At 43.3% G+C, this 57,671-nt stretch carries 57 protein-coding genes and 2 pseudogenes (1 of these 59 running past the window's edge); 32 read left to right on the forward strand and 27 right to left on the reverse strand.

Annotated features, from left to right (window positions below):
- Positions 1-666, reverse strand: a 666-nt coding sequence (locus O9290_RS09420; protein WP_288086932.1) for an Rpn family recombination-promoting nuclease/putative transposase, incomplete at its 3' end; no start/stop codon positions are given.
- A gap of 236 nt (positions 667-902) precedes the next feature.
- On the opposite strand from O9290_RS09420, the gene O9290_RS09425 reads away from it, so the two are divergent.
- A complete protein-coding gene (locus O9290_RS09425) occupies positions 903-1,931 on the forward strand; it encodes a 6-bladed beta-propeller (protein WP_288057727.1) in 1,029 nt (342 codons plus the stop codon).
- Positions 1,932-1,995: 64 nt separating this feature from the next.
- Here O9290_RS09425 and O9290_RS09430 read toward each other — a convergent pair whose 3' ends face one another.
- From O9290_RS09430 to O9290_RS09440, 3 genes are all read right to left on the reverse strand, one after another.
- The gene (locus tag O9290_RS09430) at positions 1,996-2,838 is read right to left on the reverse strand and encodes an Rpn family recombination-promoting nuclease/putative transposase (protein WP_288054598.1); all 843 of its coding nucleotides are present in this window, start codon (positions 2,836-2,838) and stop codon (positions 1,996-1,998) included.
- A gap of 165 nt (positions 2,839-3,003) precedes the next feature.
- The gene (locus O9290_RS09435; protein ID WP_002760234.1) at positions 3,004-3,201 is read right to left on the reverse strand and encodes a hypothetical protein; all 198 of its coding nucleotides are present in this window, start codon (positions 3,199-3,201) and stop codon (positions 3,004-3,006) included.
- Between the two features lie 13 nt (positions 3,202-3,214).
- Entirely contained in the window at positions 3,215-4,489 is a 1,275-nt protein-coding gene (locus O9290_RS09440) for a DNA methyltransferase (RefSeq protein WP_288054596.1), read from the reverse strand.
- Between the two features lie 289 nt (positions 4,490-4,778).
- On the opposite strand from O9290_RS09440, the gene O9290_RS09445 reads away from it, so the two are divergent.
- From O9290_RS09445 to O9290_RS09455, 3 genes are all read left to right on the forward strand, one after another.
- Positions 4,779-6,050 carry a dihydroorotase gene (locus tag O9290_RS09445; RefSeq protein ID WP_288086934.1) on the forward strand — a complete coding sequence of 424 codons (1,272 nt, stop codon included), beginning with the start codon at positions 4,779-4,781 and terminating at the stop codon, positions 6,048-6,050.
- 84 nt (positions 6,051-6,134) lie between these two features.
- A complete protein-coding gene (locus tag O9290_RS09450) occupies positions 6,135-7,286 on the forward strand; it encodes a DNA-methyltransferase (protein WP_288054593.1) in 1,152 nt (383 codons plus the stop codon).
- A 140-nt stretch (positions 7,287-7,426) separates the two neighbouring features.
- Complete coding sequence (locus tag O9290_RS09455) at positions 7,427-7,999, forward strand: Uma2 family endonuclease (RefSeq protein WP_002760228.1); 573 nt, start codon at positions 7,427-7,429, stop codon at positions 7,997-7,999.
- Between the two features lie 86 nt (positions 8,000-8,085).
- Here O9290_RS09455 and O9290_RS09460 read toward each other — a convergent pair whose 3' ends face one another.
- Positions 8,086-9,510 carry a Ni/Fe hydrogenase subunit alpha gene (locus O9290_RS09460; RefSeq protein WP_002760226.1) on the reverse strand — a complete coding sequence of 475 codons (1,425 nt, stop codon included), beginning with the start codon at positions 9,508-9,510 and terminating at the stop codon, positions 8,086-8,088.
- A 686-nt stretch (positions 9,511-10,196) separates the two neighbouring features.
- On the opposite strand from O9290_RS09460, the gene O9290_RS09465 reads away from it, so the two are divergent.
- Positions 10,197-11,183: an RNA polymerase sigma factor, RpoD/SigA family gene (locus O9290_RS09465; protein ID WP_002760224.1), complete on the forward strand. Its 987-nt coding sequence runs from the start codon at positions 10,197-10,199 to the stop codon at positions 11,181-11,183.
- A 435-nt stretch (positions 11,184-11,618) separates the two neighbouring features.
- Here O9290_RS09465 and O9290_RS09470 read toward each other — a convergent pair whose 3' ends face one another.
- Complete coding sequence (locus O9290_RS09470; protein WP_002762448.1) at positions 11,619-11,966, reverse strand: DUF4359 domain-containing protein; 348 nt, start codon at positions 11,964-11,966, stop codon at positions 11,619-11,621.
- A gap of 76 nt (positions 11,967-12,042) precedes the next feature.
- Positions 12,043-12,222 (reverse strand): hypothetical protein, encoded by a 180-nt coding sequence (locus O9290_RS09475; RefSeq protein ID WP_002762447.1) that lies wholly within the window; start codon positions 12,220-12,222, stop codon positions 12,043-12,045.
- 293 nt (positions 12,223-12,515) lie between these two features.
- On the opposite strand from O9290_RS09475, the gene O9290_RS09480 reads away from it, so the two are divergent.
- From O9290_RS09480 to O9290_RS09490, 3 genes are all read left to right on the forward strand, one after another.
- Positions 12,516-13,649: a glycosyltransferase gene (locus O9290_RS09480; RefSeq protein ID WP_288055932.1), complete on the forward strand. Its 1,134-nt coding sequence runs from the start codon at positions 12,516-12,518 to the stop codon at positions 13,647-13,649.
- A 248-nt stretch (positions 13,650-13,897) separates the two neighbouring features.
- Entirely contained in the window at positions 13,898-15,097 is a 1,200-nt protein-coding gene (locus tag O9290_RS09485) for a hypothetical protein (RefSeq protein WP_288055934.1), read from the forward strand.
- Positions 15,098-15,103: 6 nt separating this feature from the next.
- The gene (locus O9290_RS09490; RefSeq protein WP_288055936.1) at positions 15,104-18,406 is read left to right on the forward strand and encodes an efflux RND transporter permease subunit; all 3,303 of its coding nucleotides are present in this window, start codon (positions 15,104-15,106) and stop codon (positions 18,404-18,406) included.
- Between the two features lie 397 nt (positions 18,407-18,803).
- On the opposite strand, the gene O9290_RS09495 is transcribed toward O9290_RS09490, so the two are convergent.
- Positions 18,804-19,664: an AAA family ATPase gene (locus O9290_RS09495; protein WP_288086937.1), complete on the reverse strand. Its 861-nt coding sequence runs from the start codon at positions 19,662-19,664 to the stop codon at positions 18,804-18,806.
- A complete protein-coding gene (locus tag O9290_RS09500; protein WP_288086939.1) occupies positions 19,657-20,733 on the reverse strand; it encodes a hypothetical protein in 1,077 nt (358 codons plus the stop codon). The genes O9290_RS09495 and O9290_RS09500 overlap by 8 nt, the downstream gene beginning before the upstream one ends.
- Before the next feature lie 121 nt (positions 20,734-20,854).
- Between O9290_RS09500 and O9290_RS09505 the strand changes: the two genes are divergently transcribed.
- Positions 20,855-22,465 carry an IS66 family transposase gene (locus O9290_RS09505; RefSeq protein ID WP_288086942.1) on the forward strand — a complete coding sequence of 537 codons (1,611 nt, stop codon included), beginning with the start codon at positions 20,855-20,857 and terminating at the stop codon, positions 22,463-22,465.
- Positions 22,466-22,476: 11 nt separating this feature from the next.
- Here O9290_RS09505 and O9290_RS09510 read toward each other — a convergent pair whose 3' ends face one another.
- From O9290_RS09510 to O9290_RS09550, 9 genes are all read right to left on the reverse strand, one after another.
- Positions 22,477-22,641 (reverse strand): hypothetical protein, encoded by a 165-nt coding sequence (locus tag O9290_RS09510; RefSeq protein ID WP_288086945.1) that lies wholly within the window; start codon positions 22,639-22,641, stop codon positions 22,477-22,479.
- Positions 22,642-22,674: 33 nt separating this feature from the next.
- On the reverse strand, positions 22,675-27,273 hold the full coding sequence (locus O9290_RS09515) for a CHAT domain-containing protein (protein ID WP_288086948.1): 4,599 nt from the start codon (positions 27,271-27,273) through the stop codon (positions 22,675-22,677).
- 264 nt (positions 27,274-27,537) lie between these two features.
- On the reverse strand, positions 27,538-28,338 hold the full coding sequence (locus tag O9290_RS09520; protein WP_288086951.1) for a DUF928 domain-containing protein: 801 nt from the start codon (positions 28,336-28,338) through the stop codon (positions 27,538-27,540).
- Positions 28,339-28,368: 30 nt separating this feature from the next.
- Positions 28,369-29,622: a CHASE2 domain-containing protein gene (locus tag O9290_RS09525; protein ID WP_288086953.1), complete on the reverse strand. Its 1,254-nt coding sequence runs from the start codon at positions 29,620-29,622 to the stop codon at positions 28,369-28,371.
- A 14-nt stretch (positions 29,623-29,636) separates the two neighbouring features.
- Entirely contained in the window at positions 29,637-30,500 is an 864-nt protein-coding gene (locus O9290_RS09530) for a toll/interleukin-1 receptor domain-containing protein (RefSeq protein WP_288086955.1), read from the reverse strand.
- Positions 30,501-30,700: 200 nt separating this feature from the next.
- Positions 30,701-30,871 carry a hypothetical protein gene (locus O9290_RS09535; RefSeq protein ID WP_002731718.1) on the reverse strand — a complete coding sequence of 57 codons (171 nt, stop codon included), beginning with the start codon at positions 30,869-30,871 and terminating at the stop codon, positions 30,701-30,703.
- Positions 30,868-31,215: a hypothetical protein gene (locus tag O9290_RS09540; RefSeq protein WP_002734085.1), complete on the reverse strand. Its 348-nt coding sequence runs from the start codon at positions 31,213-31,215 to the stop codon at positions 30,868-30,870. The genes O9290_RS09535 and O9290_RS09540 overlap by 4 nt, the downstream gene beginning before the upstream one ends.
- A gap of 56 nt (positions 31,216-31,271) precedes the next feature.
- Positions 31,272-32,360 (reverse strand): hypothetical protein, encoded by a 1,089-nt coding sequence (locus tag O9290_RS09545; RefSeq protein WP_287766726.1) that lies wholly within the window; start codon positions 32,358-32,360, stop codon positions 31,272-31,274.
- Positions 32,361-32,380: 20 nt separating this feature from the next.
- Entirely contained in the window at positions 32,381-33,307 is a 927-nt protein-coding gene (locus O9290_RS09550; protein ID WP_288086956.1) for a trypsin-like peptidase domain-containing protein, read from the reverse strand.
- A gap of 858 nt (positions 33,308-34,165) precedes the next feature.
- On the opposite strand from O9290_RS09550, the pseudogene O9290_RS28145 reads away from it, so the two are divergent.
- The 4 genes and pseudogenes from O9290_RS28145 to O9290_RS09565 all read left to right on the forward strand — a co-directional run bounded on the left by O9290_RS28145 (position 34,166) and on the right by O9290_RS09565 (position 36,461).
- Positions 34,166-34,362 (forward strand): annotated as a pseudogene (locus tag O9290_RS28145) (hypothetical protein).
- A 32-nt stretch (positions 34,363-34,394) separates the two neighbouring features.
- Positions 34,395-35,021: a hypothetical protein gene (locus O9290_RS09555; protein ID WP_288086957.1), complete on the forward strand. Its 627-nt coding sequence runs from the start codon at positions 34,395-34,397 to the stop codon at positions 35,019-35,021.
- Between the two features lie 808 nt (positions 35,022-35,829).
- A complete protein-coding gene (locus O9290_RS09560; protein ID WP_123230032.1) occupies positions 35,830-36,045 on the forward strand; it encodes a hypothetical protein in 216 nt (71 codons plus the stop codon).
- Positions 36,042-36,461: a type II toxin-antitoxin system VapC family toxin gene (locus tag O9290_RS09565; RefSeq protein WP_288086959.1), complete on the forward strand. Its 420-nt coding sequence runs from the start codon at positions 36,042-36,044 to the stop codon at positions 36,459-36,461. Before O9290_RS09560 ends, O9290_RS09565 begins: the two co-directional genes overlap by 4 nt.
- Positions 36,462-37,015: 554 nt before the next feature.
- On the opposite strand, the gene O9290_RS09570 is transcribed toward O9290_RS09565, so the two are convergent.
- Together O9290_RS09570 and O9290_RS09575 are read right to left on the reverse strand one after the other, a co-directional pair.
- On the reverse strand, positions 37,016-38,503 hold the full coding sequence (locus tag O9290_RS09570; RefSeq protein ID WP_288086961.1) for a ParB N-terminal domain-containing protein: 1,488 nt from the start codon (positions 38,501-38,503) through the stop codon (positions 37,016-37,018).
- Positions 38,484-39,554, reverse strand: a complete 1,071-nt coding sequence (locus O9290_RS09575; protein WP_288086963.1) for a GntR family transcriptional regulator — start codon at positions 39,552-39,554, stop codon at positions 38,484-38,486. Before O9290_RS09575 ends, O9290_RS09570 begins: the two co-directional genes overlap by 20 nt.
- Positions 39,555-39,786: 232 nt before the next feature.
- On the opposite strand from O9290_RS09575, the gene O9290_RS09580 reads away from it, so the two are divergent.
- The gene (locus O9290_RS09580; RefSeq protein WP_288086966.1) at positions 39,787-40,149 is read left to right on the forward strand and encodes a helix-turn-helix domain-containing protein; all 363 of its coding nucleotides are present in this window, start codon (positions 39,787-39,789) and stop codon (positions 40,147-40,149) included.
- Between the two features lie 168 nt (positions 40,150-40,317).
- Here O9290_RS09580 and O9290_RS09585 read toward each other — a convergent pair whose 3' ends face one another.
- Entirely contained in the window at positions 40,318-40,671 is a 354-nt protein-coding gene (locus O9290_RS09585; protein ID WP_130757012.1) for a helix-turn-helix domain-containing protein, read from the reverse strand.
- A 746-nt stretch (positions 40,672-41,417) separates the two neighbouring features.
- On the opposite strand from O9290_RS09585, the gene O9290_RS09590 reads away from it, so the two are divergent.
- From O9290_RS09590 to O9290_RS09635, 11 genes and pseudogenes are all read left to right on the forward strand, one after another.
- On the forward strand, positions 41,418-42,464 hold the full coding sequence (locus tag O9290_RS09590) for a hypothetical protein (protein ID WP_288086969.1): 1,047 nt from the start codon (positions 41,418-41,420) through the stop codon (positions 42,462-42,464).
- A 9-nt stretch (positions 42,465-42,473) separates the two neighbouring features.
- Positions 42,474-43,211 (forward strand): hypothetical protein, encoded by a 738-nt coding sequence (locus O9290_RS09595; RefSeq protein ID WP_288086972.1) that lies wholly within the window; start codon positions 42,474-42,476, stop codon positions 43,209-43,211.
- Entirely contained in the window at positions 43,198-43,626 is a 429-nt protein-coding gene (locus tag O9290_RS09600; protein ID WP_288086974.1) for a hypothetical protein, read from the forward strand. The genes O9290_RS09595 and O9290_RS09600 overlap by 14 nt, the downstream gene beginning before the upstream one ends.
- Positions 43,627-43,642: 16 nt before the next feature.
- Entirely contained in the window at positions 43,643-44,110 is a 468-nt protein-coding gene (locus O9290_RS09605) for an ASCH domain-containing protein (RefSeq protein ID WP_288086976.1), read from the forward strand.
- A gap of 26 nt (positions 44,111-44,136) precedes the next feature.
- Positions 44,137-44,232 (forward strand): annotated as a pseudogene (locus tag O9290_RS28455) (AcrVA2 family anti-CRISPR protein); the annotation flags it as partial.
- Between the two features lie 778 nt (positions 44,233-45,010).
- Complete coding sequence (locus O9290_RS09610) at positions 45,011-46,108, forward strand: RRXRR domain-containing protein (protein WP_288086977.1); 1,098 nt, start codon at positions 45,011-45,013, stop codon at positions 46,106-46,108.
- Positions 46,109-46,202: 94 nt separating this feature from the next.
- Complete coding sequence (locus O9290_RS09615) at positions 46,203-46,805, forward strand: nucleotide-binding protein (protein ID WP_159249870.1); 603 nt, start codon at positions 46,203-46,205, stop codon at positions 46,803-46,805.
- A complete protein-coding gene (locus O9290_RS09620; protein WP_288032806.1) occupies positions 46,802-47,095 on the forward strand; it encodes a hypothetical protein in 294 nt (97 codons plus the stop codon). Before O9290_RS09615 ends, O9290_RS09620 begins: the two co-directional genes overlap by 4 nt.
- Before the next feature lie 140 nt (positions 47,096-47,235).
- The gene (locus tag O9290_RS09625; RefSeq protein WP_288086979.1) at positions 47,236-47,790 is read left to right on the forward strand and encodes a hypothetical protein; all 555 of its coding nucleotides are present in this window, start codon (positions 47,236-47,238) and stop codon (positions 47,788-47,790) included.
- Positions 47,791-47,943: 153 nt separating this feature from the next.
- Entirely contained in the window at positions 47,944-48,381 is a 438-nt protein-coding gene (locus O9290_RS09630; protein WP_288032809.1) for a putative toxin-antitoxin system toxin component, PIN family, read from the forward strand.
- Positions 48,378-48,611: a hypothetical protein gene (locus tag O9290_RS09635; RefSeq protein WP_045356648.1), complete on the forward strand. Its 234-nt coding sequence runs from the start codon at positions 48,378-48,380 to the stop codon at positions 48,609-48,611. The genes O9290_RS09630 and O9290_RS09635 overlap by 4 nt, the downstream gene beginning before the upstream one ends.
- A gap of 158 nt (positions 48,612-48,769) precedes the next feature.
- Here O9290_RS09635 and O9290_RS09640 read toward each other — a convergent pair whose 3' ends face one another.
- A complete protein-coding gene (locus O9290_RS09640) occupies positions 48,770-49,120 on the reverse strand; it encodes a hypothetical protein (protein ID WP_288032810.1) in 351 nt (116 codons plus the stop codon).
- Between the two features lie 53 nt (positions 49,121-49,173).
- Positions 49,174-49,731 (reverse strand): tyrosine-type recombinase/integrase, encoded by a 558-nt coding sequence (locus O9290_RS09645; protein ID WP_288086981.1) that lies wholly within the window; start codon positions 49,729-49,731, stop codon positions 49,174-49,176.
- A 147-nt stretch (positions 49,732-49,878) separates the two neighbouring features.
- Here O9290_RS09645 and O9290_RS09650 point away from each other — a divergent pair, with 147 nt between their 5' ends.
- From O9290_RS09650 to O9290_RS09680, 7 genes are read left to right on the forward strand one after another with little or no spacing between them, the layout of a single operon-like run.
- Entirely contained in the window at positions 49,879-50,103 is a 225-nt protein-coding gene (locus O9290_RS09650) for an AbrB/MazE/SpoVT family DNA-binding domain-containing protein (RefSeq protein WP_002757519.1), read from the forward strand.
- Positions 50,103-50,387: a type II toxin-antitoxin system death-on-curing family toxin gene (locus tag O9290_RS09655; RefSeq protein ID WP_288086983.1), complete on the forward strand. Its 285-nt coding sequence runs from the start codon at positions 50,103-50,105 to the stop codon at positions 50,385-50,387. The genes O9290_RS09650 and O9290_RS09655 overlap by 1 nt, the downstream gene beginning before the upstream one ends.
- Before the next feature lie 32 nt (positions 50,388-50,419).
- Positions 50,420-51,013, forward strand: a complete 594-nt coding sequence (locus O9290_RS09660) for an IS607 family transposase (protein WP_288087001.1) — start codon at positions 50,420-50,422, stop codon at positions 51,011-51,013.
- On the forward strand, positions 50,985-52,223 hold the full coding sequence (locus O9290_RS09665) for an RNA-guided endonuclease InsQ/TnpB family protein (protein ID WP_288086984.1): 1,239 nt from the start codon (positions 50,985-50,987) through the stop codon (positions 52,221-52,223). Before O9290_RS09660 ends, O9290_RS09665 begins: the two co-directional genes overlap by 29 nt.
- Positions 52,199-52,405 (forward strand): hypothetical protein, encoded by a 207-nt coding sequence (locus O9290_RS09670; protein WP_288086985.1) that lies wholly within the window; start codon positions 52,199-52,201, stop codon positions 52,403-52,405. Before O9290_RS09665 ends, O9290_RS09670 begins: the two co-directional genes overlap by 25 nt.
- A complete protein-coding gene (locus tag O9290_RS09675; RefSeq protein WP_288086987.1) occupies positions 52,383-53,069 on the forward strand; it encodes a GIY-YIG nuclease family protein in 687 nt (228 codons plus the stop codon). The genes O9290_RS09670 and O9290_RS09675 overlap by 23 nt, the downstream gene beginning before the upstream one ends.
- Before the next feature lie 58 nt (positions 53,070-53,127).
- Positions 53,128-53,421 (forward strand): HNH endonuclease signature motif containing protein, encoded by a 294-nt coding sequence (locus O9290_RS09680; RefSeq protein WP_288000311.1) that lies wholly within the window; start codon positions 53,128-53,130, stop codon positions 53,419-53,421.
- Positions 53,422-53,542: 121 nt separating this feature from the next.
- Here O9290_RS09680 and O9290_RS09685 read toward each other — a convergent pair whose 3' ends face one another.
- The 4 genes from O9290_RS09685 to O9290_RS09700 form a co-directional block, all read right to left on the reverse strand.
- Entirely contained in the window at positions 53,543-54,088 is a 546-nt protein-coding gene (locus O9290_RS09685; protein WP_288086989.1) for an NUDIX hydrolase, read from the reverse strand.
- Positions 54,089-54,114: 26 nt separating this feature from the next.
- Complete coding sequence (locus O9290_RS09690) at positions 54,115-54,828, reverse strand: DUF559 domain-containing protein (RefSeq protein WP_288086992.1); 714 nt, start codon at positions 54,826-54,828, stop codon at positions 54,115-54,117.
- A 14-nt stretch (positions 54,829-54,842) separates the two neighbouring features.
- Positions 54,843-54,968, reverse strand: coding sequence for a hypothetical protein (locus tag O9290_RS09695; RefSeq protein ID WP_255520653.1), 126 nt, complete (start codon positions 54,966-54,968; stop codon positions 54,843-54,845).
- A gap of 99 nt (positions 54,969-55,067) precedes the next feature.
- Positions 55,068-57,671: the 3' portion of a helicase-related protein gene (locus tag O9290_RS09700; RefSeq protein ID WP_288086995.1), read on the reverse strand. Its footprint extends 681 nt past the window's final position; the window shows 2,604 of its 3,285 coding nt (coding positions 682-3,285); its start codon lies beyond the right edge, outside the window — the gene reads right to left on this strand; it ends in the stop codon at positions 55,068-55,070.

Consider the following 57,671-nt stretch of genomic DNA (forward strand, 5'->3'; position numbering starts at 1 on the left):
TCCTTTTTGTAGTCCCTTTTCCTCGCCTTCCTCTCTGCCTTCCTCTAAAATATCTTGATAGATGACGGATTCTCTCATAATGTCACTCCGAAGGATTTTTTTAATCGTCTCTCGATTTAATACTAACCCGGCGAGAATACTGGTAGCGGCAGCGAGATTGCCTTGCACCTGTTTTTGGGAAATAGTTTCTAGAGAACGGGACACCTGACTTAACACCTGTTCGGGGTCATCGGTATTGCTGAGGACGGCAAAGGGTAATAAACCGGGATGATGGAAAAATTGTGGTGTATTTTCTTCCCAAAGACGGATGACTTGAAAAGAATGAAAGGTTTCCCCCAGACGGAAGGTATTTTCTTGCACTAGGGGAGAATCGCTGCGTCGCAGATAAATTACCACTTGACGCATTGGTTTTTGGGGATGACGACGATAGACGCAAATGCGATAATCGAGCATTCGGAAAGGAATCTTGGAGTCGGGGTCGGTTTGAAATTCGGTATGGAGAATTAGTTGCTCTGACTGCAAAAAAATCAAAGAATCGGCACGAATGGGGTCTAATTGTAATTCTGTCGGGTCGAGGACGGTTAAGGAGAGGGGAGAACCCAATAACCAAGTGGCTAGATCATCGGAGAAGTTTTCGGCAATAAATTTACAAATATTATCAAACATCGTCAGGGATTACTTTCCGTTTCTCCTAGGATACCCTCGGTCGCCGGTGTTGACATCCTGTATTTGTCGTAACTGTTGCCGAGGCGAATCGTAGCGCAGAATACATTATAGGCAAAATTCAATTCTACTCATGGACTAAATCCCATAGATATCGGCAAATTCGTCACATCTTCCCAGAAATTTCTTGACAATTGCTAGAGGAAAGGGTACATTAGGAGCAGATTTTCTGAAGTTTTATGTCCCTATCTAAAGTTATCAATCATGGGGGGCGGGAGAAGCGTAGCTTATCAAAGGCTCTGCTGAAATCCTTTTCCCTGGTCACGGCCACTGCGATCGGATGTATTAGTGTCGCCACCAGTGCCACTGCGGCCAGTTTTTCCTTCGCTTTCGGTAGCGAAGGTTCGGGGAACGGTCAGTTCATGCTCCCCCGTGGTATCGCCGCCGGTAGAGGTGGTAATATCTATGTAGCCGATACGGGCAACAATCGGGTACAGGTATTTGACTCTAGTGGTGTCTTCCAGTCCGCTTTCGGTAGCTTCGGTACGGGGACCGGTCAGTTCCGAAGCCCCTACGGTATCGCCGTCAGTAGAGGTGGTAATGTCTATGTAGCCGATACGGACAACAATCGGGTACAGGTATTCGACTCTAGTGGTGTCTTCCATTCCGCTTTCGGTACCAATGGTACGGGGACCGGTCAGTTCCAAGGCCCCTACGCTATCGCGGTCGGTAGCAGTGGTAATGTCTATGTAGCCGATACGGGCAACAATCGGGTACAGGTATTCAACTCCACTGGTGTCTTCCAGTTCGCTTTTGGTAGCTCCAGCCCCTACGGTATCGCTGTCGGTAGCAGTGGTCATGTCTATGTAGCCGATACGTTCAACAATCGCGTACAGGTATTCGACGACCGTGGTGTCTTCCAGTTCGCTTTCGGTAGCCAAGGTTCGGGGAACGGTGAGTTCGAAAGCCCCTACGGTATCGCTGTCGATAGCAGCGGTTATATCTATGTAACCGATACGTTCAACGATCGCGTACAGGTATTCAACCCCAGTGGTGTCTTCCAGTCCACTTTCGGTAGCTTCGGTACGGGGAACGGTGAGTTCAGTAGCCCCTACGGTATCGCTGTCGGTAGCCGTGGTAATATCTATGTAGCCGATACGGCCAACAATCGCGTACAGGTATTCAGAACGCCCGAACCTTCTAGTATTATCGGATTAGGCATACTAGGGGGCGGTTTAGTGGTGCGTCGCCTCGCTAAACGTGGTTAATCGGTGTGGAGTGGGGAGATGAGTTAAAATTTTCCTAATTCCCCACCCTTTGCAGTTAAAAGCTTTAATTGTGCTGCTGTCTTTGTAATTGCTCGATCGCATCGGGGGATAAATCAGTAAATTGGGCGATTTCTGGGATAGGAAAGCCAGCAGATAGCATTTTTAGGGCAATTTGTCGAGCTTTTTCTTCTTTACCCTCCTCTTTGCCTTCCTCTCGGCCTTCCTCTCGGCCTTCCTCTCGGCCTTCCTCTCGGCCTTCCTCTCGGCCTTCCTCTCTGCCTTCCTCTAAAATATCTTGATAGATGACGGATTCTCTCATAATGTCACTCCGAAGGATTTTTTTAATCGTCTCTCGATTTAATACTAACCCAGCGAGAATACTGGTAGCGGCGGCGAGATTGCTTTGCACCTGTTTTTGAGAGATAGTTTCTAGAGAACGGGACACCAGACTTAACACCTGTTCTGGATCATCGGTATTGCTGAGGATGGCAAAGGGTAATAAACCGGGATGATGGAAAAATTGTGGTGTATTTTCTTCCCAAAGACGGATGACTTGAAAGGAATGAAAGGTTTCCCCCAGACGGAAAGTATTTTCTTGCACTAGGGGGGAATCACTGCGTCGCAGATAAATTACCACTTGACGCATTTGTTTTTGGGGATGACGACGATAGACGCGAATCCGATAATCGAGCATTCGGAAAGGAATCTTGGAGTCGGGGTCGGTTTGAAACTCGGTATGAAGAATTAATTCCTCTGACTGCAAAAAAATCAGAGAATCGGCACGAATGGGGTCTAATTGTAATTCCGTCGGGTCGAGGACGGTTAAGGAGAGGGGAGAACCCAATAACCAAGTGGCTAGATCATCGGAGAAGTTTTCGGCGATAAATTTACAAATATTATCAAACATTGCGAGCGTTCTGCCTTTGTAATTACTACCATCCACATCAATAAATTCAAGATTACTTGCTATCAATTCCTAAACAATTAAGCTAAATAAACCCCCGATCATTAGTAAAAGTCTTTGATTTCATGGTAATCTTTGACCCAAGCTTACGAAATATTATATCACCGATTAAGATAGATCATGATTTAATCTTGTTTTAAGTTCACAAACATAATTAACGGTAGCATAATCTGTCTTAATAATTAACTTTACTTCAGCCAGTAATTGACCAGATATATAGGGTTTATCTTCAATATTTTCCTGAAAATTAGGTAAGGATTCCAGACAGTTCAAATATTTATGAAATAGGGAATATTTGGGATACATAAGCAATAAAAATTTACCTTTTTTCTAAGATTAGTAAATATTCAGATTTCATGCCATCAGGATTTTTATTCTTGCGAGATTTGAATAATTGTCTGGTTTTAATTCTATCCTCAAAGACGGTATCAAAAATAAAGCCATTTTCCTGAAAATATTCCCCTAATATTCGCCAAGTTTCTACTTCCACCCCATCCACTTTCGGATTACCCACAAAAATGCAAGCTTTCCCAGCTTGTTTTAATTTTCTGGTGGCATTTTCTAAAGCGTTGATAGTGTGACAAAAATAGGAATCGAGTATTTTATGTAAATTCTCTTTCTCTAAACTTGATCTCACTTGATTTAAGGTTTCGGTTTCGATTAATCTGGTAGCCTGTCGGTAGGGAATTTCTAGCTTAGAGATTTTTTGCACTTCTTTTTCTGTATATCCTAACCAATATAAATCTAGTTTTGCTGTTCTGATATATTCCTGTGCTTGCAGATAGGGGGGTGAACTAATTAAACAATCTAACTCTAGATTTTGATCGATCTCAAAAGTGGCACTATCTACTCCTCCATAAAAAAGCACCTGATTATAATTGCGCCAAGTTACGGTAATATATTGATTGACGCTGGTTAAAGTTTCAAAACTCATCTCTTTAATCGTTCGTTTTAATTCCTCTTGCCAATTTCTTTGTAATAGTTCCTGTATATCTGATTTTTTGTATTTCGATTGAAATAATTTAGGTTTGGTATGTTCTGCATAGGAAAACTGTTTACTAACTTTCACTAAAACCGCTTGAATAATCTGGGAATACAAATCAGGTTCTAGACTTTTTTGACCAGCCCAAAGTTTCTGTAAAACTGCTAAAATCTCCTCTGGATACCAATAGTTTAAATTTGACCACTGAGGGATAAATTTATCCTCGTTGGCAAAAACTTCTAAGATTTTTTTATCTAACTCTGAGTAACTCAATGGTTCTTGGTGTTCTGTGATCTTAATCGGTATAATATGGTTTAAAAGATAATTAAGATCAGTTAAAACCGCATTTCTTTGACAAAGTTTAGCTTCTAAACCCACCGTACCCGAACCAGCAAAAGGATCGATAATCCAATCATCCTTTTTCGTGTAGTTATCAAGACAGAATCTCACCACTTGGGGAATAAATTTGGCAGGATAATAATAGATGCCGTGGGTTAGATAACTGGTGCTGGTGATTTCTGGTACTAAATCTCGAAAGGAAACTAATCGCGGGGTTCCCCGATTAAATTCTTCTAAATTATTAGAATCGAAAAGTTCTAAGTAGGGAGGCACAATTATTTGTAGGATGGGTTAGCGGTAGTGTAACATGAGCGGGCGTTGGGTTTCATGCTTCAACCCAACCTACGTTCATCTTATATTTAATTCCACCCACCCACTTAACTGCATGATTCGGCTATCAATTCTCTCTAGGGTGGACTAGCCAATTAAAATAAAGATTAAAACCGTAGTTGATCAATATTCTAACTTATCGTCCCCTAACCTAACCGACAACTCAGCTTTTTTACTTTTTACTTAACGTGATATACTGCCAAAGGAAAAAATGACGTTTTAATTAGTCTGCGTGAATAGCCAATCCTCGACGATTATAGAACAGGTTAGAGTTCTTGACCCCCTGACACAAACCGATCGCATTGCCGATGTCTGGATTGAGAAGGGGGTAATTAAAGCGATCGAATCTCAGCTTCCCCCAAGAGAAAATAGTAACTATATTTCTGGTCAAAACTGTATTTTTGCCCCCGGATTAGTCGATCTCTACAGTCATTCTGGGGAACCCGGCCACGAGGACAGAGAAACCCTTGCATCTCTGATCCAAGCTGCCACGGCCGGAGGCTGCACCCGGTTGGCAATTCTCCCCAATACTCTCCCCCCCCTCGATCACCCCGCAATCATTAGCACATTACAGCAAAAAAGTCAAGAGTTTTTTGACTCAAAATCGACTCGTCTGCATTTTTGGGCAAGTCTCACCCTAGGAAGACAAGGGCAAAAAATGACGGAATTAGCCGATTTAATGCCTGTAGCGGTGGGTTTTACCGATAATCGCAGTCTGGAAGATTTGGGACTGTTGCGGCGCTTATTGGAATACCTAAAACCCTTCGGTAAAAATATCGCCCTTTCCCCCGTAAATCAGCAATTAAAGGGTAATGGAGTCATGCGTGAGGGAGAAACCTCGATTCGCTTCGGTTTACCCGGAGATCCTGCTATTTCCGAAACCACTGCTTTAGCCACAATTTTAGAAATCGTCGGCGAAATTAATACACCTGTTCACCTAATGCGAATTTCTACCCGTCGAGGAGTGGAATTAATTCGCGAGGCAAAAATGCGGGGATTGCCGATAACCGCTAGTGTGACGTGGTTGCATCTGCTCTTAAATACAGGATCGATCGCCAGCTATCATCCCAGTTTACACCTCGCTCCCCCCTTGGGCAACGAAAGCGATCGCAAGGCGTTAATTGCGGCAATTAAGGAGGGAATTATCGATGCAATCGCGATCGATCATCGTCCCTATACCTACGAAGAAAAAACCGTCTCTTTTGCAGAAGCACCCCCCGGCGCGATCGGGTTAGAATTAGCTTTACCGCTACTCTGGGAAAAATTAGTAATAACCGGACAATTATCAGCTTTACAATTATGGCAAGCGCTTAGTCTCAATCCCTGTCATTGTTTACAACAAAAACCGGCATCTCTCAACCCCGGTAATCCCGCAGAAGCAATTCTTTTTCATCCCCAAGCAAGCTGGAAAGTAACGGCAAATAATCTTCACTCCCTCAGTCATAATACTTTCTGGTTAAATCAAACAATTACGGGAAAAGTCTTAGAAATGTGGAATTTTTAAAGGGTGGCCAATTTCTATCTTGAGACTCTCCTAGTTTTTTGGATAATGATCAGCTAGAATTCTAGAGAGAACTAGAGTAATGCCATGGAAAAAGAACTGGTATCGGACAAGCGCGGTTATCTGCTTCGCACGGTGGCAGAAGCTAAAGAAATTGTCCTTAATTGGTTGCGAGAAATAAATTTAGTTAATGCGATTAAATTAGGTTTACCAGAAGTGGATGACAGATATCATATTTGGCGAATTCCTCTATGTAATGACCAGAAAAAAACCGTTGGGGAAGTGGTGATCGATGCTTACACCACCGAAATTTTAGCCGATAGGACAACCCGGACTGAAATTATTATCGCTCGTCTGTTAAAACAGGATGAATCTAAATTAGAAAACCGCAAGAAAACCAAAAAAGAATATAAGCTTTCCTCTCTGAGAAATACCATCGGATTTGGTGATTGTGGCGAACTTTTAGAGGAAATGCCCGCAGAAAGTGTTGATTTAATCTTTACCTCACCACCCTATTTTAATGCTCGTCCGGAATATTCAGAATTTGAAGAATACGAAACCTATCTATTGAAGCTGCGACAGGTGATCAGAAAATGCCATCGAGTTTTGAGTGAAGGACGTTTTTTTGTCATTAATATTTCTCCCGTGCTGTTGCGTCGTGCTTCCCGTAATCAAGCTTCTAAACGTATTGCTGTCCCCTTTGATTTACATCGAATTTTTGTTGAGGAAGGTTACGATTTTATTGATGATATTATTTGGCTAAAACCAGAGGGAGCAGGGTGGGCAACTGGTAGAGGCCGCAGATTTGCCGCCGATCGCAATCCTCTCCAATACAAAACTGTGCCAGTGACTGAATACGTTTTAGTCTATCGTAAACACACGGATCTACTCATCGATTGGCATATTCGTAATCATCCCGATCAAGAAGTAGTAAAAGCCTCAAAAATTGCCGATGGTTATGAACGCACTAATGTCTGGAAAATTAACCCAGTCACTAACTCAAAACATCCCGCCGCTTTTCCTGTAGAATTGGCAGAAAAAGTGATTACCTATTACTCTTTTAAAGGTGATGTGGTTTTAGATCCCTTTGCCGGTTCAGGAACCGTGGGACTAGCGGCCGCTTCTTTAGATAGACGTTTTGTTTTATTCGAGAGTAATTTTCATTATATTGAACTGATACGAAAGCTAATTACTGAAGGCAATAAGACTGATTTAGACTCAGTTATTTGGCTTAAGTAGGTAGGCGTTAAAAATTATCAGATGCCCCCCTTATTAAGGGGGGATTAAGGGGGGATCGAACCTAAAATCCATTTTTAATTTAATTATAACCAGCTACTTAATTGTCCGTTAGAAAACTAACAATGAGCGAGGTAAACACCATGACAGCCGGTAAAAGTCACGCTTATTTTACTCCAAAAGACTATCTGGAAATAGAGAAAATTAGTCCCATTAAACATGAATATATACAAGGGCAAATCTTGGCGATGGCGGGGGCCAGTAAAGCCCATGTTATCATCACAGGTAATCTTTCGGCCCAATTAATTAATCATTTACGGGGTAGTGGTTGTCTTGCCTACGCTACCGATATGAAAGTGCGTCTCCCTAGCTTAAATATCTTCTATTATCCCGATTTTGCCATTACTTGTGACCAACGGGATCGAGTTTCCCAGGAAGATTTTATCCTGCATCCGCGAGTGATTATCGAGGTTTTATCCGACTCCACGGCAGCCTTTGATAGAGGCGATAAATTTGCCGATTATCAAACTATCCCCGAATTACAGGAATATCTGCTGATCGAGCAAAAACAAGTCCTAATTGAACAATATCAACGTCAATCTAATAACCTCTGGATTCCCCATATTTATCACGCGGGAGATTTAATCACTATTAACTGTATTAACTTTTCTTGTCCGATAGAAATTCTTTATCAAAACCTAGAAATTCTTAGCTAGAATCTTGGCCGTAAAAATAGTAAAATGGGGTCAGGTATTATAGGAGAAATTTGCCCTATTTCCTAACCCCCCAACAACTTAGATAATTAACCCCTTTGTCGAGTATTGATCACCTCACCGGCTGCATTAACTAACTCTAGCTGTAGCGGCATTTGTCCCATAGCGTGAGTGGAACAACTTAAACAGGGATCATAGCAACGAATACCCGCTTCCACCCGGTTTAACATCGCTTCGGGAATTTCGCCACCATGGATATAATGTTGGGCGATTTGTTTCACCGTTTGATTCATGGCCAAATTATTATTACCCGTGGCAATAATCAAATTCACCGTTTCAATCAAACCATTCTCATCCACTTTATAATCATGGAATAAAGTACCCCGGGGCGCTTCACTAACTCCCACCCCTTGCAGATTATTAATTCCTGCTTCGGCGCGACAGCGTGGAGAAACTATATCGGGATCGTCGATTAAAAGTTCGATACGCTCTAAACAGCCTAAAATCTCCACTAATCGGGCATAATGATAGTAAAAAGAAGAGGTGGCTACACCACCGACCCGATGGCGATATTCCCGTAACTCGATATCCGCCCCCTCCGTGCCAAAATGGGAACAAACATTTAAGCGCGCCAACGGACCAACCCGATAGATACCGTTGGGATAACCGAGGGGTTTATAGTAGGGAAACTTTAAATAAGACCATTTTTCTACTGATTCGCCGATATAATCGCGATAATTGTCTTCGCTGAGGTTATCGGCCACAATATTGCCTTGACTATCGGTAAAACGAATATGACCGCCGTAGTGTTCCCACTCGTCCCGTTTACCGACCAATCCCATAAACAGGGAAGGGAAATTACCAAAAGCGGCGATTTCTGTGGTTAAATTGTCTAGAAGTCCTTTAAACAGGTTTAAGGCCGTGTAAAGAGTCGCTTTAGACTCCGGCAGTCGTTCTTTAATCCATTGTCGCCCTTCTTCGCTCAGGGGAGAACGCACACCTCCCGGGACGGACCAAGCGGGGTGAATTTTTTTTGCTCCCAAAAGTTCAATAACTTTCTGTCCAAATTGACGTAAACGGATGCCCGCTCGCGCTAGGTCAGGATCGGCGGCGATTAAACCGAAAATATTCCGTTTAGCCGGGTCACTTTCCCAACCAAGCAGAAAATCGGGACTGCTAAGATGGAAAAAGCTTAAAGCATGGGATTGGGTTAATTGTCCCAAATTCATCAAGCGCCGCAGTTTTTCACCCGCAGGGGGGATTTGCACCGCTAGAATTTTATCGCCGGTTTTGGCGGCACAAAGCAGGTGACTAACGGGGCAAATGCCGCAAATCCGGGCAGTAATTCCCGCCATCTCCCACATCGGCCGTCCCTCGCAGAATTTCTCAAAACCACGATACTCGACCACATGAAAACGCACGTCATCCACTTCCCCCCCATCGTCAAGGAAAATCGAGATCTTGGCATGGCCTTCGATCCGGGTGACGGGATCGATAACGACGGTTTTAGTCATAGTAAGTCCTCATTGTTCAGGAGTTTCACAGAACGGCATTGTGGAGATTGCGATCGAGCTTGGTTTCAAAGATAATTTATCCCGATCTCCGCCCTGCTGTTTCTATGATAGTTATTACCCTCCTAGCAATCCTAATTTTTTTGACAATTTTTTCCGATTCTCAATCGGAAAAAAATTTAAAATTTTGTAGCAAATACTACAGAAAATAGTTCGGGAATCCGCAATGATTGTGTCTCTCTTTGCTGGTGTTGATCGGTCATTATATATATAGAAGTCGGTTCTCGGCTGTTAGTCTTCCTCTCAAGGCTGAGGGCGAAAGGGTCGGAATTCAGCTAGATTGTTGACGGCTAATCGGGAAAATCACCTTTTTGTTTTGTAATCTTACCTAACAGTATCAGCGGCACTGCCGAGGATTCAGGAAAAAGCGACCCAAAAACAAGCGATTGTAGTTGATAGTCCTACACTATAATACTTTTGTTCTGGATGTTGAGAAAAAAGCATAAACTTAACATCATACCAAAGAATGAATTAACTTTGAACCTTTAGGGGATTGCCCGCGTCTAAAAGCGCAGGATACAATCAAAGAAATTCCGATCAAACTCATACCGACTTCAGATAAGCCAGACTCACCCGCGAGTCGGAATAGTAACAGACTTTTTCTGTGTCAAGGAGTCACCACCAAACCAATGCCCACCGCAAAAACCAACCAAACTCAATCACAGCCCACCCTCAATGCCGATATGGTGCGTACCTATCTGCACGAAATTGGGCGAGTTCCCCTCCTAACTCACGAACAAGAAATTATTTACGGCAAACAAGTCCAACGGATGATGAGCCTGTTAGAAGCGAAAGAAGCACTATCGAAGCAATTAGGACGGGAACCACAGCGCTTGGAGTGGGCGGATTCGGTGAATTTAAGCGAAAATGAACTGGATCGCGCCTTGAAAACCGGCGATCGAGCTAAACGGAAAATGATTGAAGCTAACCTCCGCTTGGTAGTTGCGATCGCCAAAAAATATCAAAAGCGGAACATGGAATTCCTAGATCTAATTCAAGAGGGTAGTCTGGGATTAGAAAGGGGTGTAGAGAAATTTGATCCCACCAAAGGTTATAAATTTTCTACCTATGCCTACTGGTGGATTCGACAAGCGATTACCCGTGCGATCGCTCAACAGGCCCGCACCATTCGTTTACCCATCCATATCACCGAAAAACTGAATAAAATCAAAAGAACCCAGCGCGAACTCGCCCAAAAACTGGGCAGAAGTGCCACTCCCGCCGAGATTGCCCTAGAATTAGAGCTAGAACCCGCTCAAATCCGCGAATATCTCAGTATGGCTCGTCAACCCATCTCCCTTGATGTGCGCGTCGGCGATAACCAAGATACGGAATTGTCGGAACTATTAGAAGATAGCGGAGTTTCTCCCGATACCTTCATCACCCAAGAGTTATTACGGCAAGACTTAGCCAATCTCCTGGCCGAATTAACCCCCCAACAACGGGAAGTGATTACTCTCCGTTTCGGTTTAACCGATGGCAAGGAGTTATCCCTAGCCAAAATCGGTCAGAGAATGAACATCAGTCGGGAACGGGTGCGACAATTAGAACACCAGGCCCTAGCTCATTTACGCCGTCGCCGGGCCAACGTCAAGGAATATATTGTCGCCAGTTAGTAAAATTAGCAAATAACCAAGAAGGAGAGCGCAAGCTCTCTTTTTTTTGGGTTTATTATTGCTAAATTTTTAACCAACCTGAACAAAAAAAGGGTAAATTTTGCCAGTGTACTTAGGGTTGGCTGAAAAAGTTTTTCGTGGGGACAGGGTGTGGGGTGTAGGTTTTTACCGATTTTGAGGGGGTCAATTACCTAATTTTCAGGGGAAAAGTCCAGGGATTTTCCCCCCAATCACTTCCGTCGCCGGTACTTTTTGATTGACAAAAGGTCTAAAAGTCTTACCCAACAAGGTTTTAAGATTTATTCAGCCAGCCCTAAATAGACCATTTAACTGATTATTATTCCTTCTTAATTCTCCTGACTACTGACTCCTAACCCTAACAACAATTTTTGATTTTTACAAGAGGTCTATTATTTAAGCTGGCAGTAATCTCACCTAAGTCTCCGAGAAAGTCAAGAAATGCCCAAAAGCGCCAAGAGTTCTAATTTTAGCTACCCCCGGTACTTCTGTGGTGTAAATACTGAACACACCTAGATTTTGCCGTTGACTAGAGGTTTCGATCGCTGGTTTTAAGATTTGATTTTTGATCACATTTCTGGCTGCCACCGGCAAAGAATCGATCGAGCCACAGAGACTGATTTTCTCGCAAGCGATTTTGTCGGCATGAGCGAGGAGTTTTTCGGCGGCGTATTCGCTGTAAAGTTCTTGGGGGGGATTGGTAAATCCCATAATCCCCGCTATTACCCCCAAGGCGATCGCTCCCTTGAAGAAATTACCCCCCATAGCTACTTAGCTCCTTGATTTTGTCTTCTCCACTCTAATTTTGACAAGACATTTTCGATCTGCCTAGGGGGCAGTGTTAATTTCTTAAACCAATACCGGGTGCATAGCACTCTAGTACATTTCCCGTGAGACTGCAACTAACCAACAGATAATCACAGTGAGAACAGGCGGTGCTAACGAGATGGTGTTCTAAAATATGCTGTCTTTCGGCAAAATTTCCACAATTAGGACAGCGCACTTGTTGCCGGGTGATCATAGCAAACCTCATTAATTAGTTATCTTCTGTATATCAAGCTAGTTTTTCTTGATCCCAATCGATTTAAACCTGTTTTCTCCTTGATCCCCATTATGGAGTCGCTCATCTGATCTTGCTAGTAATTTTTACTAAACTTTGCAATTTTTCTTGAAAAATTTAATAATTTCTTCCTAGGGGTTTCTACCGTGATCGGGTATGTGTCGGTAATTTTGGGGAAGGGAAAGCCAGAAAGCGAACTCTTAAACTGCTGATCCCTTACTGCTATAATTACCGCTGAGATTATTGATTATCCTATGAAGTATGCTCTGGTTCACGAGTGGTTAACCCCAAAAGCGACGGGGGGATCGGAATTAGTGGTTAAGGAGATTTTACAATGTCTAGAGGCGGATTTATACGCTTTGATCGATTTTGAGTCCACTAATCCCGATAGTTATCTCTATGGTCGCTCGATCGGGACAACTTTTCTGCAAAATTTCCCGAAAGCGAGAAATGGCGTCCAAAAATACTTACCTTTTCTTCCCCTAGCGATCGAGCAGTTAAATTTAGAGGATTATGATGTAATTTTATCCTCCTCCCATTGTGTGGCTAAAGGGGTTTTAATTCGACCGGATCAGGTTCATATTTGTTACTGTCACAGTCCGATGCGTTATGCTTGGGATTTAACTTTTGACTATCTGGCTAATAGTAAGTTAGGACAGGGATTACCCGGTATTTTCACCCGTTATCTTTTGCATGGTTTGCGTCAGTGGGATGTGATTTCTGCTAATCGTGTGGACTATTTTCTAGCTAATTCCCACCACACCGCTAGACGAATTTGGCGCTGTTATCGACGGGAGGCAAAAGTTATTTATCCTCCCGTACAAATCGAGCGTTTTCCCTACCAAGAGAAAAAAGAAGATTTTTATTTAGTAGTCTCTCGTTTGGTTAGTTATAAAAAAGTCCCTTTAATCGTGGAAGCATTTAATCAATTGGGATTACCCCTAGTGGTTATTGGAGATGGTCCACAAATGGCTTTAATTCGTCAGTTAGCTAAGGATAATATTCAGATTTTAGGTGCGGTTTCTGATCGAATAGTAGCAGAATATATGTCGAAAGCAAAAGCGTTTATTTATGCTGCTTGTGAGGATTTTGGTATTGCTTTAGTGGAAGCGCAAGCTTGTGGTACTCCCGTGATTGCATTTGCTGCCGGAGGTGCTTTAGAAACCGTGCGAGAGCTGCGGGAAAATTCTCCCCAGGGAACAGGATTACTTTTTCGGGAACAAAATCCCCAATCCTTGCTGGAAGCGGTCAAATATTTTGTCGATCACGGTGATAAAATTGATCCAGAAAATTGTCGGCAACAGGCTAATAGATTTACTCCAGAGGTTTTTAGAAATGCTTACAGTTTGTTTATAGAGGAACATTCAATATCTAAAAATTATTGCTAACTTTAATTAGAGCAGTTATCCTAATGGTGAGCTAGGAAGTTTTCGTTTTAGGGAGTCGGTCATCGGTCGTTGATAACAAATTAGGTTACACTTTATCTTGATGAGAAACGTTGTATTTCAGCAATGGTGGGAGTGCATCACCTGCGCTCAAAATGTAATATTATGGATATTTCTCGAAAGTAGATATCTAGCCAACGCTGATAGCTTACCGTGGTGATTGTGATGACAGAAAAGCGAGGATTATAGCCGTGCCTTGGAATCGAGTTAATCAATGGGTAGAAAAACGCTCTTTAGGGGCCTTAGAATCAGCTTATCAGAGAGCGCTCAAAATTAAAGCGATCGAAGATAAACATTTTGGGGGACAAAAAATTTCCCCGGCTGCTGTGGGAGGAAAAAGTGTTTATGATTACTTTCAAAGTACCCTAGAGCGAGAATTATTACAGATACGTCTCGATTTAACTCAAGTGCGTCTGGGTAATTTTATCAATCCGCAAACTAACCCAGAAAATAATAACATCCTAGAGACTTTAAAGGCGATCGAGGATATTATCGGTAAATATCGCCTAGACTTAGGGGAATTGCTGCCCCCATTACCGAATAATCAAACCCCAAATCTGTCTAATACCAATCTCACCGATGATAGCTCCAGAGATAAAACTAACCAGACAATTTCTCCTGCCACTGGTAATAAATTTTTTAACTTCCAGCAAGAATTAACCCCCGAATACGAACAAACCGTTATTAAACAACTCCGTACCCTGCGACAACAGCAACGTATTGCTATTCGTTTTATCCTGATTATTATTTTAGTTCCTCTCTTGGTGCAGGTTATTAGTAGGAACTTTATTTTTAGCCCTGTTTTAAACTATTTTGGTGTGGATAGAGCGAAAATATCAGAAGTTTATATTTCTCAGGAAATTGGCGAAAAATATCTCAGGGAATTTGCTCGACTTCAAGAAATTAAAGAAATCAAGCAGGTTTTAGGAGTAGTAAAAGCAGGGCATGAATCAGAAGAAACTTTTCGGGAACAGGTGGAGGAATTATTTAAAGAAGCGGGTTATGAAAGTCAAGATGGTTGGAAAAACTTACTCTCCGATATAACTGGATTAATAGCCTTTATTGCGATCTTAATTTTTGGTCGTCAACAATTGGCAATTACGCGAGCTTATGTTAGTCGTTATTTTCTCAGCTTAAATGATATAACCAAAGCCTTTATCTTTATTCTCTTTACCGATATATTTGTCGGGTTTCACTCGGCGGAGGGTTGGACGGTAATCTTAGAAACTTTGTTCCGGCACTTTGGTTGGCGCGAGAATATTACATTTATTAGCTTGTTTGTGGCCACGGTTCCCGTTATCCTAGATACAATCTTTAAACTATTAATATTTAATTATCTGACTCGTAAATCTCCCACTGCCGCAACTATCCTAGAAAAGATGAACCAGTAACGCCCTATGATCCTTAGTATTGCCGATACCTTCATTAAAAGACCCGTTCTGACCACAGTTTGCTCGATTTTAATCGTTTTGATCGGAGCGATCGCTGTTCCCTTTTTACCCCTAGAAAAACTGCCCCAGTTGGCATTTATTCAGGTAGCGGTAAATGCCAACTATTTGGGAACCGATGCCAAAACCGTACAGGATAACGTTACCACGGTACTCGATCGCCAGATTAACGGGACAGAACAGATTGTTTATATGCAGTCCCAGAGTACCAACACTGGACAAAGTACGGTGAATGTCTTTTTCCCGGTGGAAATGGATCGTAACATTGCCCAAGTCTTGGTACAAAACCGTGTCAGTACCGCCGCCGCTAGTTTACCTGAAGAAGTGAACCGGCAGGGGGTGACAACTAATACCCAATCCCCCAGCGTTACCCTTGCCTACGGGATTTCCGCCAAACCAGACGAAAAGGGCAATTATCCCTACGATACGGTCTTTTTAAGTAACTTTGTCGATCGGGTCATCGATGCCGAGATTCGCCGGATCGAGGGGGTTGGTAGTACAACAATCATCGGGGAGAGGGAATACGCCCTACGTTTTTGGCTTAATCCCGATGCTTTAGCCGCTAGGGGTGTATCGGCGGAACAAGTAGTACAGGCGATCCGAGAACAGAATATTCAGGTGGGTGCGGGGACAATTGGCGGTGATCCTAGTCCCGAAGAGCAGCAATTCCAGATCGCCATTCGCGCCGTTGGTAGGGTGGCCACCGGGGAGGAAGCGGAAAATATTGTCGTCAAAGTCGGGGAAAATGGCGATTTAATCCGAATTAAAGACGTAGGACGCGCAGAAATCGGAGCCGAAAGCTACAGTACCGCCGCCTATTTCGACAAATCCCCCGCCGTTGTCTATATCGTCTATCAGTTACCCGGTTCCAACGCTTGGAATACTGCCAAACTGGTAAAAGAAAAAATGGCGGAACTAGAACCAAGTTTCCCCCCGGGGTTAAATATCGCCATTACCCTCGATAATACCGCCTTTGTCGCCGCTTCCCTAGAAGAAGCCTTTGGCACTCTGGTGGAGGCGATTTTACTGGTTATTCTCGTCATTTTTATCTTCCTTCAGGATTGGCGCACCACGATCATTCCGGCGATCGCTATTCCCGTATCTTTGATCGGAACCATGGCCGTCGCCCTGGCTTTAGGCTATTCTCTCAATAACCTCTCCTTGTTTGCCGTCATTCTAGCCACCGGTTTAGTGGTGGACGACGGCATCGTGATCGTAGAAGCGGTATCGGAAAAATTACGGCAGGGAATGCGGCCATTTCAAGCTGCCCTCGATGCCATGGGTGAGTTAACCTCGGCGGTGATCGCCAGTTCTCTTGTACTGCTGGCAGTTTTTATTCCCGTCACCTTCTTCCCCGGTACGGTGGGGATCGTTTATCGACAATTTGCCGTCATCATCTCCGCTTCAATTATCATCTCCACCTTTAACGCCCTCAGTTTTTCCCCCACCATGTCGGCGATTATCATGAAACCGCCCCAAGGCACCCGCGGCCCCTTGGGACTGTTTTTCGAGGGCTTTAATCGGGGTTTCAACGCAGTTAAAGAGGGCTATCGACGCTCGATCGAATTTCTGATCCGCATCCGTTTTTTAGTGTTACCCTTCTTTATCGCCGCCCTCTTTCTCACAGCTTGGAGTTATAGCACCACTCCCCAGGGTTTTATCCCCGAAGAAGACCAAGGTTATGCCTTCGTTTTGGTGCAAGCACCCCCCGGGGTTTCCCTGCGCTACACCGACCAGGTTATCCGTCAGATTAACGAAGAAATTCTCGACGGTATCGAAGAAATCGAACACTTTGTCGGTATGGCGGGCTTTAGTTTTGCTGGAAGTGGTAGCAACCAAGGGCTATTTTTTGTCAAGTTAAAAGAATGGTCGGAACGGCCCGGCGAAGATAAGTCGGTTTTCGGGGTTCTGCGGAAAATTAACCAACAATTAGCCACTAAAGTCCCAGATGCTCGCGCTTTCGCCGTTAATGCGCCCCCCGTGGATGGATTAAGTTCTACCGGCGGTTTCGAGTTATTTATCCAAAACCGCGCTTCTTTCCCCATGGACGCTTTGATTGCCAACGCTAATAACGTCATGGCCGAGGCCCGAACAAGACCGGAATTATCGGGAATTTTCACCCAATTTACCACCGACACGCCGATGCTGGAACTTTCCATCAATCGCAACCAGCTACAGGCGCAAAACGTCGATATGCAGGCCGTTTTCGGTACCCTGCAAACCTATCTCGGTTCCAACTTCGTCAACCAATTCGTCTTAGGCGATCGCTTGTATCGAGTCTTTGCCCAAGCAGAAGCGGATTATCGCTCTAATCCTGAAGATATTAACCGTCTTTACGTCCGTTCCCGTACCGGGGCCAATATTCCCCTATCGGGTTTGGTTAGCGTCAAACGCTTCACCTATCCACCGATTATCACTAACTTTAACCTCTATCCCTCGATTAACGTTCAGGGTAGTCCCGCCCCCGGTTTTAGTACGGGACAGGCGATCGCAGTGATGGAAGATGTTTGTCGGAAAGTCCTGCAGCCCGGTTTCGGTTACGCTTGGACGGGTACAGCTTTCCAAGAAAAAACTTCCGCCGGGGCTGCCCCAGTTATCTTCGGATTAGCCTTTATCGTGGTTTTCCTCGTCCTTGCGGCCCAGTACGAAAGCTACATCGACCCGATTATCATCATGATTACCGTTCCCCTAGCGATCCTAGGGGCTATGGGGGCCTTACTGTTGCGGGCGAATTTCCTACAAGTGGGTAGTCTGTTCCCGGCGGTGAATAATAATATCTATGCTCAGGTGGCTTTGGTCATGTTGATCGGTTTAGCGGCCAAAAATGCCATCTTGATCGTGGAATTCGCTAACCAGTCCCGTACTTTGGGTTTAAGTATTCCCGATGCGGCAGCCCGGGCCTCGACGGAACGCTTAAGACCGATTCTGATGACGGCTATTTCCGGTTTAGTCGGTTTCTTGCCCTTGGTTATCGCTTCCGGCGCCGGGGCGATGAGTCGTTGGTCCCTGGGAACTGCAATCCTAGGCGGTTATCTGATTTCCACGGTGTTGAGTTTATTTCTTGTCCCGGTGTTGTATGTGCTGATCAAACAGTTCGAGGCCCGATTCCTCTCCTCGAAACCCCCGAAAAGTGGCGGTTCTGGCGGCAAAAAAACCCCTTCTCTCGATGGGGAAAGGAATACATCAGAAACCCCGATAGAAGAAGGGGCCATTTCCTCTTTGAAAATCTCTCCTCAGTCCCCGAATGACTAGGGTGTTAGGAGTCAGGAGACAGGAGCCGGTCGTCAGTAGCCGGTCGTCAGTAGTCAGGAGTCAGTAGTCAGGAGTCAGGAGTCAGGAGATTATGGTTCTTCGGTTTGTGTTATGCAATGGACGGGAGTTATAAGGGATGAAACCCTTATATAGAAAGACATTGCTTCGATTTGTGCCAATTGTTTTCAATCTAGAACGAGCTAATCAATTAAGTCTCTTGCCAGATAAGGATTTAGCCTATTTATGCCCCCTGATCGAACCATACCAAGTAACGAAGAACCACAAAACAAAGCGAGCAACTGGAACATCTCCCCCTAGATGTTAAGTCTGATTGCCCGTTTATTCTCAATAAGCACTGTTTATTGAGAATGATCGGAGGAACCCTGAAATTTTCGGCTTAGTTGGTGGCAGCTTGCCGCCAACTCACTCCTCTAGATAAGTATTTTGACTCAGGCATCTTCCTCTTTTGAGACGTTGTGACACTTAGGGTGCGGAATGTGGGTTGGAGGATATTCCTCAGCGTCGCTTGTTCTGGAAACTCGATGTAGTAATACAAACAACGGCGCAAAAACGGTTTGGGCAGTTCCTTCTCGCGATTGCTGGTGACGATAATCAGGGGCAAAAATGGCCGCCTTTCCTTCCTCATCTTGCCTTTGAGAGCATCAAAGCGCATCTGAGGTACTTCTTTTACCTGAAATTGCAACCGATCTAACTCCAGCAGCAAGTCATTAGGAAAATCGATGTCCGCCTTGTCAATCTCATCAATCAGCACCACCGAGGGGATGTCCTTTTCTGACTGTTCAATCGCCCTTCCCAACTCTCCTAGAGTAACGTACTTTTGCCGCAAGGGAAATTGATTCAGTGAGGGGGATGGCTGGCGATCGCTACTTTTGACTTTCTGTTGCTTACTAAGCTCAGGTTCCGCTCGATTTTCCCATACTTTTTGCTCCTGAATGTCGTACAGCCGCCCCAAGGCATCATAGTCGTAGAGCAAATCCTGCGCCCGACTGGTGGAACGGATGTAGCAGGAATGGAGAGGATAACCTAGTTCATAAGCCACTGCATAGGCGAGTCGCGTCTTGCCACAGCCAGCGTCTCCTTCCAGCAACAGGGGACGGCGCAAATAAAGGGCAGTATTGACGGCATTGGTTAGGGTTTGGGAGGCAACGTAAGGTTCAGGTTCCCGCCAAGCATCAGTAAGCGGTTGGTAGGGACATTTGCCCTCACCCGTGTATTGTCGTTTTTCAAGGTCATCCATACAGTTTAGAACTACCTTGTAGTTCGCGGACGATTTGGTTCATTTCCTGGTAAGTTCCTATTAAATTACCATATTGGCTTTCCAATCGCTTTAGGTAGTTTTCAATTCCCTTCTCCTCAATTCCTAAAATTTGGAGTTGACCGCGAAACCAAGGCAAGAGGTCATCAGGCTCGAACCGTTTGGGAGTTGGTAAAGCAGGAAATCCCGTCAGGATCCGTTTTCCCTGAAGATTTGCCCAAAGAATCACGAAACAACGGCTCTTTCCTGTTAAGTAAGGATCAATAGAGGAATGGGTATCTGTCCAAAAATCTTGGGACAGGGACTTGATAATTTTGGGAGGAATGTCATAATTCCAAATGATCAGCACAAGGTCAGAATTATATTGAATTTTAAATAAATCAGTAAAACATTCAAGTTGATGTTTTTCCAAAAACTTACTTTTAATGTCGGCAGAAGTGGCTATACTATCTCGGTAGAGGCTGATTTCTAATCGTTCATTCTTCCGTCCAGTTTTCTGTTTCAATTCTCGCCGTATGCGTTCGATAATATATTGCTCTAGAATCACAAATTCACCCGCAACAGCAAAGACAAAAGCGCCTTCATATCCCACTTGTTGTCTAAAGTCTCCTATCATTTTGTCTAGATTATAGTTGATAATTAAACCTCTGTCAATTTTGATGCTTTGTTGTACTGAAGTAGTTGATTCTTCGCGTCCTTGAGTGAGTAGGCTAGAGATTTGGCTTCCTTGTGGTTTCTGAGTGCTGGCTTTCTGCTGTTGTTCCCATTTGGTAATGACATAGTTGATGAAATTTTTGTCGTCATTGGATAAGTTTAAATCGATTTGGCTGATATATTCTAATAAAACGACCAATCCTAATCTTTGTGAACTATCAACAGTAATGTAAACTTCTGAGAGTTTTTGGCACAGGATAATTACAAATTGAAAGGGAGGTTTATCTAACGGAATTAGACTACAGTATTTGCCTAGTCCGCAGTTGGTGAACAAGGCGCGGCGAAAGTCCTCATCAAGCAACATCTCAATAAATGCTGGTAAGGAAGCCGAAGTCAACCTAGAAAATGAACCCGCACTCGTGAGAAAGCATCGACTTAGGTTGCACTGAGGAAGAAAATCTGCTTTAACTAAGGATATGCTTCTTCCCATCGAGAGCCCTGAAACCGAACGCACTCCCTTGGTCAACTGGTTGCTGAACCTGGTGGCCGAGCAAAAACAGGTGATTGAGAACCAGGAAAAAACTATAGCTGACCTAGAGAGGAAGGTAGCGCGACTCGAAAAGCAAGTCAAGGGCCTCGACGAGGAACTTAAAGCAGCCAAGAAACTGAAGAGCCGGCCTAAAATCAAGCCCAGTACGCTCAACCAAGAAAAAAAGACCCCAAAAGAGGGGGAGAAACGAGCCGGTTCCGAGAAAAGGAGTAAAAAGACCAGCTTTGTCCCAGATGAAGAGCGGCTCATCGAACCGGAGGAGCTACCAGAAGGAGCGACCTTCAATGGCTACCGAGAATACGACGTACAAGATTTAATCATCCAACGGCACAACATTCGCTTCCTGCTGGCCGAATATGTCACCCCAGAGGGAAAAACTATCGTGGGAAAGTTACCTCCCGAATATCAGGGTCACTATGGACCGACCTTAATTTCCTTCACCCTCTATCAGCACCACCAGTGTCGAGTGCCCCAGACCCTCATCCTCGAGGAGCTCAGGGAACTAGGAATCGATATTTCAGCAGGTCAAGTCAACCGCATCCTAATCGAGAATAAAGAGTCCTTTCACCGAGAACAGGAGCAAGTCTTTCAGGTGGGGTTGGAGACAGCCGAGTATATCCACACCGATGATACGGGAGCCAGACATCAAGGAAAAAATGGGTTTTGCACCGTCATCGGCAACGACCTGTTCGCCTACTTCAGCAGTAGCAACAGCAAGAGTCGAGAAAACTATTTGCGGATGTTGAGAGGTACCCAGGAGGACTTTGTGCTCAATGAATACTCCCGTAGCTATCTTGAGGAGCATCAACTAGCTGCCTCCCACTTGGCTAAACTCAAATTTTCCTCTCAGGTCATCAGTCATGGGGACGAAGAGTGGAGCCAATACCTAGAGAGCTTAGGCATCACCAGCACCACGGCGGTGAAACTGGTGACTGAGGCGGCTCTGTTGGGCAGTGCCATCGAAGGGGGAGTTTCCCCAGAACTCGTTGTTCTGAGTGATGGAGCCAGACAGTTTGCCATCTTGGTTCATGCTCTTTGTTGGGTCCACATGGAACGAGGCATCCGTCGCCTACCCGGAGCCACGGCACAACATCGCCAAGACATCGCCGAAGTCACCTCAGACTTGTGGGACTATTATCAAGAACTGAAGGCTTATCAACAGCAGCCTACTCCAGGGGAAAGGGAGCGTTTAGACCGACGCTTTGATGAGATTTTCGGGCGGCGCTACCCCGAACACTACGGTCTGAATCTGGCTCTCCAACAGTTCTGTACCTACAAACAGGAGTTACTGCGAGTGCTAGACGCGCCGCAAGTGCCGCTACATACCAATGCTGCTGAGTCTGACATTCGAGAGTATGTTACTCGGCGCAAAATTAGCGGCGGAACCCGCGATGACGATGGTCGTCGAGCCCGCGATACCTTTACGGGACTGAAAAAGACTTGCCGCAAGCTGGGGGTTTCTTTCTGGCAATATTTGCTGTCCCGCTGTTTGGGGGATGAAACCGTTTCCTATCTGCCGGCTCTGATCAGAGCGCGGGCGGCTCCCCAGAACAGTCTCAGCCTGGAAGTTGGTCACTAGCTAGACACTACCTAACAGCCACAGGCGATAGGCTGAGAGGCCAGAGATGCTGTCGTGGCTTTCATCTTACCTCTCAGCGGTTTTTGAGATGTTGCCTCATCAACGGTTTGCAGGACTGCATTACTGATGAGAAGTTTCTGAAGTTGGTTACTTTCTTTGTAGGTTAAAAATTTCACTTTTCGTTATTAGATTTGATTATGAAACGCCTTTTAATTAGCCTCACCAATTAGGGTAAATGCCGTCCAGTTTTTTGGTTCAGGGTATTGAGATTTTGTTGTTTGCATTGCTTTTCGGAGAGCCTTGGCTTTATCTGAATTATTCTCGTGATATTTTTCATAAAACTTATCCATTAATAATGGCGTAGCATTTTCATCTGGTACTTGCCATAAGGAGACAATAATACTAGGAACCCCAGCAGCCATCCAGGAACGGGATAAACCAATAACTCCATCCCCAGAAATTTTTCCTTGCCCTGTATCACAAGCACTCAAAACAACTAATTCTGCATTAATTTGGTAGCCTAAGTTTAGAATTTTTTCTGCCGTTAAAAGTCCATCGTATTCATTGCTAGGAGCTAGTGCAATCGCCCCTTGTAAAGGATTTCGGTCATCAAACTTGCCATGAGTAGCCAGATGAATCAACCGTGCTTGAGATAATTTCTGTCTAATGTTTTTCTCAGTTGCTTCTTGACCAATAATCGCCTGAGTTTTTAGCCGTTTGGCAACAGCTTTTGCTTCCTCTTCTGACCCCTTAATCGGTTTAAAGTCTCCGGGCATCGGACTAGGATTGCCCACCACAAGAACTTCTTGTGCCTTTCCTAGAACTTGCTGTCGTCGCTTATGAGTTGACTCCAAAACTTGAATGGCTGGAGATGTAAGGATAGTGTATTTGTCAATTAGATATTGCCCCTGCTGGTCTTGGAGCGCAGGAAACGGCAAGAGAAACAGTCCTTGGTGAGGAATGAAGATAATATGGGCTTCTGGGTTGGTAGGCAACAATTGAGCAATAGGCTTTATTAGAAGTTCGTGAAGTTTTTGTAATCTGATGTTAATGGGAGAAGAAGCTTTTTCTAATTCGCTGACTAAAATTTCTCTAATTGGTGAATTGGGAGCATTAGCAAATCTGACAGCGGCGGTATTACGCTCAGGATAGACACTAACTACTTCTCGTAGATACTCAAGAGGTTCTTTCGTGATTCTAACTAAATCACCTGGCTTGAACTCTGGCTCAACAGTGTTCCCGCGAGCTTTTCCCCCTACACCCATAAATTCACGAGCTTCAGTTACAATTTGGTTGAGAGAATTACCTGAAAATTTTAAATCAACTGAGCGAAACTCAATTTTACCGTTAGGCTGAACGACCCAGATATAAAGTTCTGATTCTTGGGTTGATTCTTGGGTTTGCAGTTTGTTTGGCTCTATTAACTCATCCCCAACAATCCAATATTCGACCAGTGTAGCGTTTTGTTCCCTGGCAATTTGCTGGATTTGTTTGATTGTTGGTGGATTAGCTGTAATTGGGCGAGTTGATTTGGGAGATACCTGGGTTGCTAGTAGATCGGCAAATGCCCTGGCTCTGGCAATTTCTGATGCTAGTAAAGCTTCTTCTTTAGCGTCCAACTCTACTAGATACGTAATTAGTTTTTGAAGAAAGGGTTGTGCTTTATCTAACGCAACAATCTTATCTGCATACTTGGTTAATCTTTGTCTCCAATTTTCTACATAACTTGCCAATACTGACCGAATAAGATTTGCTTGCTGTGGGGTAGGAAGAGATAAATATTTTGTCTGATTCATTGCCTGTCGGATTTCCACCGCATTTTCCAAACTGGTTATTAAATCTTCATAATCTTGAAGTTGAAAATGGCAATGAGTAAGATTTCTAATAAGATTTGCTTCGTCTATGAGGTAACCATAAATTGTAGAAATATAGGTTTTCGTATTGCTTCTTTCTTGTTGGTAAAGTGTTAATGCTTCTTCTAAAGGTTTCAAAGCCTGTTCGCATCTACCTTGAAGAACTAAATCTGCTCCTAAATCTTTTAGATACCATTTATCTTCGGCAAGTTCTGTCGCAATAGGGTTTCTATAAGATTCTTTTGTTCGTTCAGCGAGAAAGCTTTTCTTCTCAATTGGGCTGATTTCAGTTTCCAAAATACCTGTTAAAGTTCTACCACCAGAAACTGCTCGAAAAAATCCTTCCCCTTCTTCTTTATCTGAACCTTTCCAAGTAAAATTTAATCTGTTTTGTTGAACTATTCCTTCTATTGTTCCCCCACCATGCCCTGTATAAGTTCCATAAACTTTTTCTCCATCTTGTTGTAGAGTAACTTCTCCGAAAGCTGCCAAAGATTTTTCCTGCCAAACACCTTGAAAACTAGGAGGGAGAGTTTCTATTTCACCTGTAAAGTTTGCTTGATAAGTGCTAGACTGCCATGCTGAACTATTCCCTGTAGCTTTAATTGTTCCTGAAATTTGGTTATTTTGAATTTTAAAAATTAAAGCTCCTTCAATACCAGTAACTACTAAAGGAGAGTTGTTTGATTCGTTTACACGACTAGAGGGAAAAGCCCACCAAGTTAAATCGGGAAATATTCCCGAACTTGGACTTGATTTAAGCTGTAAAGAAACCTGATTGTTATTTACGGTTATTTGGCTTTTCACCGAGGATAAAACCTCTTCGGATATCCAAGAAAGGCTACCATTTCTGTCTCGTGCATCTGTTTCTAAAGTTACTACAAAAGGATTAGGGTTTTTCGTCGAATGATTTGGCTTAATTTTGAGAATTCCAGAAAGAGTTCCAAAAGATTTATCATCTGTTTCTCCTTGAAGAGAAATTTTAAAAACTGAGGGAACTTTTATCCCTTCGATTTCTGTTTTGGGTGGACTATAAGTAGCTTGAACGTTTCCCTGGGATAGTGTTTGAGAAATCCTCGCAATCTTTTGAGAATCCATCGCTGAGACAGTATATATTGCATCTAAAACTGCTTTGTCCCCTTCTAGAAAGATTGTGCCATCTACGGAGGTACTAGAACCTCCCCATTGACGCTCCCCTTGAAATTTCCAGATGTTGTCAACTTTTGAATAGGTACCAAATATCGGATATAAATCGTCGCTGACATTAGCCATTGGAGGGGGAGCAAAAACAAAGGTATTATCGTCAGAAAATATCCAATTTGCGCCTAAAAACATCACTTGTAGCTGTTCTGTTCCCCACCATGCTCCTTGAAGATTCTGAAATTGAGGCTCTTTTGTCCCTGTTAGCGATAGTGTTACTTTCGCTTTTGATAAGTCAGCCTTTATCGTTTTGGTTATCCCCTTTTGTCTAGCAGATGGTACTGGTAACAAACGAGATTGAAAAATCGGCAAACTCTGCTTTTTGATTGGTTTAGTAACAATATTGTTCTCATTTGTTGGATTGGGAGCAGTCGTTTCTGATTTTTTCGTTACTATCTCGCCTGTAAACTTAGCCCGATAGGTGCTGGATTGACCTTCATCTGAAATTCCCGAAGCATTGATTGTTCCAGAAATTTGATTTCCTTGAATCGAAAAAGTAAGTATTCCACTTTTAGCTACAACTCTCAAACGATTAGGTCGATTGGGAATTTCGGTTGAATCTATTTCTATTCTAGGTTGACCAAGCTCTTCATTTCTTTGATTAATTTCTTCATTAATCTGGTTCAGTTCTTCGTCTAACTTTCTAAGCTGATCTACTAGCGAACCCCGTGTAAACCAAGTGAAATCGCTACGGAATCCCTCACTAGGATTGACTTCCATGCGTACCTGACCGTTAGTAACGGTAATTTGGCTATAGTGTTCTTGCCTCTGCGGATGATCTGATAAATAGGATTGCCAAAATAAACTGCCGATTGTCAGTTCTTCAGGACTCGCCGCATTCATGTAGAGTGATACTAGAAAGGGATTGGGATCTCCAGAAGAAGAAGGTTGAATTTCCAGAGTTCCAGAAAGAGTGCCAAAGGATTGACCATCTGTTTCTCCTTGGAGAGAAATGTTAAAGGTAGAAGGAACTCTTATCCCTTCTATTTCTTTCGTGGGTTGGCTGTTCATCGTATCTATATCTAATTGTTGCGCTATTTTTCGGGCTTGCTGATAAAGTTCATTGGCTTGGGGTTTGTTTCCCGCATCTTCATAGGCTCCAGCTAGATTATTTAAAATGCCATATTGTCCTGGAAGGTTGTTAAGTTCTCGCGCCATAACCAACGCTTGTTGATAAAGATTAATGGCATTTGGCAAATCTTTCGAGTATTTGTAAGCATTTGCTAAGTTATAGCTAAGTAAGAATTCCAGTTCTCGGTTGGCAATTTTTTGAGCAATAACTAAACCTTCCTGATAAGAAGCAATGGCTGGAGGATAGTTTTTCTGCCAATAGTAAGCGAGTCCTTGATTGTTCAAAGCTCTGGCTTCTAAATCGCGGTCTTGAATTTCTTTTGCTACTTTTAAAGTCTGTTGCGCGTAGTCAAGAGCTTTAGAATAGTCTTCTCGTAAATAGTAAAAATTACCGAGATTTTTTAGCACTTGTCCCTCTCCTCTGTGGTCTTGGATTTCTCGGTAAATAGTGAGAGCTTGCTGGAAAAGATTTAAGGTTGCATCGGCTTGATTAGTGTCCATTTTTTCCTGTAGTCTTTCAATCCCTTCCCTCAGCAATTGATCGGCTTCTGTTTTCCGAGCAGCAGGTGTTTGAGCTAAAACTGGTGACATGGAAAAGGACACTACATCATTAATCAAGAAAGGGATCTCCACTGCAATCAGGAAGGTGATAAGTGCGATGAGGCATAGTTTGAAGATTCGCATAGCTATTACTTTATCAACGAGCTTGACTTAAGATCACGCTACGGGAATCACTAAGCCTCGCCGATTAGCGTAATGTTGAATACAATGAGTATAACTTAACAATGTTAGATTTGATTAAGAGACGCGAACCGCTACGCGGTGGCGAAGCCTCCCGCCAGTAGATTGTTTAAGGCGAGAGCATTTTTCCTGAATTTTTGAGTATTTATACTTACTGCAAAAGTGGGATGCTCCCACTTTTGCATTCAATTTTGAGATTCGTCAAGATTATTTAGATGTACAACAGGAAACAATGGGTTCTGAGATTAATTCAGACAAGTTGATTTCCTGTTGACTTAATAAAGCTTCCCAATCAGCAGTAACCTTTTGATCATGAGGTTTATCTTGACGGAGTTCAGCTAATTCAGTTAAAGCTTCATACCACAGGCTATTAGCAGCATAGAAAACATATCTCTCTCTTGGTGTTGTTGCGGCTTTTAACTGATTAACTAAGTTAGCATCTAGACTAACTCTCTTGATCCAACTTTTGACAATTGGTTTGCTACCTGGGGCGTTGCTATTTCCACCATTACAGGTCACAGAGAAGTCTATCCTATATCTTTTGCCAATCTCTAATGCCTTTTTGGGCAGGCGAACACTAACAATCCCTGGCGTATTTGTAACTGAAAAAGTTACCTCATCAATCTTATTTTGCTGTTCATCCCACAGTACCAACTCTGCTGATTTGATGGCATTGGAACCATAAGGAATGTAAAACCAAAAAGTTGGAAATTCTGCTGCGGTTAATCCTAAATAATACTCAGGAACTAAGGCTGTAAGAGGTTTATCTACACTTGGACAATCATCACGGCCTGCTGTCGGTTTTCTACCGCTAGGCGCATCATCGACTGGCGGATTATATTTTAGTGGCACTCCGATTGGACTCGAGTTAGACGAGGCTTGCTTGAGAGTACCTGCTGTGGTTGACTCAGTTCGCAGTGGTAAGGAGTTGCTATTCATGCTATAACCTGTCAAAATAAGCAGAAAGAAAAGTTTTATTGATGAGTTAAGACATGTTATCCAAGTCATGATTAAAATCTGGTTATCTAATGTTATTGCTTATCCAAACTTACTAAGAAACAAAAGTACACCTCCACTTGTAATTATCAATGCCAAAAATGGTCGCACTAATGGAACCCAATAACCATATATCAGCAGCCCCCAACAGGATACTACTAAAATAATAATTGCAATACTGTCACTGAGCAATAACCAAGACCACTTTCCATAAAAAATCCAACCAATTAAGGCTCCTACTAAAATCCAACTCCAAATCCAGATGATTTCTCCCCATTTAGGTAAAAATGACAGAAGAGGACGATTAGCTAGAACTGCACTAATAATCTGACTAACCATTTGTGCTTGAAGTTCTACTGCTGGTATTTCTTTGTATGAATCTTCACTATAGGGTGTATAAGAGTCAAATCTATTATGAGCTTTAGAAGTATAGCCAATGATAATAATTTTGTTTTTAATCGCATCAGATACAACTTTTTCTTCTAACACCGATTCAAAAGTAACTCTTTGAGCAATTCTTTTTTCTTGGGTATAACGGTAGTTTAGTAATAATTGATATCCTCCTAAATCCTCATTTCCGTAAACGCCTGTACTACTATTCAACGGTGTGGTGACAAATTCTAATACATTAGTCCACGTTAAGAGTTTTGATTTCCAGGTATTAGCAGTTAACTTTTTCAAGATCGTTTTATCTAATTTCGTGTAACCTTCTAGAGTTGTCTCAGGTTCAATTCCTTGGGTATTTAAATAATAAGCTGCTAGTTGAAAACTGAAAGATAATGGTGTTTGACAAGGAGATGTTGCTTCTGGTTTCATAAATAAAAGATGACGACGAACAACACCATCTGAATCTTCTATTACATCGCTAAAGCCTATGTACTCTTTAGGAACTCCTTGTGGTGGAGGATTCCCTGGGCTATTGGGGTCATTTCCTAATCGATGGTTGCAGGTATAAATTAGATTATGGCGATTCTTTAACTCTTGTTCGCGGAGGATGTTTACCCCAATAACTTTTGGCTGATATTGCTCTAGTTTTTCGATTAACTCAGTCAGTTTATCGTTTGATATTGGATAGCCATATTTTTGCAAGTCATTTTCTGTCGCTTCAACAATCAATAAACGCTGGTCTGGCTTTTCTGGTGGTCTTAGCCGCATTAACCCATCAATCGCTTTTAGCTCCCATTTTTGCAGCAGCCTTACGGGTAATATTGCTTCCAGTATTACTGCTAGAGGGACTACAACCAATAGAAGGACTGTAGTGAGGATATGCACCTTTTTTTTCGTAATCTGGCTCACTGACGAGCACCAAGTCAGTGAGCCGTCTGAGGGTTTGAAGGAAGTTCATTGGCTGCTTTATTAATGTAATCGCAGATATTAACTAATACCTGATTAAGTTCTGCTGGACTCAAGCTATCTAGTGGCTTAGAAATCTCGTGTGCTGCCTGATAAGCTTCAATTTCCGTTTCTTTATACATACAAGCACTTACGCATACCCAAATGATTTTCAGTCCTTCCTGTTCAGCAGCTTTCAGTAACGAAGGTAGTTCATGCTCTGCGATAAAGTCAGATGCTAGGAAATTCGGACTCACCATTAGTACAGCCACTTTTGCCGTTGCTAGAGCATTTTTAATTTCATCTCTCCACTTAGAACCAGCTTTGATTTGGGTATCATCCCAAACCGAAATTTTCCGATTCCGAGTAAGTGGCTTGAGCATAGTTTGGAGTCTTTCCAACCATTCTTGATCTTGGTAACTGTAACTAATAAAAACTTGGTCGTGCTGTTTTGAGGTGTCAGTATTAGATTTTTGTGGGTTCATATTAAATTCTTGCTGCTCAAAGGTTACATGGCTTGATATCGGAGGCGAATTCTCCCACTTATCAATAAGATTGAGAATAAATTGGCGATCGCTGTCAGATAAACTGGAGTCGATCTGGCTAAGGAACTCCAAAAAAATGACTAATCCTAGTTTGTCAGCAATATAAACTGTTGAGAGCGTAGCCAACAGACTAACCGCAAACTTATCTAAAGATTTATCTATCTGAACTAAACTAGAATATTTTTCTAGACCACATAATTTTAAGAAGTTACTGCGGTCATCAGGAGTTAGAAGTTGTGAACTCCTAGTTAAAATTCGCTGAAGTTGGATTTTTTCGTTGTCATTTAAAAATTCCATCGATCACTCTCCCAAGCCAACCATAAGTCGTTTCAATTCTTCCAAAATAGCAAGAATTCGCATCCTACTCATTTTAGCCTCAACTATCCGCCCCAAACGAGACATTGGAGGACTGAGGCAGTTGAGTCCTTCCACTTCCCCTCCATCTTGGCATTCACCCCCAGCAAAAGTCACTATCTGATGACATACAGCGATCGCTCTTACTTAGTCTTACCTGCTTGCTGCTTTTCTAAATGCCTCTCTCCTACTCGATTCTCCCACTTCTGAGCAAACGCCTCTGACATCTCATACAACTTTCTCGCTTGGTCTTCAAAGCTTTTGCCAAGTTCAATCAGTTCAGTCAGCGTTTTTTCATCCGGTAGTTCTTTCATTGCAAATCCTCCAAGCGTCTAATAATGTTTCTACCTCTTATCTTAGTCTCCAATGTCTCGCCCAACAAGGTTGCTAAATCTTCTCCAGCCTCCTGAATGACTTCTGGCGAAATATTTTCTGCCGAAACCTGTCCTACTGTAGTCTGGATGCGCCTTCTGGAATTGTCTACGAAGAACATAGCTGTATTGAAATAGGCAAATAATTGAATTAATAAAGCGTTGTTGGGGAAAAGTAACATAATCTGTCTGAGTTGAGTTAATCCCTCCCTAGCCTCCTGTTCAGTTAGCTCTAGTTCCTGATTCAGTTGCTCAACAAGAGCAGTAATTTCTGATGGAATAGACATTTATCCAATATTCATAATAATCATTAGGAATATAAATAATTAATTATATCACCCTTTCACTTAAATAACCTTTCTAACCCTGCCAATTCCGCCTCCGTCTCTGCATCCACAGTTGGTAAAGGTCGCTGCATAATCGAATAAAGAGAGCGCTTTCCCTCCGTTACCCCTTGCAAGCCAATTTCCCGCAAATAATCCTCAACCTTCAGCACCATCGCACGGCGGTCAGATTTGGTCACATCAGCACTACGATAAATAGCTGCTCTAATCGCAGGCAATAGGGTCTTTTTTACCTCCTGATATTCTCCTTTAAAAACTGCATCTTGAGTCTGATTAACTAACTCTTTAATACTTTGCAATGACTCCCAATCCTGCGCAGTACGCATCTCAATCCGAAAGAGCATATAACTATAGCCTTCTAGGGACTTGCCATCCTTAACAAACACCTTCGTCTGTCCTGGCGAACCCACCTTCAAACTGTCGTTAACTACGCAAAGCGTACTCCCATTAAGTTGATTTTCCTCCGCTAAAATTGCCACAAAATACCCCGCTCTCAGATCATTGTTTCCCCCTCCCCCTTTTTCCGAAAAAGTTTGTTGATACCCCAATTCTAACTGACTATTCCCAATACCGATTAAGTCTTCAATCCCGCGATAAACGGGTTCTGCAATCTTTAACACCGATGAAAATTCTGGCACAGGCAATAACGCAGAAAACCGCCCCATCGTCTTGATAAACTTGCCAATGGGTTCACTCGCTGCCAAAGTAAACAAACCCGCCTGCAACTCCACTAAACCCTCATTGAAGGGAAACAGAGGAGTCAGGGGATAGTTACACTGAATCACCCTATCCAGGTTATCGGCTGCTAATTCCCGTAAATATCCCGGTTCAGCCAGATAGGGGACTGTAACGGGTTTGCCGCCGTAATTGAAGCGAATAGCAGCATGAACCACTGGATAACGCTGTTTAAACCAATCCACATCTCTTGCTAGGCGCATCTCCACCAACCAAAGGCGACAGTAAGCTTTTCCAGCTTTAATTCCCGTCCCATCATAAGCCACATCCACCCGATAATCTGGCAGGAAAAGTGCCTGATATTTCTTCGAGTCACGCCGGAACATTTCTGCAAAATCTTGCCACAAACTCATAAGCGCATTCCTTACCACGATTAAGATAGGTGAGATTGAATTTGAGTCCAGAAGCTACGCAGGGGAAGCCCTGATGTCGTTCCTGGGACGAGAGTTCGCCCCAAGATTCCTGGATGTCCGCGATGAATCGCCACCAATTTCCAGTCCCGATTGAAGATGGGCGCACCAGAGGAACCTTCGTCGGTACTAATATTGTGGTCGATGTAATCTTCTCCCACTTGCACTACGTGTCCCAATTCGGAAACCACAACGTGCTGTACTTGGGGATGGTGGATCAAGCAAATTTCCTGTCCACTATCTAATATAGCATCAGTCGAGATCGCCGTCTGTTGTTTCGGTTCGCCTTTAACGGGGATTAAGGCATAATCTTCTCGACTGGAACGATTTGCACAATTGAGATCCAGTTCAAAGACATCGGAATCTAAAGCGTAACTGTTAGGAGTGGAATTGAAGCGAACCCAAGCTTGTTGCGCCCGACTTTTAGTAAAAATGTGGTCACAGGTGAGTAATATTTTCTTGCCAATTAATACAGAAGTACCAATACCTGTCCCTTTCGGTGATTCGATTCTACCAACCGTACTGCGAGCAGTTAAAGCTTTGAGGTTTTCTTCTCCCCTTTCTACTAATCTGGTAAATAAAGCCACATCTTTATCTGCTAGTTGATAAATTGGCGCTAACTCGCACAGGTGTTTGAGAAAGCGCACCATTGGATGATAGTCTAATCTTTGATTGGAGACGCAATAGGTTTTAAACGCTGCGACTAATGCCTGAGCAAATATATTAGGTTTAGTGTCCTGTCTCAGGTTGCTGATAAATGCCATATCGATACCAGCATTTTCTAGAACTTCTTGGCGATCACTGGCAACATTTACCCTAATAGCAAATAGATTGAGAGCTAAAATCAGGGATGTAACTTCCGTTTGCAGTAAGAAACTTTCTGGATTCATAATAAATTTTTGGGATGAGTTTGAATTAGCTTGAGAACCTAGGGTGAGAGAATCTCAAAAGCTATTGACAATTGGCCAATTTTGTAATCCGCATGGGCATTTCAGGTTATACCAGTCAATCAGAATAGTCACGAAATCGACCCATTTGGCTAATTTTTGCTTAACAATTGAGATGGCCAATTCTCCTCAAATATACCTGAATCGTCCTCTGGGTAAGCGACTCACATAAAGTTCATTTTGTCAAGAATTGTTAAGATACGTTTACACTGCTTGAGAGCCAAGGCTAAGATTCGACTGGTTTTGATTATATTTGCTTGTGTTTTGAATTACTTTTTGTCGTTTTTGTGTTTTGTATTTTTCTATTTGTTCGATAGGTAGAGATAAGGTTTCCTCAATTTCTTGTCTAATATAATTACTAACGTTACGGACACTGGTTAAACACTCCCAGATCCCAGAGGGAGCATCTCATTTATGCAAGTGAGTAATTATACTTATTCCTAAAACTGTTTTCTAGCAAGGCTTTCAAAATAGCTTGACATAAAAACCTGATTTAGGGGTTGCAAAGGTGAGATGCTCCCGATCCCAGGCTCCCAGAGTAATTGATTGACATTATAACCCACATTCCGCACCCTAAAGTGCCGGCTCTTCTGTTTCTCAGCAATTCTCAGTTTTAGACACAGCAAACCTTTTAGGGATTTAAAGAACATTTTAAAGTGGGATTTTTGGGGCAACTTTGGGTGTACTATCACGTCAGAAGCCCGAAAACTCGTGAAATGAAATTCGCCATCCCATTGAATTTTACCCCGTATTATGGGAACTAACTCCCAAAAGCCTTGCTACAGGGCAAATTTAGAATTGCTGTCTGTTTCTTCAGTTTGTGTTGTACAATGGACTGGGGTTATAAGAGATGAAACCCTTATAGAGAAAGACGTTTGGCGATTTTTATCGAGTATTTTTGTCTAGAGCGAACTAATCAATTAAATCTCTTGCCAGATAAGGATTTAGCCGATTTCTGCCCCCTGATCGAATCATACCAAGTAACTAAGAACCGTTAAGAAGGCATAATAAAAATAATGAAAAACGAATAATGGATACTAAAACTAATAAGAATATTGCTCCTAAAATTCGCAAATTGGTTGAGACAGCGAGGGAACTATACCAAACCAAATATGCCCTCAATGTCACAAGGCTCACCAGTCTCAAAAGTCTTTGCCAAGAAAAGGAAGCTGCCGCTAATTTTGCGCTGTACCTAGCTAAATTGGTAGTCAAACAGATGGAATCTAATCAAACTACCAGGTCTTTTCTTGGAGAAGAAGCTTGGACAGAACACTGCCAACTAATTAACCATACTGTTGAAAAAATGGAAGATTACCTAGAATATCCAACTCCAGATAAACGGCAGGATTTGCATAAATTGTTAACCCAACTAGAACAAATTCAAGGTTGGGAAAGACACATAAGATTTGGAACACAAATTCGTGTCATCAATAACAAATATGCCTTAATAATTGAAGATGCCCTGCGCTGTATGACAAGTTCAGATTATCCTTATTGGAGTTACCAAATGGCGAGAGATTATGCTGAACGCTATAACTCAAGCTGTGGCAGTGGACTAACTTCTGAATCCGCTCCTTTAGTCGCAGAAATTGCTGAGTTTTGGTGTCAATATTATTTTAGCAAAACTCTCACAGAGAAATTCCCTGATAAGAGTTGACATCAAAATAGAATAAAATTTAATAATTTTTATCTCCATACTGTTCAGGAGGTTGCCCTACTAATTCAGTAGGATAAGCTCTTGATTTTCTTCATTTAGAGGGGCTACATTTTCCCAGACCATCTCAAATTTCCATTCTTCGATTAAATCATAAATAAAAATTAACTGACTTCTCGATGATAAGGATAAATCTCCTAATTTCTAACTATCATTGTAAGGAGGAATTTCGGTGAAAGGATTGAAAATTTATGTCGTGCAACGGGAGTGTCAAATCAACGAGGCACAGAGGTTTTTAGGATAGGTAAGTCATCTGCACTCCCGATGGCAAAGCCCCTCAAGATAACGATTTGTAATTAGTTGAATTATATACCAATTTTCAATCGTCGTGACTAACATCTAAACAGAATATTGACCTTGATTAAAGTTGGCCGTTCTCGATACTTTCTTACGTTTCTATTAATCTTTCGTCATCGATCGCTGCCTAACGATAAGGTCTTGTCCACTGTCCGAGTGATTCTCCCCTCACTTAACGAACCAAGCTGCCGTATCAACAAAAACCTTCGTCACTTGAAATGCCCATGCTGCTCACAAAATTGGCTAATTGTCAATAGCGTTTTAGGTGCGCTTACCTTTAGGTAGGGATAATTACATGGTTTGAACGGAATAAAATTTTAATTTTTCCTCAATCTTTCTGACAATTCGGAGCGCTGTGACTCCCGAAATCTTCAATTATTTTATTAAGTGCTATAATTCTATTGATGAAACAATTTTTGCTGGTAGCTAGTTAAGCTTAGAAGGAGTTGATATTATGTTAGTTAAAGGAATTAAAAAAGGCAAAACTATTGAGTTATTAGAGGAAGTTGATTTTCCTGATAATGAAGAGTTATTAGTAGAAATTAGAGAGGTTAATAATTTTTGGTCAGCCTTGCAAGATTTTAGACAAAGAGTAGATTTGGCAAGTATTGATGATGATAGTTTTGATAATTTACGCGACAAGTCAACGGGGAGAGATGTTCGTTTATGACTCTCAAATATTTGCTAGATACTAATATTTTGTCAGAGGCTAAACGACCTCACCCGAATCAGAAAGTCATGACGAAGCTAAGATTATCTAAACGGGAAATAGCCACAGCTACTCTGGTAATCCATGAGCTATTATTTGGTTGTTTTCGACTTCCTCTGTCTAAAAAACGCCAAGACTTAGAGGATTATGTAAATAACGTTATTTTAGCCAATCTACCTTTATTAGATTATGACTTAAAATCAGCCCAATATCACGCACGGGAAAGGTCAAGATTGTCTAAATTCGGTAAGAGTCCTGCTTTTGTCGATGGTCAGATAGCGTCTATTGCTTTTACCAACAATTTGACTTTAGTTACCAATAATGTTGATGATTTTCAAGATTTAGAAGGTTTAGTGATTGAAAATTGGTTTCTCTAATCTGTAATTGTTCCGTGTTAATACTCGATAAATCATTTGCTCCCCCAGAAAGATGATTACTGCGTCATCGATCGCTGCCTAACGATAAGGTCTTGTACACTCCCCTCTCTTAACGAATCGCTAAGTGAGAACCTCGAAAAATTCGTTAAGTGAGCAGCTCAAACCAGGTTAAGGTTCCGTCATCGATCGCTCTCTAAGGATCGGGTTATGTCCACTCCCCTCACTTAACGAATCGCTAAGTGAGAACCTCGAAAAATTCGTTAAGTGAGCAGCTCAAACCAAGTTAAGGTTCCGTCATCGATCGCTCTCTAAGGATCGGGTTGTGTACATGGTCGGTTTCAATTCTCCCCTCACTTAACGAATCGCTAAGTGAGAAACTCGAAAAATTCGTTAAGTGAGCAGCTCAAACCAAGTTAAGGTTCCGTCATCGATCGCTCTCTAAGGATCGGGTTATGTCCATAGTCGGTTTCAATTCTCCCCTCACTTAACGAATCGTTAAGTGAGAACCTCAAAAAATTCGTTAAGTGAGCAGCTCAAACCAAGTTAAGGTTCCGTTAGGGTGGGCTGTTCTCGATACTTTCTAACATTCGTTTGATAGCCCCATCGATGGTTGCCGTACCGACGCGATTTCGGTATCCTAACAGCCGCTCCCAAGTAGCCTGTTCTACTCTGACATACCACTCACAGCCGTTACCGGCCTTGTAATTCAGCCCTTCCTTGACTTGAAATTTAGCGGCCACATCGATGGTTTTTGGGGAAAGGAAGTCCGAACCTAACATTTCCCTGTTGCCATCGTCGAAAAGGATGATGGCCGCGTAGGGATTGGGCAACGCGGTTATTTCCCCCGTCTGTCCTTTTCTGGGATGCTCACCGGTAACAGTGACAGAATTTCCCACGGTCAACCGAGTAGATTTAACTGACCCATCTTCACTTAACGATTTTTCCGTTAGGGTTTCATCCTCACTTAACGATTTTTCCGTTAACGTCCCGTCTTCTTTTTCACTTAACGATTTTCGATGCCGACCGATGTTAGTGGTGTCCATGGTCGAGACGGTCCCGTGTTTGGTCTGATAAATTCTTTGTCTCTCACTTAACGAATCGTTAAGTGAGAGACGCAAACGATTGACCAGATCGGCGGAAACAAAACATAATTTGGCAATACGGTTGTTACTATAGCGCGACCATTCCCCGTCCTGCAAGAGCATCAACACCGCCCGCCGTTTATCGGTATTGCTGCGTCTGAGACCGTGATGGGCATTCGCCCCGACCGAGTAGAGGATCGCATCGCGTCTGGTTCCCCGACGGATATCGACAGCGATTGCGGGTAATTCCAAAGACTGGGCGGCCAAGAGCCGGTGAAACCCATCGGCTAACCAATAATCGCTGCCATCCCAGAACACCAACACGGGGGGAAAACGATCGCCGGAACGCATATTCTCGGCATATTCGGCGACGGTGAGTTGATTGATCGTCGCTCTCGGTTGTGTACCGCCGTCGGTACGGATCAGAGCGATGGTCAAATATTCGGGCGCGGGGTCTTCCCGATCGGATTTCGTTAAGTGAGGTTCGGGGATTAGATCGCAGGACAGAAAAAACTCGCAGTGAAATAGCCGGTTGTCGGTGGTGAGAATCCAGCCGTTCCCCTTAAACTCTCTGACCTCGAAGGTTTTGCCGGCGGCTTCGGGATGGTTCCCATTTATGGTAACGGTGTCCCCAACCTTCAAATCGCACAAGAACGGCTCGTCCTTTAACCTGTTGGGTCGTTCGGGAACGGGAACGGAAGCGTACCAATCAACCCAAACGACCGGCAAACCCACCGACGGGAGAGACAACTGGGCGATAACCCCCAACCGTTTGCCGTCGGTAACGGCTTGACCCACCGTTAAATTCAGGTAAGCCCGAAGATCGTCCCTGAGATCACTCAGGTATTGCAGATCGGCCTTTTTTTTCCTCTTCTCCCCAGCGGTCTGAGTCAGTTCGTCCTCGATCCGCCGCAACCGTTCGCCTATTATCTCCTCTTCTTCATTTCTGGGAAGTTCCATAACAACCTCTCAAAATCTCAAAGAATTCCGCCATTTGTTGGGGACTGGCAGCTGTATCGTATTCCCCCGCCGCCACCTTGCGCCACGCTATCAGTTGACCGTCTGGAAGGAAAACCTTGGGTTCTCGAAATTGGTCGAGGGGTAGATATTCGGGCGATCGCGCCTGGACAGAACCTTCGATAATCGCCTGCTCGTACCACTGCAAAAATTCTCGGTTCAAGGGATTTTTTAAAGACTTCTCTTTCTCCTGTCTCGGAACCTGATATAAAAAAACTCCGCGTGGATTATTGATCGTCTCCCAGGTTTCGTCAATGTGCCTGATCGCACCCCAAACCTGAGATATATCGTGATCCTCGATCACCTTACATACCCTTTCATCGAAGGGAATCCCCAATTCTTGCAACTTAACCCTGACCGAATCGGGAATAACTTGCCGAGAAATTTCCTCTTCTTGCCAACTTCTCACCGAAAGGTTTTTATCGATCACCATCTCTTCCAAAACGGCCGATAACTTACCGAAATTTCCTTGCTCCTCTTCAGAGTTTTCAATACATTTATTCTTTATCCCCCCAACGGTCTGGGATGTCTGAATAATCTGAATAGTCTGAGGCTCGGTAGAATCCTTATCTGACAAGGGTTTTGACTCGACAATCGGATCATTTTGTCCGATTGCTGATATTTGGATCATTTTGTCGTCAACGGGATCTTTTTGTCCGCAACGGGATCTTTTTGTCCGTTTTTGGATCATTTTGTCCGAGGCAAAATTTTTTCCCTTGCCGTTGTTGGTGGTGTTTTTGGCCTTCCATTTATCTATGGCAAAATCGAAGAGATCGGCATCCTGTAGCCGTTGTGCCGCTCTCTGGATGGTACGCGGATTTACTCCCAGTTCCACGGCGATCTCTGCGGGTGAGGGAATTTCGACAAACCGATCACCGTAAGGATCGCGGGAGTAGAGATACAGCCATAAATCGTATTGGGTTCCAGACAATTTCAGGGAACGAACATAATTAATTAGCTCGAACGGGATCTGAACAAAGCTTGTTTGTGTCATAATAGAGGTAATTGATTGTTTCCCCGCCCTAGTCAGTGCGGGGGTGTTTTTTATTTTTTAGGGACTTTTTTCTTATTTGTCCCTTAATCAGAACTTCAACTGTTCTTAATTTCGTTTCGGATAACCATATTTCCCCCCACCGTGCCATAATTGGAACTGCAAAGGTGTCTTGTCATTCGCTAACAATATAATTATAATATAATAAGTTCACAGTAGGTAGAAAAATTAATTTATGTTTCAAGAAGCCCTAGACAAGACATTGAGATATCGGGGCATCGCCGGAAAACAAATCGCAGAACGTACTGGGATTAGTCCTAGCTATGTGTCCGAGATTCGCTCTGGTAAAAGAAATCCTTCGTTGGAGATGTTTGAACGATTGCTGGACGCAGCCGAGGAGATCGCACCGGGCAGCCGAGAATACTTTGCGGGCTGTCTTACCGGAGGAACCCTAAAGGTTAGCGTCGATTACTTAGCCGCCAACTTGGAAGATGAAGAGTTGGCTAATTTGGTGCTTGCCCGGAGCAAGTACCTGAAAGGATTGGCACAAAAAAAAGCCGCCGACCCCATCGAATCCTTAACTCTTGAGTCGGTCTAAAAAAATAAACTAAACAATACACACTAACAACCAGTACAAAACTATTCCCTAGTAAAGAACCGAAGAGTTTATTAAGGGATAAGTTGTATTAAAAATCTCGATCGCCCAGTCTAACTCCGCAAACGGTGAGGACTTCGCTTCCCGTTCCACCCGTTCTCGATCGGTTCTCTAAGACATGATCAGACTTTGCTGCAAGTAGTTGATCGTTTCCCGATCTTTTTTGAACTTTTCGGCAATGGCAACCATGAGACGATCAGCACCGATTATCTCAATTAAATCTTCTAAATTCGGTTCGGAGCCTCCCGACACCAACAAACCAAAGTAACGGCGGGAACCAGGAGCAAGTTCTTCCATCCCATCGAGAAGCTTCTCTAAGGTATCCTCGCTGATCCAGTTCTTCCCGTTCCTAAAAGAACTTATATGGGGCGTTCCGATCCCCGACACCTCGGAAAGATCCTTACCACTAATCTTGAAATAATCTTGGGTTGTTTTAAAGGCTTGCCTAATTGTTAACTTTTGCATACTCACCGACTCAAATGCGAATTAATTAGTTGATAATTAGTCTAGCAAACAAATATAACTGATTTTCGCACGATCAGAACCACTCATACCGATTATGACACGGAAACTACAAGTTGTGAAAATACTGGGGCATTTTAAGGAATTTTTAAGCTTCCTTCCGATTGACCCGTTCGGATGGGTTCGTCCCGTTCGCGACCGAGAGGATTAGCCCAAAAAAACAAGCCCCAATCTGGTTAGGGAACGGGGCAAGAAAATGACTTCTTCATTAGATGTACCTATCTAGAAGTAACCGTCGAGATCGATTTGTCGAAACGCAACTTTCGGGATCGGTTCATCGGGGTTCATCTTTTGAGATTCATCCTCTGAAATTCATTCTTTTACAGTGTGACTATTTTGAAATCCTCGCCGCACTTTTAGGGCGGCGATTCCTAAACCTCACGATTTAAGTTTCTGCTTCCACCACCGTCGCATACCACAGTTAAAAAACCATGTACTGTCTTACACAGAGTCCACAGACTTTCGCCCCATTTCAGAAGCCCGATTCCGTGTGTCCCACGGTACGTTGACCGCCTATAGCTTCTTGTACTTGTTGCGCGCGACTTTTTACCCGGCCAAGCTTTTCTGGTCGGAACCCCCTAAGCCGAGTTTTCAAGGTGCTGCGCCGTCCACTTGGTTTTCGAGACTGGCCTTTTAATTCTAACGTAAAGCCAACCTAGAACGGCGGGGTTTCAGACCCAAAATTTCCGATGACACGGATCGAGCAAAAATTTTACCCTCTAACGGCGGAAATATCCCAAAAGCTCAGACACTCCAATTTAACAGCCGCCGAGTGGAGACTATGGAGTTACCTAGTCGAGTTGGATCCCTTCGGTGATCGCTACTCCGAACTGCCGGATACGTTCACGATCATGCAGGCGGTGAACATTAAAAAAACCACCTTTTACACGGCGATCGCTAAATTTCAGCAGTTGGGACTATTCGACTTTCAAGATCAAGGTTTTTCTTTCCGTAATCTTCGGGGGGTAGCCAAACGGGGAAACCCGGTTCGATTTGTTGAAAAGGTTGCCGAAAACTCGGAAAACGATACGGAAAAACGGAACCCAGTTCGATTTCTCGGAAACTTTTCCGAATTTTCGGAAAATCAAACCCCGAAACCCTTACAGCAAGAGGAGTCTGCAACTCCTCAGACTATTCAGATTCTTCAAACCATCCAAACCGCAATGGCGGAGGATTTGATTTGTTTGGATAAGGAGGAGGAAAAGGATTTAATTTCTCGGGATGAGAAAGTTATTGTCGAGTCGGAACCAATCCAATGCTCAAACAAAATTAAAGAACCTCTGACGGGGAAACTTCACCAACGACTACGAGAACTCGGAATACCGCTCGATCAAAAAATCCGAGAGGCCATCGATAAATACGGACAATCGAGAGCTTGGCAGGCTATCGCCCATGTGGAGGCGACCCTAGAGACGATAAGAAGTAAGTACGGGGTATTTCTCTATCAGATATCGAAAGAACCACCAGAACAACCTCGCTCCCGTTTGTCGGATGAATTTTTGCGATGGTACGCACAAGTCCGAGGGGAAATCGTCGAGGATGTTGCTCTAGAACTGCTACCCCTAGACCGATACGGAGAGCCACTCCTAAGATTGCGGCATCGACCTGATGAGTTAATCCCGTGGCGACGGGTGGCCGATAAAGACTCAGAACGATCACCTCTGAATATCCGAGAGATGCTCGAAAGTTTCCCACTGCTGAAGTCTCGACTGGGGAGAAAAAAAAATGACTGGTAGCGAACCACCATGCTCAAGCAATTCGATATCTGCAGCGGCATCGGGGTCGGATTCCCTCTCGACCGACGTTTCCCCAGAGTCCGCAACTACGGCGACGCAAATTATCTCCCACTACGAAATATCCGACGGGAACACGGCGAAATCCACCTTCTTACCGCCTCACCCCCCACCCTTTCAAAACGGGGTGATGGAACCGGGGGTGATTGTTTCCCCACTATCAAACGGGCGATCGAATCTTTCCGACCCCGATACTTCTGCATCGCCAGCACCGACAATATCCTCTCCATCCGCAGAAAAGGCTACCAAACCCTCTATCTTCAGCACTTCCTACGTCAGATTGCCCGCCGAACCCTCTATCTTCAGCACTTCCTACGTCAGATTGCCCGCCGAACCTACGATGCGGAATGGCTTACTGTCAATTCAGGACATTTTGGCTCCCCCTTCTTTAGGAGAAAACTTCTGTTTGTGGTCATCGTCAGAGGTTTTATCGATTGGCAACCCGTCACGCCCTGGCCAGAGCAAATTAGAGACACAGTTAAAGAAAGAGGGCGTAATCAAAGAGGACGAACGGTTAAATCCCCGATTTCTCGAAAGCATCTCCTCGATTCCTACGGACTGGACAAACCCCTTGGACAACCGAACAGCAATCCAGTTTCTCGCCACCGACGAATCGCTCTCGCTAATGCCCTCGACCCTCAAATGGCCACCATCGCCCTCGCCCGCATCCTCTACCTTGATTCTCTCTAAAATACCTTTACTAGGGGATACAGATGTATCTTTAACCAGTACAAAAGTATCCCCTAGTAAGGAACCGAAGAGTTTACTAGGGGATACAGATGTATCTTTAACCAGTACAAAAGTATCCCCTAGTAAAGAGGAAACCGAGAATAAACGTCCGCGCCGTCGTAGGGGGGAGGGTTCGGGGTATTTGATCACCACTTATTCTCAACAGGCGAAGTACGGGCGCAAATATCTCCAGACTTTCTATCAAGTCGAATTCGGTAAGCGCAAGCGATCGATCTACCTTGCATCTGAAAAGGTGGATCGGATTCGACAACTCGATCGCATGGGCAGACCGATCGACGGGATACTCGAAGCGATCGATTCCCCCAAAGCGCGGGAGGTTCTAGCGGAGTACAGGGATTTTCTTAAGAACAAATGAGTAAGGAGTTAAGGCATTGGCAATCAAAGCTATAAGTTTGTGGCAACCGTGGGCATCTCTGGTCGCAAACGGTCTCAAACTTTACGAGACGAGGGGATGGCCGACAAAATACCGAGGGGTGTTGGCCATCCACGCCGCCAAACGTCCCCTTTGCAAGCAAGGAAAAAGCTTGATCTCCCATCTCAACCGAGCGTTCAATCTGTCCATCGATGGCGATAAATTACTGTTAGGTGCGATCGTAGCACTCACCGATCTGACCGATTGTTTAGAGATGGTATCCGAGGCGAATGCCACCGACGTGCCAAATTCGATTATTGTCGAATCGGTTTCGGAATTGGAACGGTTGCTCGGCGACTGGCAACCCCAACGATACGCTTGGAAGCTGGAAAATGTCAGGGCGATTGAACCGATACCCTGCTTAGGCAAGCAAAAGCTGTTTACTGTTGAAATAATTACTTCTGATTTTTCGCTAACTGGCGGGTGAGTTAATCTAGTCAGTACCGCACCCATTGGCGCAGAGGGTTTTATCGGTGGCAACCTTACGGCCTCAGAGAACGACCCGATCGCAAACTGATCTGGATCGAGCCAGTTCTAGTTAATGGCTAAACTTTTGACTATTTCTGACCGGCAATCTGGCAATCTGGTTTTACAGAAAACCTGCTTGATCGATCCGAATAATTCTGGTTTTACAAAAAACTGGTTTTAAAGAAAACCGGTTCTTCGTTACTTAGTATGGTTCGATAGGGCGGCATAAATGGACTAAATCTTTATCTGGCAAGAGATTTAATTGATTAGTTCGCTCTAGATCGAAAACAATTAACAAAAATCGCCAAATGTCTTTCTCTATAAGAGTTTCATTCCTTATAACCCTGTACGTTGCATAAGACAAACCGAAGAACCAGAAAACCAGCTTGCGGAGTCGATTTTATTCATCTGGTTTTATGACAATTTGGTTTTACAGAAAACCTGCTTACCAGACATGATTCTAATTTATCTGGTTTTATGGTAATCTGGTTTTACAGAAAAATTTCTTGATCGAGCCGAATAATTCTGGTTTTATGGCAATCTGGTTTTACAGAAAACCAGTTCACGGAATCGATCCAAATGTGACTGCAATTCTGGTTTTAAGGTAATCTGGTTTTACAGAAAACCTGTTTCCAGGAACAAGGGTCACTAACCCCGCCCTAAAAGCGACGGAGCTTGCCTAAACCAATTTAGGCGACGCAAGTAGAGACTACCGCATTGAGACACAATCTGGCACAGACTTCCGAATACTTCCCTAGTTCGGATTACCTCTCAGCTTTATTGGTAAAGCGTTGTTAGACAAGACATCTTGATTGTGTTGCGGAAAGGGACTTTAACTTTACTCTTAAGGATTATCTCCATGGCAAGAGTTCCTGTTATTTCAAAAGACGGAAAGCCGTTGATGCCCACTAAACCCAGTCGGGCCAGACGGTGGATTAAAGAAGGAAAAGCTATCGGCAAATTCAACGACTTAGGTATTTTCTATGTCCAGCTAACCGATGAACCTTCCGATAACAAAACCCAACCGATTGCCATTGGTATTGACCCGGGTAAATTATTCTCTGGAATTGGCGTTCAATCCTCTCTTTTTACTCTTTGGAAGGCTCACCTAGAACTTCCTTTTAAGCGAGTAAAAGAGCGCATGGACAATAGACGGTTAATGCGAAGAGGACGTAGAAAAAGACGGATTAACCGCCAACTTTCTTTTAATCTAAGAGCGCATCGACAAAAACGATTTTCAAATAGAAGAACAGGAAAATTAGCTCCCTCAATCAGAGCTAATCGTCAACTTGAACTTCGAGTCGTTTCCGAACTAACCAAAATCTATCCAATTACCGATATTTACTTTGAGTACATCAAAGCCGATGTTGATTTAACTTCTGGTAGAAAAGGGGCTAAGTCTGGAAAAGGTTTCTCGCCGGTTATGGTTGGACAGAAATGGGCTATTGAGCAACTGTCTCAATTGGCAACAGTCCATACTCGCTTTGGTTGGCAAACCTCTAATCTCAGAAAACATTTGCGACTAGAAAAGTCTAAAAATAAAGCAGAACAATCACCCGAAAGTCATGCTAACGATGGAATTGCTCTTGCCTGTTTTCAATTTTTCGATTATTGGCCATTCCATACTTCTAATGGACATGGATATGATTGGAAGGGTTATGTTAAAGTAACAAACGCTCCCTTTGCTGTCATCAAACGTCCTCCTATTAGTCGTCGTCAACTTCACCTGATGGTTTTTTCTAAGGGTGGTAAACGACGTAAATATGGTGGCTCTACCACAAGACATGGGTTCCGTAAAGGAGATTTAGTTTCTTCTCCCAAAGGAATTGGTTATGTTAGTGGAGATACCGAAAAACAGCTATCTGTAAGCGATACCAGTTGGAAACGATTGGGACAAATAGCTGTTAGCAAGATTCAGTTAATTCGTCGTTCTAACTGTTTAATTGTTTCTCACTAACTTGTATAAAGCCGCCCTCCGCTATCGCTAAAGGGCGGGGTTTCAGACCCATTTTTTCGATGAAAAACAGAAAACCAAAAAACCAGAAAACCAGATGAAAATTATTACCGTTACTGGTTACAAAGGCGGCGTGGGTAAAAGCACCACCGCCGTGCATATCGCCACCTATTTCAGCGATCGAGGTCGGACGGTATTAGTTGATGGCGACCCGAACCGCACCGCTCTGGGTTGGGCGGAGAGGGGGGAGCTTCCCTTCACCGTTGCCGATGAGCGGCAGGCGATGAAGATTATCGGCGGGGCGGACTTCGTTATCATCGACACTCCCGCCCGTCCCCATTCCGACGATCTCAAAGAGTTAGCCAAGGGTTGCGAACTCCTGATCTTGCCCACCGCCCCCGATGTTCTCAGTCTGCAGCCGATGTTGGAAACGGCTAAAGATTTGGGAGACGCTAATTACCGCGCCCTGATCACGATCGTACCGCCGCCCCCAAATCGGGAAGGTGAAATACTACGTCAGGAATTAATCGAGGGCAGTATCCCTGTTTTCAAGTCGATGATTCGCAGAACCGTCGGCTATCAAAAAGCCGCTTTAGCGGGTGTTCCCATTCGCAATCTCGATGATGCTAGGTTAAGAGCGGCATGGAAGGATTACAAAGCTTTGGGAGAGGAAATTTTAGCCATATTAGAGGTTTTATGACGGCGGGCAGATACGGCGATTTAATTAAGAAAGCCAGGGAACCAGAAAACCAGAATACCGGTTTAGAGGAAAGTCAGAATACTGGTTTACCAGAAAACCAAAATACTGGTTTACCAAAAAACCAGAATACCAACTTACCAGAAAACCAGAATGAGCCAGAAGTAAACCTTTGTGTCAAAGTTCCCAAATCCCTTCGGCAACATTGGGCGGCGGAGGCCAAACGGCAGGGAACGACCATGACTGCGGTGATCATGGCAGCCCTTAGCGATCGATTTGGTAAACCAGATTAACAGCAACCAAAAAACCAGATAACCAGATAACTGGAAAATTTTCAGATGTTAGCTAAGGTAATATTAGTTAATAAAGTTGCTGTTTTTGTATGAAGTCGCTTTCCCTGATTGTTTCGGGTTCTATTGTTTGTCTAATGTCTATGCCAGCCAACGCTCAAAATCAGACGGATTATGAAGCTTTGTGTCGGAACCGGGAGTCTTACGGGTTTTCTCAAGAGGAGTGCGATCGTTGGATTAGAGAACAAAACCAGCGTTCTCCTACTAATTCTTCTGGCAATGGCCGATCGACCGTCAATTCCGCTTTTATCGGGGAGAAAGTCTATAAACTGCGTTTGAGGGATGCCCCTACCGGCAACATTGGTCAGCAAAGCATTTTTTCTCCTGGTGATCTCGATCGGGAGGAGTGGGTAGTAGTTACTTTGATCAACAATCAGAGAGTCAAGGTACGTCATGCCACCAATGTAATGAACAAGTTTTGGGGAACCCGTAAGTGGTACGATCATCCGGCCACAGCCATTCGATTATGTGCGATCAACGGTTTTGATACTACCGATTGTGTGACGGCTCAGGGCGAAACGATTGATTTGCCAGAGGGAAAAACCATTAATGATGTTCAGATCGATTTCAAGTATGTGGAGGGCGGTTCTGTCTATACCCGCACAGTACAAATCGCACCGGGTACTTTACCCGATTGAACTCCAATGGAAATGGCTGTTGGTGACGGCGTTTTTCTCTGTAGCCAGCAAAGATACGGGGCATACCGATTCCGAACCAGAGATAGATGATAGGGTTGCTAATTTGTATGGGTTGACTGCTGAGGAAATGAAGACTATTAGGGGGGATTAATTATGACAGAAACTCCTTATCAAATAGTCATTGATACTAACGTAATCTTAGCCGGATTGCTCTCTAATAAAGGAGCATCCTATAAACTCTTAACCATACTCAATGACCAACACTTTCAAATCAATGTATCTGCCACCCTAGTTTTTGAGTACGAAGAAATACTAAAAAGAGAACAACAACAAATAGATTTAAACAATGAAGACATAGATAACATTATTAATGGAATTTGCCATCTAGCCAACCATCACGAAATCTTTTATATTTGGCGACCATTAGCCAAAGACAAAAATGATGACTTTCTGATAGACTTAGCTTTCAAATGTCAAGCTAATTTTATAATCAGTTACAATCAAAGAGACCTAAAACCCATTGAAAAATTCGGCATTTTTATTTTAACACCCAAACAATTTTTACGATTACTAGGAGAAATAAAACCATGAAACTAAGCACAAACATTCCAGATGTTTTATATCAACAAATTGAAACCTTAGCCAATAAACAAAACATACCAGTAGAGCAACTGGTAACAATGGCTTTATCTGCCCAAATATCCTCTTGGATGACTAAAGATTATCTAGAAGAAAAAGCACAACAGGGAAGTTGGGAGAAGTTTCAACAAGCATTAGCTAAAGTTTCAGATAGAGAGCCAGAAGAATATGACAGATTGTAACTTAATTCAATTTTATATTGATGATAAGGTTGCTAATTTGTATGGGTTGACTGCTGAAGAATAACCATGTCTAAGTCTAATTGGTTATCTAGATTTGTTAACTTCAAAATGTTTAAGGAAATAGTTAAAGACGGCATAGTAGCAGTAATCGCATAATGTCAATCAGATTCCCAACCGCCGCATTCTGGGCATTGCCAAATATCTCGCGGGGTGGGACTGCTGGTAAAGATATGTTGGCAATCGGGACAAACACCCGTAAAGAAGGGATGAGTGTCTAATATTTTCTCCTGTTCTTCTCGCGTGTAACGGCAGAGTCGATCCGGTATCAATTCGTCACCGTACCACGAATACCCGACTGGCGACCACAGTTCTTTGTCCTCGATCGCTTCCGGGTCGGGGCGGAAATCGGGACACTTTTCTGTTTCTAGCCCTTCGGGATGGACGGCACAGACGAAGTAGATTTGATGGGTATATAGCAGACAACGATCGCAATCAGGAATTTTGCTCATCTTAATTTTCGGTCAACTCTAACTATTGAATCAACGGGAAGCGGGTCAACTCCTTAGACTAATAGGCCAACGGCAGCCCCGATCTGCTCATCGCTGACCTCTAGGTATCTTTGTAGAACTTCCAGACTACTGTGACCGCTGATTTTTTGGATTACCCGGAGCGGCACACCCCGGTTACTCATCATGGTCAAAGCCGACCTACGGAAGCTGTGGGTCGAGACTCCTTTTAGTCCCGCCCGTTCGCAAGCGTTTCTTAGGATCAGGTCGGCACTCGATCTATGCAGGTGTCCTTTTTCTCTAGCGTTGTGGAAGGAAGGAAAAAGGTAACTATCGGGTTGAAATTCTTGCAGGTAAAGGTCGAGGATTTTCCGCAGAACCGGATTGACGGGGATAGAACGAGTTCCCTTCTTGCCTTTGGTGGTGGACTTCCTGAAGGTGATCGCCGCCCCCACATCGTTGACGGTCAGTTGCAGTGCCTCCGATATCCTGCAGCCAGTATGGAAACAGATGCCAAATAGACATCTATCCCGATCGTTATCGAAACCAGCGAACAGACGATCTAGTTCGACTTGAGAGAGAATTTTAGCTTGTCCGTTACCGTTAACTTTCACGATACTTCTGTTCTACTCGACAATACTGCACTATCGTCTAGTATAATGCCGCCAGTCGCTCGGAAGTCTTTTTCTTTAAAATAATTCTTTGGGCAGTTAGTTATGTTATAACATTTGTCATAACATAATTACGGAAGGTCATAGATTATGACAAGTCTAACGCTCCGAAAAATCGGCAATTCCATAGGTGTGATCTTACCGAAAGAGGTTTTATCCCGACTGAACGTAGAGGAAGGAGATCAGATTTATATCACGGAATCACCAGATGGATACAGAATTTCTGGCTTTGATCCCGATTTTGAAGAAACCATGAAAGCTTTTGAAGATACTTACTCTCAGTACCGCAACGCCTTCAAGGAACTCGCCAAATAATGATCGAGGAACCGAAATGGTTATCGAGCGATGCGGTTCAGGTGATTCAGGAAACTTTAATCGCTCGAACTGGGGGGACTCAGGGAGTTTTGAACCTAACCCTGTTGGAGTCCACTGTCAATAAACCAAAATTCTTTTTCCAGTACGAACCCGAATCATCGATTTTTAAGTTAGCGGCGGCCTATGGCTACGGTTTTGTCAAAAATCATTGCTTCTGCGATGGTAATAAACGTATTGTAAAGTTTTGTAAAAAGTATATGCAAATGACTGCAAACAACTGCTAATATGGTTAGTGCAAGTTTACATTGCAGTTCACATAAAACTATCAGATTATGCTAAGAAAAAAGGGATCAGTTATGACACTGCTTGGAGAATGTGGAATCGAGGGCAGTTACAAGGAGAACGTCTTCCTACAGGAACAATTATTATTTTTGAAGATGACCGTTCTTGCGGTGAAAATAAAGTAGCTATTTATGCGCGAGTTTCTAGTTCAGAAAATAAATCTAACTTAGAGACTCAGGCAAAAAGATTGGAAGCTTATTGTATTGCGAAAGGCTATCAAATTGTTCGAGTAGTTAAAGAAGTAGGAAGTGGAGTCAATGATCATCGAAAGCTATTATTAAAACTTCTAGAACAAACTGATTATAATTTGATTGTCGTAGAACATAAAGATCGTTTAAGCAGAGTAGGGTTTAATTATCTGAAAGTTCTTTTAACTCAAACAAATAGATATCTAGAGGTCGTTAATCTAGCAGAAGAAAGAAAAGACGATTTAAGGCAAGACTTCGTGAGCATAATTACCTCATTTTGCGCTCGATTATACTCATTAAGACGACGAAATAGAAAGACAGAATGTTTAATTAAATGCCTTGAGGAGAATGATGAAATTAGTTCAAAAACATCTAATTAAATTTAATCACAAAAATTATTCAGTAATTGATAAATTAGGATTTTTATCGAAGAATCTGTATAATTGTGCTGTTTATTTAAACCGTCAAGTTTTCTTTTCACATCAACCATTTTTAACAATGACTGAGTTACATCATGCCTTAAAAATGAGTCCAGATTATCAAGCCTTACCCGCCAAAGTAAGTCAGTTAGTATTAAAGCAAGTAGAAAAAACCTTTAAATCCTACCAAAAAGCGAAAGAACAATACAAAAAATCGCCAGATAAATTTACAGGAGAGCCTAAGTTGCCAAGATACAAAGACAAGGAAAAAGGTAGAAACGTTTTAACTTATAACTATCAAGCCATTTCTCAAAAAGCGTTGAAGCAAGGTTTAATCAAGCTATCAGGGACTAATTTAGAATTTAAAACTAATTTAAAGAAAGTCTTAGAGGTCAGGATTATTCCTAAATTGGGTGCTTATTGTTTAGAGATTGTCTATGAACAACCAGCCTCATCAAGTCAAGAGGGAGAAAGATATGCTTTTATCGATTTAGGCTTAAATAACCTAGCTGCTGTTACCTCTAATATTCCCGAATTTCAGCCAACTTTAGTATGTGGAAAAGCCTTAAAATCCTGCAATCAAAAGTACAACAAGACACTAGCTAAACTCAAATCGGAATTACCCAGTCTACAGAAGACCAGTAAAAGAATACAAGGTTTAACTTTAAAGCGTAATTGCCAGGTGGATTATTACCTCCACACCGCTAGTAAATATATTATTGATAAATTACTAGCTCATCAAATTAACCTTTTAGTTATTGGTCATAATCAAGGCTGGAAACAAAACATTAATATTGGAGATAGAAATAACCAGTCATTCGTAAATATTCCTCATTCAAGGTTTATCGAACAACTTACCTATAAAGCAAATTTAGTAGGAATAGAGGTCAAAACAACTAATGAAAGCTATACCTCTAAATGTAGTTTCTTAGACTTAGAGTCTATTCAAAAGCAAAAAAGCTATTTAGGCAAGAGAATTAAAAGAGGACTATTCAGAAGCTCGTCGGGTTATTTCTATGGAGCAGATATTAATGGTTCCTTAAATATTGGAAGAAAGGTAGTCGGAGAGGCCGCCTTTAGCGGGAATCCGATAGAGAGGTTCGTAGTTAACCCAGTACGGGTCAAAGCGTACAAAGCTAATTCTAGATGCAATATTTGCGTACAGAATTAGTAACTATAGCTCTGGCTACCGTTTCAATTTTTTTGCGAAAGAACGGCTATCGCTTGAACGCCAGTGAAGCGGAAACGGTCAGTTTCTTTCTCGGTCTTGCGGGCGCTCTCGAAACCTATGAGGAGGGTTTCGCCAGATTGACTGATTGGATCGAACAATATGCGATCGAACTGGAAGATTAACCACGGAGACTGTTCTAACACCTCTGAGTCTAACGGTAAGGAAACGGAAAATATGTCAGACAATATGGCTAATTCGCTCTCATCAAGTCAAATACCTTTAAGTTTATTCGTTGCGGGCGGCGACGATCAAAGGGAGAAAGCCACCCAGATGAGCGAGGATTTCCTATTCGCTTGGAAGGAGAGGATTGCAGACTATCAACGACAGGTGAGAGAGGGAAAGACGGCGATCGAGCAACCGACTTTATTCGATCTACCGCAGACCACATGGCACACTGCCGATGAGATCGATCCTTTTTCTTTACCGCGTCACCCCTCGGACTTCTATCGCCGTCCCGACATCGAACCCCCCGACGATTCCAATCAAGGCTGCCTCTATTTCCAGATCGACCATGTTAGTAACATCGTACTGTATGTCGGAGAGACGAAGTTGAGCGCCCGCCGGCGTTGGTTGGGTTCCCACGATTGTAAGGATTACGTTCTTAGCTATATCGAGTTACACCGCCGCTACGATCTCGATGTGGCCGTTAATGCTTCCTTTTGGTATCATGTTCCACCCCAAAAAAAGATACTACAGCAGTGGGAACGGGAGCTTATTTTTAAGTGGCGACCTCCTTTCAACAAGGAGATGTGGGAGTTCTACGGGCAACCGTTCGGGAAACTCTAGCTACCGACAAATGCCGTCGTTTCTGTTAGGATAGACAGTAGCGATCGCTAAGATAGTTATGATGGGAAGAAACCGTTATCCCGATAATTGGGGGGAAATTGCCGCTAGGGTCAAGGAAAAAGCCGGCTGGAAATGTCAGTGCTGCGGGATGCAGTGTTTGCGACCGGGGGAAAATGTCAGCGACCTGACCATTTCCGAGCGCTCGATCCGCAAACTGGCCGTACACCACCACAACCGACAACCAGAGGATAATCGCCCCGAAAATCTGATCGCCCTCTGTAGCGCCTGTCACCTTGAGCGCCACAAGTTCCGGCTCGGTTCCGTGTCTATCGGTCAGTTGTCGTTATTTTAGTCCGGTAATAAGAGGACAAAACGGCATCACGTTCTATCTCTAGTGTCCATCCGTTAGAGCGATCGAATACCCCCATCGTTCCCGCCACCGTATCTAACCTTTACTAGGGGATAATTTTGTACTATCCTTCGATTTGTTTTAACCACCATTCCAGCAGGACGGCGCGGCATTGTAAGCAGGTGAGGGACTTCAACAAATCGCTGACTCCGATCGCATTAGCGGGATAGGTCAATAGTTCGCTGGTAGATAAGCCGCCGTCGATATCGGCAGTAAAACCGTAAAGTTTCTGGTTGGAAAAGGAGCTATTTACTGCCCAACCTGCGCTGTTTAGGGGAGTTAATCGGGTCATTGCCGTTGCTTCAATTCCCAATTCTCGTTTTAGAGTCATCAACGCCGCCTCGTGATGGTCTTGCCCCTCGGAAATCCGACCACCAGGGAAATCGAGGGTTATTTGTCCCAGTCCGGGGCGATAACTGGGAGCGGGCAGCAGTATCATCGAGTTTTGAACGGGCAGAACAATGACGGAATCAGCTTTTTCAACCCGCCAATACTCTAATGACCGTCCTCGATCGTCTTGCAGGTGTTCCCCGATCAGGGTCAACCAGCGACAACGAAGTTCTAAAAAGCGATCGTTTACTGGCCATGCCGGACTCGATGGTTGTTGCATTTTTAACCTACTCTATATGGAAGCTGTTAAAACAGATTCAAGAACTCCTCGATCGCCGTGTCGGGGGACTCCATACATTCTTGGGCTGTAAACCTTGCGGTGGCGATTCCTTCTCGCAAAAGCAACCGGTCTCTTATGTAGTCGCGATGGGTCTGGCCATTTTCTTGATGGTGTTTACCATCGATTTCCAAGCTGATGCACTTCCCTTTATGAAAGACCAAGAAATCTATCTCTAGTCTTCCCGTCATGGTAGATGCCGAGAGGGGAGAACCCTGACCACCTATCCGCCCCCTCGCATTGCCGAAAAATAACAAACCCCTTCTATCCAAAGCTTCAGCGATTTTTACTTCCACGGGCGATCGAAACATCATCCCGCCCCACTCGGTCGTTCCATTGTTGCTCCGACCGACGACGATGGCGCTTCCCCTAACGATTTGCTCGATCCTTTCCTGCCAATGCTCATCGAAAAACAACCGCCACCAGTGTTGAGTGCCGTGACCATCCCTCTGATCGGCGTAGGCGAGGTGCAGGTTCGGCTTGATCTCCATGTAGAACCCCGGCCTGGTTTTGGGATAAAGCCATTGATTGATCCGTTTCCTGAGATTTTTCTCCTTGTTAGCACTCAAGGCAACAAAAAAATCTAACAGTTGTGAGGTTCTCAATTCTCGCAATAGGGGAAGCTTCCCACCGATAGAAACCAATTCGCCGCTATTTTCGGTTCCTTCATCGTTAAATTCCATAGAATAGAGCATTTCTAAGCGGAAATAGCAGAGCGGAAATGGCTAGTGATTCCCAAGCCAATCCCAGAAACGAGGAGAAGATTCACGTCTAATTCCCTTCGATCCGATTTGAGCGAGTTTAAAACAAATTTGGCTTTCATAATCGATATTGAACAGGTTGATAGATTTTCATCGGGTTTCTCTAATTTTGTGATCCTCTCAAATAGTCAGACCGCAATTTCCTCATTATCGCTCTATCTTTATTCCGGTTTAAACCATTCGTAACAAACTAATTGAATATCTTCTTCTCTGATAATTTTGAGGGGACTTTCTTCTTTTTTTTCCTCGATCTCATTATACAAGTCATTATCGACAAAATACTCATCTAGTTCGGCTATTAACGTGTTTAAGTCTTGTTTTTGAACGTATTTATCCCAAATTGTCTTAATGTCTCGTTCGTAGATTTTTAGATTTACGGTGTTAATTACTTGCAAGATTTGTACTTTAGTTTTCTGATCTTCAGGCTGATTTTCCAGTAAATTTGGCTGAATTAGGGCATGATGAATCTTTTGTATCAGTTTACTCAAGCTAGGTTTGAGTTTGTTGCTGGTATGCTGTCTTCTCAAGGATTCGAGCAGGTTATTGGTTGCCGTGGTCAGGATGCGGAAAATGGCAGTATCGAACTGGACGGGTGGTAAGTCCTCTGGTGGGGGAAAGTCAGATTCTTTGCACTTAATCCAGTTAAAGATTTTACGCTTGTCTGTCACCAGTAAAGACAGTTCGGTGGAGATATGTCCTCGCAGGCTAGGATAAAACTGCCAGAAATGTCTATCCCTTGCTTTAAAGGCGAGGAATAGTCCCCCCTCGCTAAAGGTGTGGTCAGGAATCTTGAAGGTGCGGGTGCTATGAATCCCTAGTGGAATTTCTTCTACAGCTTCCCTTGTCTTCTGTTGGATAAACTCTAGCAGTGGCAATCTCATTTCATCAAGGGAGACTAGATCGGCGGTTTGTTCGAGTTCTTCAAGTATGGCGGCTTTCTCAGCCTCTGTGTCTGCCTGTTTGAGACGATAGAGTTCTTCTAGCGATCGCTCTTGAATGGTTTCTCCCAAGACACTAGCATCTAAACCCACTTCTCGATCGATAGTGGCGATCCGATCCTGCAATCGTCGCACTAGATTGAGTAAAGCTTCTAATCCCTCTTCTGGAAAACAGTTGTAGATGTAGAGGGTGTCATAGTCTGTCCCTAATCTATCAATGCGTCCCGCCCTTTGGATCATTCTAACTGGATTCCAATGCAGGTCATAGTTAACTAAAACCCCCGCATCCTGTAGGTTTTGACCTTCCGATAGAACATCGGTACAGATGAGAATATCAATGGGGTTTTGCTTGAGGGTTTCTAATTCATTATCCTCTTGAGTATTGGCTTTAGGAGAAAACCGTTTGACCTTTTCCTCTCGCTGTTTGCCCGGTGTGTCCCCAGTGATTAACTCGATCGCTGGATTTCCCATGTCTTTCAACCAGTCTTCATCTTTGAGCAGTTCGCTGTGTAAATAATCTGCCGTATCTTTAAAGTAGCTAAAGACTAAAATTCTTTGAGATTTTAGTTTAGTTTTGAGTAATTCTTTAAAAGCCGCTAACTTGCGGTCATGATCTTGATTTTGTACAACTGATTGCTGTATTTTGTCAAGAATGGTTAAGATACCGTTGAGAATAGCTAAGTCCGATTCAATATACGCTCGCAGGTTATCTATTTGATAATCCTTGTGGTCAATTTCTTCTAGTTGACTAATGATAGAACTCATAGATTTTTCAGCATCTTCTTCTTCCATCCCTGCTGCTAAGATTAACTTGCGGAAGTTCTTTGATGAGAGCAGTTTTCCCTGTTGGGTGAGGATTTCGTAGAATTTACTCTGAAAGTCTCTTTGGTTACGAACACTATTTTTAAAGGCAATTAAAGAACTTTCTAATCGTTTTAAATAGAGAGCTTTTTGTAGGGCGACTAAGGCATCATTGCGTTTAACTTCATCTTCATCCTGCTTTTGTTTTTTGCGCTTAAAAGCTTTGATGTTGTAAGGTGCTAAATGAAGCTGGTCGATTCGATCAGCGATGCCAGCATATAACCCAGTAAAGCTACCCTCAAAGTTATAGGTAAACTGTTCTAGCTCTCGCTTGGGAAAGTGAATAAGCTGATTGTTAATCCTGATTTCTTCCCCCGCCTGTTGTCTTCTAATAACGTCCTGACGGCTGCGGCGTACCATTGTTTGAAACAGCAACTCGGTAATCTCTACCCCACCTTTAGCTAAGGCTTTAAAATAAGTTCTTAAATTAGAAATACCGTCCTCTCGATAATAAGTATCATTGCCTCTAGTTAGTAGAGAAATTTGATGATAGAGGTCAAATATGCTATTATTAATGGGTGTAGCAGTAAGTAATAAAACTCGTTTATTGCGCTTACCACTGCTGACCATTTTTAGCAGATTTCGATAGCGATTAGTGGCACTATTACGGAAGTTATGACCCTCATCCACCACCACTAAATCATATTGGCTGAAACGGCGAAGATCAAAGTTTTGACGACTGATCTCCTCATGGGACAAGACATCAGCTTTAATGCCAAATTCATCTAGTTTCTTAATCCAGACTAAATCTCTCAGTTGGGCGGGACAGACCACCAAAGCGCGGGGGACGTAACCGGGACGGCGCAATTTAATCAGGTAATAGTCTAATACTCTCAAGCCAATGTAAGTCTTACCCAAACCCACAGCATCAGCGACGATGCAGCCTCGATGTTTCTCCATCAGTTTGACGGCTCTCTCGAAACCTTCCTGTTGGAAACTAGCTAGTTCTAGGGTGGTGCGCTCCGT

The sequence above is a fragment of the Microcystis sp. LE19-41.2A genome, assembly GCF_027530405.1.
In the GTDB taxonomy this organism is placed as follows: Bacteria; Cyanobacteriota; Cyanobacteriia; order Cyanobacteriales; family Microcystaceae; genus Microcystis; species Microcystis aeruginosa.

Coding starts and splice junctions, on each gene's coding strand:
- O9290_RS09615 (WP_159249870.1), top strand. CDS start 46,203: ATGAAAATTATTACCGTTACTGGTTACAAAGGCGGCGTGGGTAAAAGC.
- O9290_RS09550 (WP_288086956.1), bottom strand. CDS start 33,307: ATGAATCCAGAAAGTTTCTTACTGCAAACGGAAGTTACATCCCTGATT.
- O9290_RS09460 (WP_002760226.1), bottom strand. CDS start 9,510: ATGACTAAAACCGTCGTTATCGATCCCGTCACCCGGATCGAAGGCCAT.
- O9290_RS09520 (WP_288086951.1), bottom strand. CDS start 28,338: ATGACTTGGATAACATGTCTTAACTCATCAATAAAACTTTTCTTTCTG.
- O9290_RS09515 (WP_288086948.1), bottom strand. CDS start 27,273: ATGCGAATCTTCAAACTATGCCTCATCGCACTTATCACCTTCCTGATT.
- O9290_RS09450 (WP_288054593.1), top strand. CDS start 6,135: ATGGAAAAAGAACTGGTATCGGACAAGCGCGGTTATCTGCTTCGCACG.
- O9290_RS09425 (WP_288057727.1), top strand. CDS start 903: ATGTCCCTATCTAAAGTTATCAATCATGGGGGGCGGGAGAAGCGTAGC.
- O9290_RS09685 (WP_288086989.1), bottom strand. CDS start 54,088: ATGCAACAACCATCGAGTCCGGCATGGCCAGTAAACGATCGCTTTTTA.
- O9290_RS09560 (WP_123230032.1), top strand. CDS start 35,830: ATGTTAGTTAAAGGAATTAAAAAAGGCAAAACTATTGAGTTATTAGAG.
- O9290_RS09480 (WP_288055932.1), top strand. CDS start 12,516: ATGAAGTATGCTCTGGTTCACGAGTGGTTAACCCCAAAAGCGACGGGG.
- O9290_RS09430 (WP_288054598.1), bottom strand. CDS start 2,838: ATGTTTGATAATATTTGTAAATTTATCGCCGAAAACTTCTCCGATGAT.
- O9290_RS09690 (WP_288086992.1), bottom strand. CDS start 54,828: ATGGAATTTAACGATGAAGGAACCGAAAATAGCGGCGAATTGGTTTCT.
- O9290_RS09630 (WP_288032809.1), top strand. CDS start 47,944: ATGACAGAAACTCCTTATCAAATAGTCATTGATACTAACGTAATCTTA.
- O9290_RS09590 (WP_288086969.1), top strand. CDS start 41,418: ATGACACGGATCGAGCAAAAATTTTACCCTCTAACGGCGGAAATATCC.
- O9290_RS09670 (WP_288086985.1), top strand. CDS start 52,199: ATGCAATATTTGCGTACAGAATTAGTAACTATAGCTCTGGCTACCGTT.
- O9290_RS09625 (WP_288086979.1), top strand. CDS start 47,236: ATGCCAGCCAACGCTCAAAATCAGACGGATTATGAAGCTTTGTGTCGG.
- O9290_RS09490 (WP_288055936.1), top strand. CDS start 15,104: ATGATCCTTAGTATTGCCGATACCTTCATTAAAAGACCCGTTCTGACC.
- O9290_RS09465 (WP_002760224.1), top strand. CDS start 10,197: ATGCCCACCGCAAAAACCAACCAAACTCAATCACAGCCCACCCTCAAT.
- O9290_RS09585 (WP_130757012.1), bottom strand. CDS start 40,671: ATGCAAAAGTTAACAATTAGGCAAGCCTTTAAAACAACCCAAGATTAT.
- O9290_RS09665 (WP_288086984.1), top strand. CDS start 50,985: ATGAAATTAGTTCAAAAACATCTAATTAAATTTAATCACAAAAATTAT.
- O9290_RS09675 (WP_288086987.1), top strand. CDS start 52,383: ATGCGATCGAACTGGAAGATTAACCACGGAGACTGTTCTAACACCTCT.
- O9290_RS09435 (WP_002760234.1), bottom strand. CDS start 3,201: ATGTATCCCAAATATTCCCTATTTCATAAATATTTGAACTGTCTGGAA.
- O9290_RS09610 (WP_288086977.1), top strand. CDS start 45,011: ATGGCAAGAGTTCCTGTTATTTCAAAAGACGGAAAGCCGTTGATGCCC.
- O9290_RS09635 (WP_045356648.1), top strand. CDS start 48,378: ATGAAACTAAGCACAAACATTCCAGATGTTTTATATCAACAAATTGAA.
- O9290_RS09570 (WP_288086961.1), bottom strand. CDS start 38,503: ATGGAACTTCCCAGAAATGAAGAAGAGGAGATAATAGGCGAACGGTTG.
- O9290_RS09680 (WP_288000311.1), top strand. CDS start 53,128: ATGATGGGAAGAAACCGTTATCCCGATAATTGGGGGGAAATTGCCGCT.
- O9290_RS09495 (WP_288086937.1), bottom strand. CDS start 19,664: ATGGATGACCTTGAAAAACGACAATACACGGGTGAGGGCAAATGTCCC.
- O9290_RS09475 (WP_002762447.1), bottom strand. CDS start 12,222: ATGATCACCCGGCAACAAGTGCGCTGTCCTAATTGTGGAAATTTTGCC.
- O9290_RS09530 (WP_288086955.1), bottom strand. CDS start 30,500: ATGGAATTTTTAAATGACAACGAAAAAATCCAACTTCAGCGAATTTTA.
- O9290_RS09620 (WP_288032806.1), top strand. CDS start 46,802: ATGACGGCGGGCAGATACGGCGATTTAATTAAGAAAGCCAGGGAACCA.
- O9290_RS09580 (WP_288086966.1), top strand. CDS start 39,787: ATGTTTCAAGAAGCCCTAGACAAGACATTGAGATATCGGGGCATCGCC.
- O9290_RS09545 (WP_287766726.1), bottom strand. CDS start 32,360: ATGAGTTTGTGGCAAGATTTTGCAGAAATGTTCCGGCGTGACTCGAAG.
- O9290_RS09640 (WP_288032810.1), bottom strand. CDS start 49,120: ATGAGCAAAATTCCTGATTGCGATCGTTGTCTGCTATATACCCATCAA.
- O9290_RS09555 (WP_288086957.1), top strand. CDS start 34,395: ATGGATACTAAAACTAATAAGAATATTGCTCCTAAAATTCGCAAATTG.
- O9290_RS09595 (WP_288086972.1), top strand. CDS start 42,474: ATGCTCAAGCAATTCGATATCTGCAGCGGCATCGGGGTCGGATTCCCT.
- O9290_RS09650 (WP_002757519.1), top strand. CDS start 49,879: ATGACAAGTCTAACGCTCCGAAAAATCGGCAATTCCATAGGTGTGATC.
- O9290_RS09655 (WP_288086983.1), top strand. CDS start 50,103: ATGATCGAGGAACCGAAATGGTTATCGAGCGATGCGGTTCAGGTGATT.
- O9290_RS09565 (WP_288086959.1), top strand. CDS start 36,042: ATGACTCTCAAATATTTGCTAGATACTAATATTTTGTCAGAGGCTAAA.
- O9290_RS09695 (WP_255520653.1), bottom strand. CDS start 54,968: ATGAAAGCCAAATTTGTTTTAAACTCGCTCAAATCGGATCGAAGGGAA.
- O9290_RS09455 (WP_002760228.1), top strand. CDS start 7,427: ATGACAGCCGGTAAAAGTCACGCTTATTTTACTCCAAAAGACTATCTG.
- O9290_RS09470 (WP_002762448.1), bottom strand. CDS start 11,966: ATGGGGGGTAATTTCTTCAAGGGAGCGATCGCCTTGGGGGTAATAGCG.
- O9290_RS09575 (WP_288086963.1), bottom strand. CDS start 39,554: ATGACACAAACAAGCTTTGTTCAGATCCCGTTCGAGCTAATTAATTAT.
- O9290_RS09540 (WP_002734085.1), bottom strand. CDS start 31,215: ATGTCTATTCCATCAGAAATTACTGCTCTTGTTGAGCAACTGAATCAG.
- O9290_RS09535 (WP_002731718.1), bottom strand. CDS start 30,871: ATGAAAGAACTACCGGATGAAAAAACGCTGACTGAACTGATTGAACTT.